This window comes from Shimia gijangensis (assembly GCF_900142085.1).
GTDB classification, from domain to species: domain Bacteria; phylum Pseudomonadota; class Alphaproteobacteria; order Rhodobacterales; family Rhodobacteraceae; genus Shimia; species Shimia gijangensis.
Genome location: NZ_FQZQ01000015.1, coordinates 57,672 through 114,813 on the forward strand (window position 1 = coordinate 57,672; position 57,142 = coordinate 114,813).

Genomic DNA, 57,142 nt, shown 5'->3' on the forward strand with positions numbered 1-57,142 from the left:
CCCACAACCACAACCGACACAGCCAAACCACCTGGCAGCGGGCCAAAGACTCGGGCCATTGTGGTCAACAGTTCGTTGGCAATTTTAGACCGCTCCAGCGTGATGCCCATCAGAACGAACATCAGCACCGCCAATAGCGTTTCGATTGATGCACCGGCCAGAACACGTTCGTTCATGCGGTTCACAATAAACGACAGATTGCGATCCAACGCCCGTTCCCAACCGCCCGCGAACACAGGTTCCGCGAGCCTTGGTAAATCAGGGTATCGGAAGACCGAAATTGTGTCCGATTTGATGCCCTGAGCAATCAGATCGGCGTACATGCCTGACGACGTATCAATCGCTTGGTGAATAAGAATTCCTGCACTGTCCAAAGCGGCGATGATCCCGAATGAGATCACCCCTGCCCCACCAATGGCAAAGGCCACCGGAAAACCCGAGAGAATGCCCCCGAACAGGCAGAGAAAGACGACAATCAGGCCAAATTCGACCCCATCAAGTCCAAATAACATTGTGTCTGCCCCTTAACTCAGTGTGTGCCTTCATAGGCTTCTTCACCTTCGCCCAGCGTATCGCGGTCGAGGTATTTGCCTTCGCTGGCCAGCCCTTCTTTACGCTCAAGATACGAGCGGAAGAAGAAGGCGATAGAATGGAGGAAAACCATTCCAGCAAAGCAGATAAGAAGCACTTTGAAGAGGAAATAGGCGTTAAAGCCGTTGGGCGAAAAACCGATGGTCTCAACATTCCATTTCAGAATGCGCGCCTTTTTCAGCATCAGTTCGATTTTGTCACTGGCCGACACTTTGGGCGTCATCAGATGGCGCCACATAAAGAACCAGCCATACATCCAGGTCAGAACCGCTGCCGGCATCATAAAGACCATGGACCCGAACATATCGATGGTCTTTTTGGCGCGGTAAGACACGACAGAATAGACCAGATCAACCCGCACGTGGCTGCCTTGCACAAACGTGTAGGTCGCACAAAGTGTTACGATCATCGCATTGTAAAGCTTGAGTTCTTCGGCCCACCAGCTGACATCATGGGTCAGGAAACCGACGTTGTAGATCAACGAGATTTCCGCAACCGTAAAGATCCGCTGCATAAACACGATGATGATCTGCTGTAGCACCATCAACAGGCCTGCCCAGGCAAAAAACCGTCCAACCGTGTTAGCAAAACCTTCCAGTACCCGAACACAGCCCCACATGAAGCTGTTGCGCCACAGGCCAACGCCCAGAACGATCAGGAAAGTTGTGAAAGCCACAAAGAAAAATTCGGTTGAGCCACCATAGTAGACGAACCGCATCAGCGATTGCTTGTCTTCCACGGTCTCAAGTCCACCGATCCATGCCAGCCAGAGCGACGGATGCGTGATCGCATATCCGAAGTTCACAAAGGCTTGGCCAATATTGGTTAAGAACCAGACGAGTGCGTCTAGCATTGTCCCCCATCCCCTTATTGTTTTTTCATGGGATGCGCGCGCGAGCGCGACTTTTTAAAAAGGCCTCCCGAGTGTCTCGGAAGGCCTTGTTTTCTTGGCTCTTGGCCTTAGCCCAGAACGCGGTCGCGTTGGGCGCGATACGCGCCTTCAGACTTTTGAATCCACCCCGAAGAAGCAGCCATCGACGCTGTGTAGCTGTCGTAGATGTTCTTGTAGATTTCATCGCCCATGTTCTCGGCGTGTACTTCTGCCGAAGCTTTGCCGAAGGCATCCCAGACAGCGTCAGGGAATTGCAGTGTTTTCACGCCAGCCGACTGCAGTCGCAAGAGAGCTGCACCGTTGTTGTTGAGGAATTGCGCCAGGTTCCACTGGTGTGTTTCAGCAGACGCGATTTCAACGATTTTCTGGTGTGCAGGCGACAGCGAGTTAAAGACTTCGCGGTTACAAGCAACCGAAAGGCCCGCACCCGGCTCGTGGAAACCAGCGGTGTAGTAGAACTTGGTGATTTCCTGGAAGCCAGCTTTTTCGTCAGCCCATGGGCCGATCCACTCGGTGCCGTCGATAGCGCCCGATGCCAGCGCTTGGTACACTTCGGAACCTGGAAGGTTCTGTACCGATGCGCCCAGTTTACCCAATGCTTTACCGCCAAGGCCCGGCATACGGAACTTCAGACCGTTAAAGTCTTCTGGACCGTTGATTTCTTTGGCGAACCAGCCACCCGCTTGGGCACCAGTGTTACCACCAAGGAACGATTTCAGACCAAAGATCTCACCCAGCTCGTCGTGCATTTTCATGCCGTCGCCGTGGTAGTACCAGTTGGCCAGTTCCTGAGCGGACATGCCAAATGGAACCGATGTGAAGAAGGCGTAACCAGGGTGCTGACCAACGAAGTAGTAATCAGCGGCGTGATACATGTCAGCCTGACCGGCGGTCACAGCGTCAAACACTTCGAATGCGCCAACCAGCTCGCCGGCGGCTTTTACGTCGACGGTCAGCATGCCATCAGACATGGCGGTGATGCTGTCGGCCGTGCGCTGAGCAGCGTCAAACACGCCTGCCAGTCCGCGGCCCCATGTCGTAACCATGGTCAGGGTGCGCTTGCCGGTGGCATAAGCCGGTGCAGCAAGAGTGGTTGCTGCAGCAGCGGTGCCGCCCAAAGCAGAAGTCTTTAGAAAAGAACGACGATCCATACGGATATTCCTCCCAGAAATTGTTCAGTCCACGTGTTCATTGACAGGCAGACGGGTCGTTGCAAGTAGACCGACACTAGCCTTAGCCATGTGATCTTGGAATACCTACTACTACGTATTCTCATGGCTTCTGGCAGATTTTCTGACCAGTTTGCTCCGTATAACTTGGTATTTTGCGCTGTTTTACCGGGTTTCTGCACACTGGACGCTATGATTCCCAAGCAAATCCAATTAACGAATCAACTATGCGCCGCCTGTTTACGCATTTTCGTCTGTCCTATGGCCACAAGCTGTTCCTGCTGGCCACTGTTCCGCTGATTCTGGCGGTCGCGGCAATTTATGCGCTTGTCGCCAACCAGTCGCGCCAATTGGCAGAACGGGAAATCAAGGCGCTGGAAGTGCAGCTGATCGAAGCCAAAAAGGCCGAGTTGAAGAATTACCTGTCCATCGCCCGAACGGCTTTCATCAACACTTACGGGCGCGCGGCCCCAAATGATGAAGCCGCCAAACTGGAAGTCACCCAAGTTCTGTCATCCATGATCTATGGGCAAGAAGGGTACTTCTTTGTCTTTGACTATGAGGGCACAAATCTGGTCAGCCCACGCCAAACCTATCTGATTGGCAAAAACTGGACGGGTCTTGAGGATCTGAACGGAACATCCATCACGGACGAGTTGATCCGCATCGCGCGTCAGGGTGGCGGCTATCACACCTATGACTGGCCCAAGCCCACAAACCGCGAGACCGCCCGCATGGTGACTTATGTGGTAGGACTTCAGGATTGGCGTTGGGCGATTGGAACAGGCGTGTTTATTGACGACGTACTGGAGACTGTCGCTTTGGCCCGCGCCGAGGTTGAGGCCCGTGTTCAACGTATGTCGATGTATATTTTGGCGATCACTGTCACCGCGCTTTTGATGGTGTTCCTGTCAGGGTTTTTTATCACCATTCGTGAACGCCGACTGGCCGACGCCAAACTGAAAGAACTGACACAGCGGGTATTTGATGCCCAAGAAGAAGAACGAGGGCGCGTCGCACGGGAATTACACGATGGCATAAGCCAGTTGTTGGTTGGAGTGCGTTACGCGCTAGATAGTGCGCGCCGCCGTCTGATTTCCGGGGACGCGCGTGCATCGGAAACACTAGATAAAGGCATTGATCATCTGTCAGGTGCCATTCAGGAAGTACGACGCATCAGCCGCGACCTGCGCCCCGGCGTGCTGGATGACCTTGGCTTGGGCCCTGCCCTCAAGGCGTTAACTGACGACTTTGCCAGCCGCACCGAAATAGAAACCGAATTTGATACTGTTGTATTTCGCAATCGCCTGGATCAGGACGCCAAAATTGCCCTCTACCGGATTGCCCAAGAAGCGCTGACCAATATCGAGCGACACGCAGGCGCGACCCAGGTCAGAATAGATGTGCGCGGCCATAAGAAAGGCGCAACCCTGCGAATAGCTGACAATGGGCGCGGCATTGGTCCCGACGATCATTCAAAACCCGGATCCGGCCTTGGGCTTCGCAATATGCAGGAACGTGTGGACCAGTTGGGAGGAACGCTGCGAATTCTCTCGAGTAAGACAGGAACCATAATTGTAGTAGAAGTGCCTCTTACACATATGCTGCAACCACAGGAAAACTCCCCGGACAACCGAAAGGCCCGCGCATGATCGATCAAATCTCAGTTGTGATTGTTGACGACCATCCCATGGTCGCCGAGGGCATTCAGTCCATTTTGGAAAGCTATGACGATATTTCAGTCCTTGCGACACTGTCCAATGGACGTGAAGCCGTTGACCAGATGAGCGCGCTCGCCCCGGATGTCGTGCTGATGGACCTGAACATGCCGGAAATCGGTGGGTTAACGGCCACTGAAATGTTGCTTGAAGCCAATCCGGATACGCGCATCCTGATCCTGTCGATGCATGACAGCCCTGAATACATCTCAACCGCCCTAAGCCACGGTGCGATGGGATACATCCTGAAAGACGTTCCGACCGACGAGATCAAAACGGCCATCGACACGGTGATGAAGGGTGAACGTTACCTGTGTACTGGGGCCAAAGGGTCACTGGAGCCGCCCGAAGGAGGCAGCCGCGAAAGCCTGACCAGTCGCGAACAGACGGTTTTGCTGCAACTGGCGCAAGGTAAATCCAACAAAGAAGTGGCCAGCGTGCTGAATATCTCGGTGCGCACGGTGGAAACGCATCGCAAGAACATCAAACGCAAGCTGGGCATCAGCTCAACTGCAGGCCTCACCCGCTATGCCATGGAACATGGTGTTTTGCAGGGCACCAGCGTCAGTTTTTAACCTTGATTTTTCAGGGGTGCTGCCTCTCGCGCTGCCTTTGCATGCAAAGGCCCCCCTCACCCCGGGGCATTTTCGAAAAAGAAAAGCCTTTGACGCCTGCCTGAGGTGCGACATTTTTCACTAAAAACCCCTGAAAGCCAATTTTGCGCAACTTTTGCAAAGATTTTCTGCCACAAGGGACACTTTTGTTGATTTTTTCATGCGGCAGTGCAGATTTCTTTGTTGACGGCCCCGCAAAGCGCTCATAATGTCGCCCACGCATGAAGGAGCCCAAGATGGCGAAGCTAGTGATAATTGTGGGAAACAAGCGCATGGGCCGGTAACGGACACCCTAACGGTACCCCATGCGCCCCCGCTCGATGATCGGGGGCTTTTTTATGCGAATGATTTTATGACGATGTAAACGGAGAGACAGATGACACGTCAGATGACCGGAGCGAGAATGGTAGTTCAGGCCCTGAAGGATCAGGGTGTGGACACGGTGTTCGGATATCCCGGCGGGGCTGTCCTACCGATTTATGACGAGGTTTTTCAGCAGAATGACATCCAACACATTCTGGTGCGCCACGAACAGGGTGCAGTTCATGCCGCCGAAGGCTATGCGCGTTCGACCGGCAAAGTGGGTGTTGCGCTTGTGACCTCGGGGCCTGGTGCGACCAATGCGGTGACCGGGTTGACGGATGCATTGCTGGATTCGATCCCGATTGTGGTTCTGTCGGGTCAGGTGCCGACATTTATGATCGGATCGGATGCGTTTCAGGAAGCCGACACTGTGGGCATTACGCGCCCCTGCACGAAGCACAACTGGTTGGTCAAAGACACCGCAACTTTGTCCGGTACCATTCATCAGGCATTTCATGTGGCGCGTTCGGGCCGCCCCGGCCCCGTTCTGGTCGACATTCCAAAAGATGTTCAGTTTGCCAGCGCCAGTTACACGGCCCCGCAAGCCGTAAACACATCGACCTATCAGCCGCAGCTGAAAGGCGACGTCGCCTCGATCACAGAGCTGGTTGAAGCCATCGAAAAGGCCGAACGCCCGATATTCTATACAGGTGGAGGTGTGATCAACTCGGGTCCTGCCGCCGCGCAGTTGTTGCGCGAACTGGTCGACACCACGGGCATTCCGATCACCTCGACCCTGATGGGCCTTGGGGCCTATCCTGCAAGCGGCAAGAACTGGTTGGGCATGTTGGGCATGCACGGGCTGTATGAAGCCAACATGGCGATGCACGGCTGTGATTTGATGATCAACATCGGTGCGCGTTTTGACGACCGCATCACCGGTGTAATCGAAGCATTCTCACCAAAGTCAAAAAAAGCCCACATCGATATCGATCCGTCGTCGATCAACAAGGTGATCAAGACTGACATTCCGATTGTGGGGGATGTGGGGCACGTGCTTGAAGACATCCTGAAGATCTGGAAGGCGCGTGGCCGCAAGATCAACAAAGAGGGTATTGCCAAGTGGAACACCCAGATCAACAAGTGGCGTGACACAGATTGCCTGAGCTTTAAGCAGGAAGGTAAAGTCATCAAGCCACAATATGCGCTGCAACGCCTTGAAGAACTGACCAAGGATATGGATCGCTACATCACCACCGAGGTGGGGCAGCACCAGATGTGGGCCGCGCAATATCTTGGATTTGAAGACCCCAATCGGTTTATGACATCCGGCGGTCTGGGCACGATGGGCTATGGGTTCCCGGCCTCAATCGGTGTGCAGATGGCGCATCGTGACAGCCTTGTGATCAACGTCGCAGGTGAGGCTTCGTGGTTGATGAACATGCAGGAACTTGGCACCGCCATGCAGTTCCGCCTGCCCGTCAAACAGTTCATTTTGAACAATGAGCGTTTGGGCATGGTACGTCAGTGGCAAGAATTGCTGCACGGTGAGCGCTACAGCCATTCATGGTCAGAAAGCCTGCCGGATTTTGTAAAACTGGCCGAGGCATTTGGCGCCAAGGGCATTCAATGCAGCGATCCGGCAGATTTGGACGATGCGATCAAAGAAATGCTCGCGCATGACGGTCCGGTTCTTTTCGACTGTTTGGTTGAAAAGCATGAAAACTGCTTCCCGATGATTCCGTCAGGCAAGCCGCATAATGAAATGCTTTTGGGTGAAGCTTCGACGCAGGGCGCTATCGACGCCAGCGGCGCGGTTCTGGTGTAAGGAGAACGGATATGGCTGCTCTAAAAATCAAAAAAGGCTCGAACAAGCATTCTGCCTATAACCTGCGTCCAACCTTTTCGGATGTTCAGGAAACCCACACGCTGGCGGTCACCGTTGACAACGAACCAGGCGTTCTGGCACGTGTCATCGGATTGTTTGCCGGACGTGGTTACAACATCGAAAGCCTGACCGTGGCCGAGGTGGACCATCTGGGCCATCAGTCGCGCATCACCATTGTCACCAAAGGCACACCACAGGTGATCGAACAGATCAAAGCCCAGCTTGGTCGCATAGTGCCTGTGCATGAGGTGCATGACCTGACAGTCGAAGGCCCCGCCGTTGAACGCGAGCTTAGTTTGTTCAAAGTGTCCAGCGGCGGAGAAAAACGGGTCGAAGCGCTGCGTCTTGCGGACATTTTCCGTGCCAACGTCGTCGACAGCACCTTGGAAAGCTTTGTATTTGAAATCACTGGCGCACCAGAAAAAATCGACGCCTTTGCAGAGCTGATGCGACCACTAGGGTTGGTCGAAGTTGCCCGCACCGGCGTTGCAGCCCTATCGCGCGGCGCTGAATAACAGATTTTCTGATATCGCAAAAAACAGGGGGCCTCTTGGCCCCCTGTTTTGTTTTCAGTTATGCCCGGGTTTAAACAGCCACAAGCTCCCTGTCCGCTCTCTCGATCGTTCCTCTGCAAAATGGAATAACATCTGCTGACCCCATGAACTTGCGAGGTCTTGTGTCCATTTCGTTTGGCTGGCGAGGGCGCGTTGTATCTCGCAGTTGCTCAGCCAACCCTTCATAAGCACCCTGCCCAATGCGTTGAGGGTTTTTCGCGTAACGCAGGTGGCATTCTTGTTGAAGTTCAAAGCTTACCAAATCCCCTGCGTCCAGATCAGCCAAATCAAGAGGCGCATCTTCTCCACCATTAAAATAGGCCAGATCACCTTGGTCTTCACACCAAATGACCGCCTTTTTATCCAAACTATCGCTCCAAAGGACCACACCAAGCATCTGAGTTCTAACTCCTTTTCGCATTTTCTTTGAGTTTCACAAAAGAACCGGTTTCGTGACATTGAAAATTCGGCGTCGACAGCATCGAAATTGTGTCGACAATGACGTCAGTTGGTGCCAAACTGCATCACATTGGTACTATTTAGCGTCACCCGCACAGCAAAGTAAGAAACTGATGCGCGTAGAACGTGAAATTGCGCACAAATGACCAACCGGAGAGTTGCATTGATAAGCCCCGCTGGGACTCAAGCCCCAAAACCATCCCCAGCAGAACTCAGAAAAATGTTTGGTGCGAATCTCAGGATACTCGCAACGCGCTACCCCTCTGTTTCGCAATTGTGCCGCGAGTTAGGAATCAACCGAACACAGTTTAATCGGTATCTCTCGGGAGAGAGTTTTCCGCGTCCGGATGTTCTGCACAGAATTTGCCTGTTCTTCGATGTGGATGCCCGCATTCTGCTGGAGCCGATCAATAAACTGGCCTTGGATCAGGGCGTCCTCAACCATCCTGTCATCGCGAACTACGTTGGCACCGGAATGACGGATATTCCGCAGGATGTATTTCCCGACGGGTTTTACCGGTTCTCCCGGCAAAGCTTTATCGACGCTGATCTGGTTATCATTGGCCTTGTCTACGTGTTCCGACGTGACAAACACACTTTTGTTCGGGGCTATGAGGCCAAGGAAGCAATGCATCAGCAAGGCCTGCCTACTGATCCGGATACACGCGAGTTTCGCGGTGTGGTTTTACCCCAAGAAGACGGGGTGGGTGCATTGGTATCCCACAAGAAAACCATGGCGACCTCTTTCAATTACCTCAGCCGCGTGGCTTCGTTCCAGAACCACTATTGGATTGGCTATGCAACCCGCACTGTTCGCGAGAGCGTCACCGGATGTCGGGCTGCTCGTCTGGTTTATGAACATCTTGGCAAGGATACAGGCGCCGTTCTGAACGCGGCGCGCAACGTAGGATTCTGCACTCCGGATGAGTTAATCCCCTATCACCGGAAACTCTTGCAGCTGGACCGTCCCTTCTCTTGAACGACCAAAGCATCGGCTATTCCCTAAATCAGCGTCATTTTCTGGAAAACCTGACGTTGCACTGTCACTGATCGAAACCAAGCCGCAGCAGGCCCATCGTAAAATACCAACCGGTGTCTCAAATCAGTGAGACCACTGTTTCTAAGCAGATTGTTCTTCCTCTGCCCCTGTTTTCTTCATCAACGAATAGAGGTGCCATGTAGCGTGCCCCAACAGCGGCAAGACGATAAACAGGCCCAGAAACCCCGGAAGCAAAGATAAAAACGTCAGCCCTGCAATGGACGCAGCCCAGAACAGCATCGGCACCGCGTTATGCGAAACACTCTGAAAACTGGTGATCATTGCGGTCACAAAATCAACTTCACGATCCAAAAGCAATGGCAGCGAAATCACAGTGATCATATAAAGAAGCAAAGCGAATGCTGCCCCCACGACAGTCCCCACAACCAACATGATCAACCCGTTTCCGCTTAGGTAAACCTCATAAGACGAAGACACGTTGGTCATCGTTGACAAGCCAAGAAACAGGGCGAAGATCATATGCGCAAGAAAAAACCAGAACAGAAAGACGATGATGATGACCGCACAAATTGACGGCATCTGTCGTTTGCCCTGACGTCCGATCACACCGAAAATGGCATAAAGATCCATCGCACGCCCCTGCTCAAGCCGTCGCGACACTTCGTAAAGCCCCACAGCCGCGAAAGGCCCAATCAACGGAAAGCCAATCGCCGCAAAGACAAGCCAGTACGTTTGCCCCGTCTTGGCAGTGAGCCAGGCCAGAAACCATCCGGCGATCACGTAGACTGCGGAAAAGACCATCCCGTAACCCGGGCGTGCCCGAAAATCTTTCCATCCCAATGCCAATGCCTCACGGAGCATGGCAAAATCCACCTCTCCCAAAGGCGGCACGCCCAACTGCGGCTTATCTGGCATTAACGCCTCCCGATCTCGTCTTTTTTCTCATAAGACCCAGAGTAGGCCAACAAATCAACCGTTGTGAATATGTTAAGGCTTCTTATCCGGCCATCTGGACGCGTTGTGGTAACATTGGGCCCAGTTCAGCAGCTCCTGATCACGCCCTTTGCGTGTCATAAGCTGCATCCCCATAGGCAAGCCATTGTCACCAAAGCCAACCGGAACGCTGATACAAGGCACCCCAGCCAGACTGACAGGCACCACCACCTCCATCCAGCGGTGGTAGGTGTCCATTTGGGTGCCATTGATGGTTTTGGGCCAATCCCATTCCGCAGGAAACGGCCAGACTTGCGAAGACGGCAAGGCCAGTGCGTCCAATTCTTCTAACAGGGCGGATAAGGTCTCAAACCATCGTGCCCGAATGGCCCCCGCCCGGCTCACATCCCGGCTGCTCAACGCCAAACCTTGCTCAATTTCCCAAATCGCTTCTGGCTTTAACAACGAACGGTGTTCGGGATCGTCATAGTCCGCGCCATGTTCTGCCGCGATCGCCCACTGGCGCAATATAGTCCAGCTTTCCCACAACGCTTCAGCCTCAAATGGCGGCGACACATCAATCACCTCGGCGCCAAGGTCCGACAGGGATGCATTTGCGGCCCCACACAGATCAAGGATGCCCGGCTCAACCGGATAGGCGCCACCCCAATCGGCCAGCCACCCAATACGCACCCCTTCCAGGGACGCTGGCGCCGTCACGGTCCAGTCTTGGGCTGTTGCATTGTGCGGCACCAACGCATTGGGACCAGCAATCACCGACATCAGAAGACCCAGATCGGCCGGACAACGCGCCATGGGCCCCAGAGTAGAAAGCTGCTGCAAAAAGGTTTCGCCGCCGGGTTCACGGGGCACCACGCCCCAGCTGGGGCGAAACCCATAGACATTGCAAAAGGCCGCCGGATTACGCAGCGACCCCATCATGTCAGACCCGTCCGCAAGGGCAACCATGCCAGTGGCCAGCGCCGCAGCCGCACCACCAGACGATCCACCCGCTGCAGACCGCGTGTCATACGGATTGCGCGTCACTCCGAAAATCGGATTGTAGCTGTGCGAACCCAACCCAAACTCAGGCACATTGGTTTTGCCCAGAAAAATCGCCCCAGCCGCACGCAGCCGGGCCACCATGGTTTCATCCTGCTCAGGTACGTTTCTGGCAAAAAGCGGTGAGCCCTGCGAACATAAAACCCCAGCCAGTCTGGCCAGATCCTTCACCGCGAATGGCAGCCCATGCAACAGGCCCTTGGGCGGCATTGCATCTGCCGCGCGCGCTTCTTCCATCAACACCTCGGGGTCTCGCAGAGACACAATGGCATTCACGGAGCCATTCACCGCCTCGATACGCGCCAAAGTCGCAGCCATGACCTCTTCGCAAGTCACGTCCCCAAACCGCATCGCTGCCAGGATTTCGCCTGCATCTTTATCCAACAGATTCATGTGCCCCTCCGATTTTGCCAGACAGGCTATAGGCCCTGCACACATGCACAAGGCCACGCTTCACTTTTTCACAAATACTCTGGGGTGAGCGCCGCCTTTGTCCTGCAAAGGGAACGTGAGGGGCACCGCCCCTGCTTGTCTTTTCGTCGCTTCGCTTAGTCGTCGGACTGTGCGTCTGCACGACTTTTGCCAGCCACATCCATGGCCAGAGTTGCGCCCATGAACCCATCCAGATCGCCATCCAACACACCTTTGGTGTCCGAGGTTTCAAAGTTGGTGCGCAGGTCTTTCACCATCTGATAGGGTTGCAACACATATGACCGGATCTGGTTCCCCCACCCAGCGTCCCCGGCGTTCTCATGCGCCTCATTGACCAGCGCCGAGCGCTTATCAAGTTCGATCTGATAAAGACGCGACTTCAACGCCTTCATCGCGATGTCGCGGTTCTGGTGCTGGGATTTTTCTGAACTGGTGGTCACGATCCCGGTGGGATGGTGGGTGATCCGCACGGCAGAATCAGTGGTGTTCACGTGCTGCCCACCCGCCCCGGACGACCGGTAGGTATCAATGCGAATATCAGCCGGATTGACCTCAATCTCGATATTATCATCAACCACCGGGTAAACTTTGACGGATGTAAAAGACGTGTGACGCTTGGCGGCACTGTCAAACGGCGAGATACGCACCAACCGGTGCACACCGCTTTCAGATTTCAGCCAGCCATAGGCATTGTGCCCGCTGATCTTGTAAGCCGCCGATTTGATACCGGCTTCTTCCCCCGCAGATTCGGATTGCAATTCAACCTTATAGCCTTTTTTCTCGGCCCATCGAACATACATCCGCGCCAACATCGCCGCCCAGTCACAGCTTTCGGTACCACCGGCGCCCGAGTTGATCTCAAGGAAGGTGTCATTGCCGTCCGCTTCACCATCCAGTAACGCCTCAAGCTCTTTCTTGGCGGCCTTGACTGCCAAAGCGACCAAGGCCTGTTCGGCGTCTTTGACGACTTCTTCGTCCTCTTCCATTTCGCCCAATTCGATCATCTCGACATTGTCGTTCATATCGGTCTCGATGGATTTGCAGACGTCGATCGCATCCACAAGATTCTGACGTTCGCGCATCAGTTTTTGTGCCGCCTCCGGGTCATTCCACAGGTCCGGATCTTCGACCCGCGCGTTAAATTCTTCCAACCTGTATTCTGCTGTTTCCCAATCCAGACGCTGACGCAGCAACTCCAACGATTTCTCGATTTTTGTAACAGTGTTCTGGGCTTCGGCGCGCATGGGTCATTCCGTTCGGGGACAGTTAGAATTTGGTGATAGACCACCCCTTAAGTGCGGGCAAGGCTTGGGGTGAAAAGCTGACGACAATGGCCGATCAATAAAGCCCGCCAGAGCTCATCGTGCCAAAATCGGCCTTAGGGCCAACCACGGTGGTTTCACCGCTCGATGTTGTCACCTCATGGCCACCGTGAGTCTGAACTTCGTCAAACAATGGCAAGTTCGATCCCATGGCAAAGCCCCCGTCAAATGTGATGCCAAACACTGGCTCTTCACCATCACGGAAATATTCAGCAACCACTGAAGCGCCGCCTGCGTCATTGGCCAGACGTGCGCCTGTGTAGCGGTCGATCTTGATGAAATGCCCACCGGGTGGAACACGGAACTTGCCGCCACCGTATTTCTTGATCGCCTCTTTCATGAATTCCTGAAAGACAGGACCACAGGTTGTTCCGCCATAGGCACCACGACCCAAGGGCCGAGGTCGATCATGGCCAATGTAGCAGCCCGCCACTATGGTACTGGTAAAGCCCACGAACCAGACATCCTTTGCCTCGTTGGTGGTACCGGTTTTGCCAGCCACTGGCACGGGCAGTTTAATCTGACTGGACGCCGTACCCCGGGTCACAACACCTTGCATCATCGACGTCAGTTGATAGGCGGTGACCGCATCCATGACCCGTTCTCGGTTGGATACTATACGCGGTCCGCGGTCTGCAGTTATGTCCGACTGGCCGCAATCCGTGCAGTCTCGTTTGTCGTGGCGATAGATGGTTTTGCCATAGCGGTCCTGCACCCGGTCGACCAACGTCGGCTCCACCCGTTCGCCACCGTTGGCGAACATGGCATAGGCCGCAACCATCTGGAAAAGCGTGGTTTCTTCCGACCCAAGCGAATTGGCCAGGAACTGCCCCATATTGTCGTAGACGCCAAATTTCTCGGCATAGTTTGCGACAACATCCATGCCAACTTCTTGCGCCAAACGAATGGTCATCAGATTTCGGGACATCTCAATCCCGGTGCGCAACGGTGTCGGACCATAGAATTTGTTGGACGAGTTTCGCGGACGCCAAACGCCCTGCGGTGTGTCGATCTCAATCGGGGCATCAATTACAATTGTTGCGGGGCTATAGCCACTGTCCAGCGCCGACGCATAGACAAAAGGCTTGAACGACGATCCCGGCTGACGTTTGGCTTGCGTCGCCCGGTTGAACACCGTGTCCTGATAGGAAAACCCACCCTGCATCGCAATCACACGACCGTTGTTCACGTCCATGGCCATAAAGCCGCCCTGTACTTCGGGCACCTGCCGCAACGACCAGCGTACAAACTCTTCGGTGTCATCCTTGGTGATTGCCCGCACCAAGACAACGTCACCAACCGAGACCAGATCACCGGCAACTTTGCCCTTGCGCCCTTTTGAGCCGTCTTCGTTCAGCTTGCGTGCCCAGGTTACATCTTTGGCCGGAATCCAGTGGCCGTCCGCATCATCCTGGACTTTTTCGATGCCGATACGGGCGTCTTTCTTGCCGATCTCAAGCACCACGGCGACGTGCCATTTGCCATCCAGATCAACGTCTCTTGGCATTTCCAAATCAGCCAAGGCGGTGCGCCAGCCGTCTTCGTCCTGCATTTGTTCGGCGCTCAGCGTTTGTCCTGTTCCCCGCCAAAGTCCGCGTGAACGGTCATATTTTTCCAATGCGTGACGCAAGGCCCGCGCCGCAATCTCCTGCATTGCCGGATCAACCGTCGCCCGCACAGTCATACCGCCGGTAAAAAACTCATCCTCACCAAAATCGCCGCTCAGCTGTCGACGGATTTCATCGGTGAAATAGTCGCGCGGCGGCAGGGTCGATTTGAAGCTGTCGAAGTCCCCGTTTTGGACCGATGCCAGAGGCAATTCCTTTTCTGCCTCGTAGGTCGCTGTGGTGATAAAGCCGTTTTCGGACATTTCCTTCAAAACAAAGTTCCGACGAGACAACACCCGTTCTTTGTTGCGAACCGGGTGGAATTTGCCCGGGGCTTTGGGCATCGAAGCCAGAGTTGCCGCTTCGTGGGGAGCCAGGTCAGACAACGGTTTGTTGAAATATGTCTGCGCCGCAGCGGCCACACCATAAGAGTTCTGGCCAAGAAAAATCTCGTTCAGATACAGTTCTAGGATTTGATCCTTGCTCAGCGTTTCTTCAACCCGCGTGGCGAGAATGATCTCTTTGATCTTGCGCTCGATTTTTCGGTCGCCAGAAAGAAGAAAGTTTTTCATCACCTGTTGGGTGATGGTTGACGCGCCGCGCACGTTGCTGCCACGTGACTTGACGGCCTCAAAGGCGGCAGCCGCGATCCCGCGCGCATCATATCCTGAGTGCAGGTAAAAGTTCTTGTCTTCGGCGGAAATGAAGGCTTGCTTCACCATGTCCGGAATTTGGTCTGACGGCACAAACAATCGTCGTTCTTGGGCAAATTCATCAATGATCTGCCCCTCGCCCGAATAAATCCGGCTGATCGTCGGAGGCTTATATTGCGCAAGGCTTTCGTGGCTGGGCAGTTCACGGCCATACATCCAGAACACGGCACCGATGGACAGTGCCACAATCGCCAAAGCCATCGTCACGAAGGTGAAAAGGCTTCCAAAAAAGGTCAGAATGGCTCGTAGCACGTGTTGCTCCTGTGGCGCGTCGAAGGCTGCGCTTTATGCGTCGTCATCGTGAGACGACTCTATATAGTTCGTCGCGCGCCGGGTCAAAACACATCCCCGATAGATTTGCGCGCGTTTTTGCCTGTGGTCGCGTTATTGGCGCACAAGCTCCCGCAGCAGTTTGTCCTCATCGCGCCAACGCAACAACCCGTCGCGAATGCCCCCGGCCATGACCGCTCGCCAATTCGGATCCTGCAGTCGTTCCAGATCAGCTTTGGAAGACAAAAATCCAACCTCGATCAGCACCGATGGAATATCGGCTGCTGTAAGAACCGAAAAACCGGCCTGTCGAAGTGGCTTTTTGTTGAGCGTTCCGCTGGCTTCTTTCATGGATGTCACCAGAGTTTTAGCCAATAAATTGGTCCGGGGTTGGGTCTCCATCCGTGCCAAGTCTAAAAGAACATCCGCCACCCGGTCATCCGCGCCAGTCAGATCAATTCCCGCAAGAATATCTGATCGGTCATGGCGCTCTGCCAAAATAGCCGAGGCCGCATCTGAGGCATCTTCGGACAGAGTGTACACAGTGGCGCCGGTTGCATGGCCCTGTTGCAGAGAATCCGCGTGCAGAGAGATGAAGACATCTGCACCTGCGGCATGGGCAATGGACACACGGCGTTCAAGCGATACAAACACATCCTCATCACGGGTCAAAATCACCTCAAACCCGCCGGTGCGGCGCAAGGTGTCGCGAATTTCGCGGGCAAATCGCAGCATCAGTTCCTTTTCCTGAGCCCCCTCACGTTCCGCACCGGGATCTATCCCGCCATGTCCGGGGTCAAGTACCACCACAATCGGGGCCCAGTCAGGCCTCACCTTACCGTCTGACGCCTGCAATGCAGGTTCAGGCAAATCCCAACGCGGGTCAAACGGTGCGCCGGAGCGTGCTGCATAGGCTGCGGGCTCGGCAAGGCGCAACTCAACCGTCAGAACGCCACTTCCGTCCACGTCACTGACCTGCATTCCGGCCTTTTCCACAACCAGCGGGTCCTGCAGGTCCAGCACCATACGGCTCCAACCGGGGCGAAACTGACCAAATCTCAGGTCCGCAACCCCCTTGGCATCGCCCAATAGCGCGGCATCAAACCCACCCCAGTCAATTTCGCGAAAATCCAGAACCAGACGGCGTGGATCATCCAACTGAAAAATCCGCCATGGCACACCCTGAGACAACGCAAGTTCAAGACTCACGCCCCCGCGTCGCGCGTCGCTCAGATGGCTTTTGTCGGCATCAATGCGCGCCAGACCGCTGAAATCCTGTGCCAGCGCAGCGCCCGCCAGAAAAATGGCCATAAGCGTTGAAAAAAATCTGCTCATCCGGTGCTCCGGTTTCTTGTTGGCCATAAGTCTATACGACGCGTGCGCCCCTGAACACCTCAGACGTGACCGCGCGCCTTCATGAAGCGCTCTAGTCGCCCGAGCCCATCGATAATGTCAGCGGTCGCGCGGGCGTAAGAAAATCGTAACGTCCCTGCCCCACGGATCGGATCAAAATCCAAACCCGGCGTCACCGCCACGCCAACCTCGTCCAGAATTTCACGGGCAAAGGCGCGGCTGTCGTCGGTATATTTGCTCACATCCACATAAAAATAGAACGCCCCGTCAGGTGGTGCAAAGCGATCAAACCCCGCCTTGGGCAGCCCTTCGGCCATCAATTTGCGATTGGCGCGGTAGACATCCATATTGGCCTGCAGCTCTTCGTGGCAATCCATCGCCGCAAGTGCCGCCACCTGACTGGCGTGCGGTGCACAGATAAACATGTTCTGGGCCAGACGCTCAATCAGGCGCACATGCGCGTCTGGCACCACCATCCAGCCAACGCGCCAGCCCGTCATGGAAAAATACTTGGAAAAGGAATTGATGACATAGGCGTCATCGGTCAATTCCAGAGCCGTTACGGCCTTGGCTTCATATTCAACCCCGTGATAAATTTCGTCACTGATAAAGGCCGCATTTTTTGACGCTGCCGCGTCGATCAAGGCCTGCATCGCAGGCGTGTCCAGCATCGTACCCGTGGGATTCGCAGGTGATGCAACCATCAATCCCTGCACGTCCAGTTCTGCAAAATCGGCAGGCACAGGTTGAAGGAGATTTGCATTCGATGTCTGCAAATCAACCGGTTGCAAAGACAAGGCTTTGAGAATTTGTCGATATGACGGATAACCCGGCGCCCCAATGGCCACACGGTCTCCGGCCTCAAACAGGGCGGTAAAGGCCAGCAGGAAGGCCCCCGACGATCCCGGCGTGACAATCACACGCCCTGGATCAAGATCGGCATTGTACCAGTCCCCGTAAAGCTGGGCGATCCGCTTGCGCAGCTCTGGGATACCCAAAGCCACCGTATAGCCAAGAGCGTCCTGCTCCATCGCTTCGGCAAGAGCCCGCCGAGCGCCAGCCGGAGCCGCCGTTCCGGGCTGGCCCACCTCCATATGGATGATATGACGTCCCGAGGCTTCAGCCTGACGTGCCGCCTCCATCACGTCCATCACAATAAAGGGATCGACCTCCCCGCGTCTTGAGTTCCGCATGTTTTTCGTTCCTATTGCACCCATGGTCTTTCAACGTGAAATGACGGCTTCGTCAATCCTGTCTTTGCGCCTGATGGTCGGCGTTTTTCTTTCTTTGGCGTTGATCGTCGCTGCCATTCCGGCGCGCGCTGTGTCACTGATCCGCGATCCGGACATTGAATATGCTTTGGCGCACGTGGCCGAACCTATTCTGCTTGCAGCAGGGCTCGGCAGCAATGTGCGCATTCTCGTGGCCAATGACAAATCCCTGAACGCCTTTGTTTTGGACAATAACCACATCTTTATCCACCTTGGCATGCTTCAAAAACTGGACACACCAGAAAAACTGCAGGCCGTGATTGCCCATGAAGTAGCCCATATCACCAATGGTCATATCACCCGCCGGATCAGCAATATGGGAACCGCGCAATCTGCGGCCAGTCTTGGGTTGGCGTTGGCTCTGGCTGTTGCCGCCGCGACAGGGAACGGGGAATTAGGCGCCGGGCTGGCTTTGGGTCTGACATCTGCAGCCAACCGTCGTTTTCTGGCCCACACGCGCGCCGAAGAAGCCGCGGCAGATCAATCTGGCGTGCGCTACATGGCACGCAGTGGTGTCGATCCGCGCGGTGCTGTCGAAGTGCACGACATGTTTCGCGGCCAAGAGCTGCTGAACACATCCCGTCAGGACCCTTATGTGCGATCGCACCCGCTCTCGCGGGATCGGATGCGCGCCATGCAAAACTTTGTGGACACCTACAGCGGAACTCCAAAACCCCAGCCAGACGCGAGTTACTGGTTTCACCGCGCCCGTGGCAAGGCTTCGGCCTTTTCGCGCTCGGCCAAATGGACACTGCAACGCGCCGACGAAAGCCCCACCCAAGATATCCGCGCCATGCGTGAAGCGATTGCTTATCTGAAACTATCAGACAGCGGCCGGGCCCGCGCCAAAATTAACCAAGCATTGGAACTGCGCCCGAATGATCCTTTCTATTATGAACTTAAGGGGCAGATCCTTTTGGAAACCCGTCATTTCAAGGACGCCGTCACAGCCTATGAACGCGCAGTAGAACTGGAGCCTGATAACGCCCTTTGTCTGGCGGGGTATGGGCGATCCCTGCTGGCAGCAGGCCGCAGCAAAGATGCGCTGGCAGCATTGGAAAAGGCCCGCTCGCGTGACTTTCGCGACGCACGTATGCTGCGCGATTTGGGGCAGGCCTATGCCGAAACCGGACAAAACGGGCAAGCCTCACTTGCAACTGCAGAAAGATACGCATTGCAGGGCCGCTTGAAAGATGCAGAAATTCACGCCAAACGTGCGAGCGGATTGCTGCCGCGCGGCTCAAGCGCTTGGCGCCGGGCAGAAGATATCATAATGGCCGCGAAACGTGCGGACCCAAAGAGAAATTGAAACGGAGTACCCAATGATCCGCACCCTGACCAAAGCCGCGGCCATGTCGCTGATTGCATGGCCAGCACTGGCCCTGGACCTTGATGCCATGAGCGATGCAGAACGACAGGCTTTTCGTGCCGAAGTTCGTGCCTACCTGATGGAGAACCCTGAGGTGATCATGGAAGCCGTGGAGGTGCTGCGCCAACGGGACGCCGCTGCCGAGGCCGCCAACGATATGGATTTGGTTCAGGCTTACGCATCCGAAATCTTTGACGATGGCTATAGCTGGGTTGGTGGCAATCCCGATGGAGATATCACGCTGGTTGAGTTTCTGGATTATCGCTGCGGGTATTGCAAAAAGGCACATGGCGAAGTCAAGGAACTGGTCGAGTCGGATGGCAATATCCGCCTGATTTACAAAGAACTGCCTATTCTGGGCGAAGATTCGGTCTTGGCTTCGCGCTTTGCTGTGGCTGTGAAACAGGTTGAAGGCAATGACGCCTATGCAGACACCCATGATGCGTTGATGGCGATGAAGGGAGAAGTGACTCCAACCGCATTGTCACGTCTGGCCGAGGCTTTGGGATATGATTCTGAGGCCATCATGGACCAGATGGACACGGACGACGTTGCCGAAGAAATCGCCAAGACCCGGGCCCTTGCAGCGCGGCTCAGCATTTCGGGCACGCCGACTTTCGTCATGAAAGACGAGTTGTTGCGCGGCTATGCACCTTTGGATGTGATGCGGGCGCTTGTGGCAGGAAAACGTGACGGCTGATCACCCGGACCTCATGAGTGGAGAGCAAAGGGCGTTTCCCTTCCCGTGGCCTTTGCCTAGCAAAGACCATGCTCACCCCAGAGTGTTTAGAAAACTCGAAAGATGAGGACAGTTAGCCCTCTACCAGTGTCGCTTCGATTTCAGTGGCGCGTTTTTCGACCTGTTCGACGATGTGATCGACCATCTGGTCATTGGACAGTTTGTGGCTTTGTTTGCCTGCCAGATAAACCATGCCCGATCCGGCGCCACCGCCCGTAAAGCCCACATCTGTCATCAACGCCTCGCCCGGACCATTCACCACGCAGCCAATGATCGACAGGCTCATTGGGGTGTGAATATGCGCCAGACGCATCTCAAGCGCCTCAACTGTCTTGATGACGTCAAAGCCCTGACGTGCGCAGGACGGGCAGGAAATAATATTGACGCCGCGGTGACGCAGGCCCAGTGATTTCAGGATTTCAAAGCCGACTTTGACCTCTTCCACCGGATCAGCACTTAGGCTGACGCGGATTGTGTCGCCAATCCCCATCCAAAGAAGTTGACCCAGGCCAATGGCAGATTTGATCGTGCCACTGACAAAGCCACCCGCCTCGGTCACGCCCAGATGAATTGGCGCATCGGTGGCTTCGGCCAATTGCTGATAGGCAGCGGCCGTCATGAAGACATCTGAGGCTTTGACGCTGATTTTGTATTCGTGGAAATCATTGTCTTCGAGGATCCGGATATGCTCAAGACCGCTTTCGACCATCGCATCCGGGCAAGGTTCGCCGTATTTGTCGAGCAGGTGTTTTTCCAGCGAGCCCGCGTTCACACCAATACGGATAGAACATCCATGGTCCTTGGCGGCCTGGATGACGTCTTTTACCCGTTTTTCATCACCGATATTGCCCGGATTGATGCGCAGACAGGCCGCGCCAGCCTCGGCAGCTTCGATGGCGCGTTTATAGTGGAAGTGGATGTCGGCGACGATCGGCACCGGGCTTTCGCGCACCACCTCTTTGAGAGCAGCAGTTGCTGCGGCATCCGGGGTCGAGACACGCACGATGTCAGCCCCGGCTTCGGCGGCCGCCAGAACTTGTCCCACGGTCGCTTTGACATCCGAGCTGTCAGTGTTGGTCATGGTCTGCACAGCAATCGGCGCATCGCCCCCTACTGGCACATTGCCCACGTGGATTTGCCGGGACTTGCGCCGTTCAATGTTGCGCCATGGACGAATATGATTGATCGACATGAAAAAGCCCCTCACCAGCTATGGTTCAGGGCTTATGTATGTCGGTTCTGGGAAGGGGGCAATGGGGGGATTAATTACCCGCCAACGCCGCGGCATCAGCCTCGGCCACAATCCGCGCCAGTTCAGGATCGCCACCCAGATCAGCCAGATCATAATTCTGCATCAAAGCATCACGGTCCAGCGCCAGATCGCCAATCCGGTTGGCCCCACTGCCAGCCGGACCAAACAGCGCTCCGTTCAGTTTGAAATAAACTGATCCACTCATCCCAGCGCTTAAAGTTGGGGCTTCTTCGGTGGTTGGTAGAGTAAACTCTTCACCCGCATCAAGGATTTTCTCCAAGATAACCGAGCCATCCGCCGCCCGCACACGCACCCAAGCCGGGCGCACGGCCATAAGAACGATTTCCGAAGACCCGGCCTCAAGCACTTGCGGAGTAGATCGCGTCGTGGACGTGTCCGACTGAGCCATAAGAACAGGCGTGTCAGGTGTGAACAGTCCGATCGAAGACGGATCGAGCGTCGAGATGGGCGCATCACGCGCCACCATCACCGGTACATCCAGCGCTTCGGGACGATAAAGGCGGTCCAGAGCATCAGCCGAAGCCGAGAACCCGACAACGCTCGCACCGGATGAGGCGGTCGCCTCTTTCAGAGGATCAAGATCCGAAGCCACGACCGGCGTTTGGTCCACCGGAGCCAGCGTGACTCGTTGAATTTCATTCAAAGCCGACCAGCCGCCATAGCCAATTGCGGCAATCAAAGCCACCAGCACCAACGACGATCCGATGGCACGCGGTTCAATCCGCGAAAGCAGGGATTCCTGCTCGGGCGTGAACGGCAGAACTGGTTTTTTGAAAGGATCTGTTTCGACTGCTGTAACAGGGCCATCCGACTTGCGAATTGTCGACGCTTCGGCGGACATGCCGTGCGCGGTTGAAAATCCGCTTTCGCGGCAAAAGGTTTCAAAGGACGTTTCAGGATCCATGCCCAGATAGCGTGCATAAGACCGCACATAGCCTGCGATAAAGCCGGGTGTCTCAAAGGCCGAAGGGTCGCTGTTTTCGATGGCAGAAATATATGCTGCACGGATGCGCAACTCGCGTTGCACGTCCAATAAAGATTTCCCCAAAGTCGCGCGTTCCCCGCGCATCATGTCCCCAAGACGAAGATCGTAATCGTCGAATCCCTTGGGGCCTACCTCTGGCTCTTCTGATTTGCGCTGTCCCTTGCGCCTGATCATGCCGTTCGCCTCACTGCAATGCCGATCCGTTATCTTTCCCGATTCGGATCGGGCCCTTTGTTGAGGCTACGGTAACATAGTGCAACAATTATTGCACCTGCGACGGGGGTTAGCCCGCCAACTCGGCACGATTCAGCGCACAGTGCGACCACAACTCATCCAGAGCATTCACCAGCTTGTCCATTTCCTCGGGCCCATGCACTGGCGATGGTGTGAACCGCAGGCGTTCAGTGCCACGAGGAACGGTTGGGAAATTGATCGGTTGGACATAAATCCCGAACTGATCCAACAACATGTCCGACAAGGCTTTGGTATGGACAGGGTCGCCCACCATGACCGGAACGATATGGCTGCCATGATCGATGATCGGCAGACCAAGTCCCTTAAGACGCAACTTCAGGATTTTCGCCTGCTGCTGTTGCTGATCACGACGGTCCTGATCGGATTTCAGATGGTGCACGGATGCAGCCGCCCCTGCAGCGACGGCAGGTGGCAAAGACGTGGTAAAGATAAAGCCAGGAGCGTAAGAGCGGATTGCGTCACACATCTTATCTGTCGCGGTGATATAGCCGCCCATGACACCATAAGCCTTGGCCAATGTGCCATTAATGATATCGACGCGATGCGCCAGACGGTCACGTTCGGTGATGCCACCGCCGCGTGGGCCATACATACCAACAGCGTGCACCTCGTCGATATAGGTCAGGGCACCAAATTCATCCGCGATGTCACAAATCGCTTCGATGGGGCCAAAATCGCCGTCCATGGAATAGATTGATTCAAAAGCGATCAGTTTTGGCGCGTCAGGATCGTCTGCTTCCAGCAATTCGCGCAGGTGCTCAACATCGTTGTGACGGAACACGCGTTTGGCGCCACCATTGCGACGCACGCCCTCAATCATCGAGGCATGATTCAGCGCATCCGAATAGATGATCAGGCCGGGGAACAGTTTTGGCAGCGTCGAAAGCGTTGCATCATTGGCGATGTAGGCTGAGGTGAACAACAGCGCCGATTCCTTGCCATGCAAGTCAGCCAGTTCAGCCTCAAGGCGTTTGTGATAGGCCGTGGTGCCCGAAATATTGCGAGTACCCCCCGAACCGGAACCAGTGGCTTTGATCGCTTCGTGCATGGCATCCATCACAACAGGATTTTGGCCCATGCCCAGATAGTCGTTGCCACACCAAACGGTCACAGGTTGTTTGGTTCCATCCGGTTTGTTCCAGACGGCATGCGGAAAATTGCCCTGCTCACGTTCGATATCAATAAAGGTACGATAACGGCCTTCGTCATGCAGTTGCTGGATGGCCTCATCTAGCTTAGCCGAATAATCCACAGGTATTCCTCCGCAGTCAAATCACGAGCCAGGAGGTTGCGCGTTTCCAGCTCGTAATCATTCAAGTTCGTGAATGCATATATCGCGCGCCTCATCAGCGCAACAGGTCGCATATTGCCGCTACCCTCTCCTTGACCTAGGTCAAGCCTTCTGGACAGCGCTGTCGGGACTGATAGGCTTAGCTCAAACTAATCTCAACCCCTTCCATGACAGGACTGTACCACATGTCACTTGAAAACGTTTTGGCCCGTATTGATGCCGATCTGGACGCTGCCACCGATCGCCTTATCGATCTGTTAAAAATCCCCTCAATCTCGACCGATCCGGCCTTTGCTGCCGACTGTGATCGTGCGGCAGATTGGTTGGTTGCAGATCTGCAATCCCTTGGAGTCACCGCACAAAAACGCCCTACCCCCGGTCATCCGATGGTTGTGGGACATATCGAAGGTGACGGGCCTCACCTATTGTTTTATGGACATTACGATGTGCAGCCTGTCGATCCGCTGGATCTTTGGGATCGTGATCCGTTTGATCCACAGATCGAAGACACCGCTGCGGGCAAGGTCATTCGCGGGCGCGGGTCGTCCGATGACAAGGGCCAGTTGATGACTTTTGTTGAGGCTTGCCGTGCGTGGAAAGCCGAATACGGCGCCCTGCCCTGCAAAATTACCTTTTTCTTTGAAGGCGAAGAAGAATCAGGGTCTCCGTCTTTGGTGCCGTTCATGCAGGAAAATGCCGCCGAGCTGACCACCGACATTGCCTTGATCTGTGACACAGGCCTTTTTGAAAGTGCAGTGCCGGCGATCACCACACAACTGCGTGGGCTGTTGGGTGAAGACTTTACCATCACCGGCCCCAGCCGCGATTTACATTCGGGCATGTATGGTGGCATTGCGATGAATCCGATTCGGGTGCTGACCAATATTCTGGCCGGACTGCAGGACGACACCGGTGCGGTGACCTTGCCCGGATTCTATGACGATGTGCCCGAACTCTCAGACGAGATTCGCAGCCAATGGCAGGGGTTGAACTTTGATCACAAGACCTATCTGGGCGACGTTGGATTGAAAGCACCCGCCGGGGAACAAGACCGCACGCCGCTTGAGCAAATCTGGTCGCGTCCAACCTGTGATGTGAACGGTATCTGGGGAGGCTATACCGGCGACGGTTTCAAAACCGTTCTGCCAAGTCAGGCTTCGGCTAAGCTTTCCTTCCGGCTGGTGGGTCAGCAAGACCCGAACAAAATTCGTGAAGCGTTTCGCACCTATTTAGAAGGCAATCTACCAAATGGATTCACGGTGGAGTATCGCACCGAAAAGGGCTCGCCTGCTTCTCAGATGTCGGTCGAAGACCCAGCCTTTGACAAGGCCCGCAAAGCCTTGTCAGATGAATGGCCCCGTCCTGCGGCGTATGTCGGCTGTGGCGGGTCCATCCCGATTGCCGGGTTCTTCAAAGACATTCTGGGCGTGGATGCCATGCTGATCGGGTTTGGCAAGGATGATGACCAGATCCATTCACCCAATGAAAAATACGACCTGGAAAGCTTTCACAAAGGCACGCGCAGCTGGGCGCGTATCCTCGCGGAATTGACAAAGTAACACCCCGGAAAGCTTCCTGAAGAAACAAAATGGCCGCGCTTTGATTAGCGCGGCCATATTTTGAATGTTGAATGACAGTATTGAGCCCAAAAAAGACTAACTTTCTGCCCCTACAATCGTCTCTTGTCGCAGAAAGTGATTGGTGCAACCGTCATATACGGTTCACGGTTTTTGGAAGGGGAACGGGCAATGATGCGATTTACTGAAAAGGTCGTGCTTATTACCGGAGGAAACTCTGGCATTGGGTTGGCTATAGCTGAACGATTTGCACGCGAAGGGGCCCATATGATTTTAGTGGGGCGTGATCCAGGTAAGGGCTCGGCGGCGGTCGCCAAAATCAAGGACCTGGGCGCGGAAAGTGAGTTTTTGCAAATTGACTTAAGTTCGGAAGCAGCAGTTCGGGATGCCGTGGGGCAATTGGGCAAACTTGATGTTCTCGTAAACAACGCGGGGCTTGGAACTCGGCGAACAGCAGTTAATCCAGACGATACCCCGGGCATTCGTTGGGATCGGTGGCGTGGGGCAAATTTGGATGCAACGTACTACATGACCGCGTATTGTTTGCCCTTGCTGAAGAAAAGTGGAGGTAACGTAATCAACATATCTTCTACTGCCGCGATGCACGGTAACTGGGGACTCTATGGAGTTTCCAAAGCAGGTGTCGAAGCCTTAACCCGCTCATTTGCGACTGAAGCTGCGCCTGTACGTGTGAATGCCATTAGCCCGGGATGGATTTCGACGGATGCCACTGTTCATGCATCCGGCAACGCGGATGGGTCATGGGAGTTACCACCTTCTCTGCTGGGCCGTGTGGGAACCGGAGCCGAAATTGCTGGGGCGGTTACTTTTCTGGCTTCGGAGGATGCGTCTTTTGTAACCGGTCAAACCCTTATCGTAGACGGAGGTTTGACGACCATGGATTTTCCATCGCGAACCTTACTGAATGATGTCGGGAATGATCTGTTTTCTGGTGGATAAATCGATGTGCCAAGCTCTAAAAATAGAGCTCTTGGCAACGGCAGTTTTGTTCGAATAACAGACAATGACACCAGCCTACTCGAAAGCGACTTCAGTCAACCTGCTTTCGGACCGTCTGCGCTGCCTTAAGAACCAACACCACCCAGGGTGCGCCGTGCAGAACGAAATCGAACCAGTCGATGGGCTTCACCAACTCTCCGACAGCCAAGAGTTTCAGTTTTTCCCAGATATGCGGCTCGGGCGTGAATGGGGCGAGGCCAAGGGTCAGCGCCACAAGGATCACGATGGGCCAGGACAGGTTGTCTAGGGCTTTCATAGCAAGCATTCCAGAGAGAAGAAAATGGCGCGGTTGACGGGGCTCGAACCCGCGACCTCCGGCGTGACAGGCCGGCACTCTAACCAGCTGAGCTACAACCGCGCATTTTGTCTTTCGACGCGATCCATTGACCCGGATCAGGGCTGGTAGTGATGGCGCGGTTGACGGGGCTCGAACCCGCGACCTCCGGCGTGACAGGCCGGCACTCTAACCAACTGAGCTACAACCGCCCACTACCCGCAACAAGGCCATGCCCCGAAGCGTGAGCCGTGGTTTATGCCGGGCCGCGTGGCGCGTCAAGCGGTTATCAAAGCGCCGCGAAAGTTTTTTCACTCAGTACATGATGTGCGTGATTCCGCCGGTCCTATTAGGGAAAATTCGCAACTTGTACTGCTATGACAACGCGATTTGATAATTCTCATTAAAGAAAGAAAACAATGATCAGATTATCCGCCCTGTTTTGCGCAGTTGCCTTGACTGTATCAGCCTGTGCACTGCCGGAACCCGAGCCCGTTTATGCCCAACCTAGTTTTGACAAAACCGGCAATGCGCATTGTATGGATGGTTATAGCGTGATGACAACCGACACCGGGCAAAGCGTTTGTGCCCCTGACGCCTAGTCAGCAAATCAGCCATAAACGACATGATCGGGAGTGGTGGGTCGTGAGAGGCTCGAACTCCCGACATCTTCGGTGTAAACGAAGCGCTCTACCAACTGAGCTAACGACCCGGATGGCGCTGTTTAGCTTTGCTCATCACTGTCGGCAAGCCCCTCAATCGAGACTGTTCTCTCGAGTGGTTGGCGGACACGCACAGTCATAACTTTGCCGTTGGACACATCTTTGGAGCGTTGAATCTTCATTTTACCGAAGGGTCGCAAATTCAAACCACGCCCATCGGCCAGTGTTTCTCCTAGCACCGCCAGCGTCGCTTCGATCACAGGTTTGGCGAATTTCTTTTTGATGCCGGATTGTTCAACCACGGCATCAATCAAGTCTTTCTTTTTCAGCTCCGGCGCCGACACAACGGGTTCGGATGCGGTGACCACCACAGGATTAGCCTGCGATGCCGGTTTGGGCGGAGCTTTGCGCGGAGTGGTTTTTGCGGTGGAACTGGTGGAAGACTTGACCTTGGGCACGCTTTTTGTCGCTTTTGCCGAAGCTGTCGAAACGCTTTGTGTACCTGTTGTTGGTTTAGCCATGACTCGTCACCTCATTGTTTTTATTTGGAAACAGCCTAGCAGGCAAAACGAAACGATACTACCCTGCAGATTGTAGCACTCAGCTCAAACCACCTTTGCATCAAGGTAAAAATGCAAAAAGGACGCGGAAACCTCCACGCCCTTTCAAAGTCTTATCTACGGTAAATTCGCGCGCATTTAGTGGGCTGTGGCCCCTGCCCCGTCGCCCTTGGCCAATAGTGCCGCCGCTTCGGCAGCTTCGTCCCATTCGACGGCCTCAGGCTCACCGACAAGCGCCAGCTTCAACACTTCGGACACATGCGTCACAGGAATGATTTCCAACCCTTCCTTCACATTGTCCGGAATCTCGGCCAGATCTTTTTCGTTCTCTTCAGGGATTAACACCGTTTTGATGCCTCCACGCAGCGCCGCGAGAAGTTTCTCTTTCAAGCCACCGATCGGCATCGCATTACCACGCAGACTGACTTCGCCGGTCATGGCAATGTCACGGCGCACAGGAATACCGGTCAGCACAGAAACGATGGATGTTACCATGGCCAACCCAGCCGAAGGGCCGTCTTTTGGTGTCGCGCCATCGGGCACGTGCACGTGAATATCGAACTTCTCAAACTGAGGCGGCTTAACGCCAATCTTTGGAGAGATTGAACGCACATAGGAAGACGCCGCATCAATCGACTCTTTCATGACGTCGCCCAGTTTGCCAGTGGTCTTCATCCGACCTTTGCCCGGCAACTTAAGGGCTTCGATATGCAACAAATCGCCGCCAACACTGGTCCAGGCCAGGCCAGTGACAACACCGACCTGATCTTCCTGTTCAGCAAGCCCATAGCGGTATTTCTTGACGCCAAGGAACTCGTCAAGATTGTCCTCGGTCACCACAACTTTCTCGGCTTCCTTCTTGACGATCATAGTCACCGACTTGCGGGACAATTTGGCCAATTCGCGCTCAAGGTTGCGCACACCCGCTTCCCGCGTATAGCGGCGGATCATTTCGTTCAAAGCACCATCCGTGACCTCGAACTCGCCCTTTGTCAGGCCGTGGTTCTTAACCACTTTACTCAACAAATGCTGGCGCGCGATCTCGCGCTTCTCGTCTTCGGTGTAACCGGCCAGCGGAATGATTTCCATTCGGTCCAGCAATGGTCCCGGCATGTTGTAGGAGTTCGCCGTGGTCAGGAACATCACGTTCGAGAGATCATATTCGACCTCCATGTAGTGATCGACAAAGGTTGAGTTTTGTTCGGGATCCAACACTTCGAGCATGGCAGATGCTGGATCGCCACGGAAATCCTGCCCCATCTTGTCGATTTCATCGAGCAAGATCAGCGGATTCGTGGTTTTCGCCTTTTTCAACGCCTGAATGATTTTACCCGGCATTGACCCAATGTAAGTACGACGGTGACCGCGGATTTCGCTCTCGTCGCGCACGCCACCCAATGAGATACGGATAAACTCACGTCCTGTCGCCCGTGCGACCGATTTCCCAAGCGAGGTTTTCCCAACACCGGGAGGGCCCACAAGGCACATAATCGGGCCTTTGAGCTTTTTCGAACGCTGTTGCACCGCAAGATATTCAACGATGCGTTCTTTGACTTTCTCTAAACCATAGTGGTCGTCATCCAGGATTTTCTGAGCTTTGCTCAAATCCTTTTTCACGCGGGATTTATTGCCCCACGGAATGGCAAGCATCCAATCAAGATAGTTGCGCACCACAGTCGCTTCGGCGCTCATCGGCGACATGTTCTTGAGCTTTTTCAGCTCGGCCTCTGCCTTTTCACGGGCTTCTTTCGACAGTTTGGTCTCGTTGATCTTCTGTTCCAGCTCGGCGACTTCGTTCGAGCCATCTTCGCCATCCCCAAGTTCCTTCTGAATGGCCTTCATCTGCTCATTCAGATAATATTCGCGCTGGGTCTTCTCCATCTGAGATTTGACGCGTGTTTTGATCTTTTTCTCGACCTGCAGAACGCTCATTTCGCCCTGCATCAGCCCATAGACTTTCTCAAGCCTTTCGCTGACCGACAGCGTCTCCAGCAGCTCCTGTTTTTGTTCAACCTCAATGCCCAGGTGACCAGACACAAGATCGGCCAGCTTGGCGGGCTCTACAGTCTCGGCAACAGCCGCCAGAGCTTCTTCTGGGATGTTCTTTTTGACCTTGGCGTAACGCTCAAATTCATCTCCAACCGTGCGCAGCAACGCTTCGATCGTGGCCGCATCGCCGGGGAGTTCCGAAAGATGCTCAGCCGTGGCTTCAAAGAACGAGCCGTTCTCGATGAAATCGGTAATCGCAACCCGTGCCACCCCTTCGACCAGCACCTTCACGGTGCCGTCAGGCAGCTTCAGCAATTGCAAAACATTAGCCAAAACGCCGGCACGGTAAATGCCGTCCGCTTCCGGGTCGTCCTCGGCCGGGTCAATCTGGCTCGACAAAAGAATTTGTTTGTCGTCCTGCATCACTTCTTCGAGGGCACGGACCGATTTGTCGCGTCCCACAAAAAGCGGCACAATCATATGTGGAAATACCACAATGTCGCGCAATGGCAGCACAGGATAGGATGAATTGAGTGGCTCTAGCATGCTCGGTCCTTGTTCTTGGCAAAACGACACTGGCCCCATTTTAGGCAACCTTTTGGCCGTTTCCGTTTCCTGGATATTAAAACTGGGGTTGGCTCCCACAGATTTCAACCGTTCCAGTTGGTGGCATCTACAATGCCTTTCCCACAAAGGAACGGCAAGCAGCCATTGCACCAAAGCAGCAGAAACTTATCCACAGATTTGCGGGATGGTGGGTGGGGCGATCCGCGCAACCGTGGGAGCGCCAATCGATCCCTCCTGAGTTAAAAAGGTTCAATATCGCCCTGTGCCCGCCCCTCGTGGAAGGCAACCTGCCAGGCTTCAAACGTCCCCCCCTCAATCGCATCCCGCATGCCCTGCATGATCTCTTGGAAGTAGTGCAGGTTATGCCATGTCAGCAACATGCCCGAGATCATCTCGTTGGCGCGGAACACGTGGTGCAGATAGGCGCGGCTATAGTTCGAACAGGCCGGACACGTGCAGTGTTCGTCCAGCGGGCGCGGATCGTCGGCGTGGCGGGCATTTTTGATATTCACCACCCCATGGCGCGTAAACACCTGCCCGGTGCGACCGGATCGCGAGGGCAACACGCAATCCATCATATCAATCCCACGCGCCACTGCGCCGACGATGTCATCCGGTTTGCCCACACCCATCAGATAACGTGGTCTGTCCATTGGCAGCATGTCGGGGGCATAGTCCAACACGCCAAACATGGCCTCCTGCCCTTCTCCGACAGCAAGCCCACCAACTGCGTAGCCCTCGAACCCGATGGCCTTTAATGCTTCGGCGCTTTCTGCGCGCATGTCTTGCTCAAGTCCGCCCTGCTGGATGCCAAACAACGCATGCCCCGGACGGTCACCAAAGGCCTCGCGAGACCGCTTTGCCCATCGCATCGACAACTGCATACTTTCATTGATCCGCTTACGATCTGCAGGCAGCGCGGGGCATTCGTCAAAGCACATCACAATGTCAGACCCCAACAGACGTTGAATCTCCATCGATCTTTCCGGGGTGAGCATATGCTTTGAGCCATCAATGTGGCTCTTGAAAGCAACCCCTTCTTCGGTGAGCTTGCGCAACTCCGCCAGTGACATCACCTGAAATCCGCCCGAGTCCGTCAGAATGGGCCTGTCCCAATTCATGAACTTGTGCAATCCGCCCAGACGGTCAATTCGCTCGGCTGTGGGACGCAGCATCAAATGATAGGTATTGCCCAAAAGAATGTCGGCCCCGGTCGCGCGCACGGATTCGGGCATCATCGCCTTGACGGTCGCCGCTGTGCCCACAGGCATGAACGCCGGTGTGCGGATTTCGCCTCGCGGTGTTTTTATCACGCCTTTGCGCGCTTTACCGTCGGTGGCCTGCAATTCAAAGGAAAACTGGCTTGTCATCCTGTACCTTTCTGGGTTTTGCTACGTCCAACCATAATTGACCGCACTTGTAAAACGGTCCGTCAATACACACATGTATACAATTGCATACCAAGTGGAGAGTTTCATGCCAGAAGACCTTATAATTGACCTTTTGTCCGGCAACCTTGTTTTGATCCTTGGGGCCATTTTTCTAATCGTCATCGTTTTGCGGGGTATCAAAATTGTTCCGCAATCCGAGAAGTTTGTTGTTGAGCGTTTCGGCCGCCTGCATTCGGTTCTTGGGCCGGGTATCAACTTTATTGTCCCATTTCTGGATGTCGCCCGCCACAAAATCTCAATCCTTGAACGCCAGCTTCCCAATGCGTCTCAAGACGCGATTACCCGAGACAACGTTCTGGTGCAGATCGACACCTCTGTGTTTTACCGCATTCTTCAACCTGAAAAAACCGTCTACCGTATCCGCGATGTTGATGCAGCGATTGCCACCACTGTGGCCGGTATCGTGCGGGCCGAAATCGGCAAAATGGACCTTGATGAGGTGCAGTCCAACCGTGCCCAATTGATTGGCCAAATTCAAACCAGTGTTGAGGACGCCGTAGATGACTGGGGCATTGAAGTCACCCGCGCCGAGATCTTGGACGTGAATCTGGATCAGGCCACCCGCGACGCCATGCTTCAACAACTGAACGCCGAACGCGCCCGCCGTGCTCAAGTGACCGAGGCCGAAGGCACCAAGCGCGCGGTCGAGCTGAATGCAGACGCCGAGCTTTATGCAGCGGAACAGATCGCCAAGGCGCGCCGTATTCAGGCCGACGCCGAAGCCTATGCAACCCAGGTTGTGGCAGTGGCCATCCGTGAAAACGGCATCGAAGCCGCCCAGTATCAGGTCGCCTTAAAACAGGTCGAAGCCCTGAATGCGCTTGGCGGTAGTGAAGGCAGCCAGACGGTTTTGGTGCCCGCCCAGGCGCTCGAGGCCTTCGGCAATGCGTTTAACATGCTGAAAGGTGGCTCAAAATGAGCGCAATCGTAAGCATCTGGTGGGTTTGGTTGGCCGCGGCCCTTGCGCTGGCGATTATTGAGGTTTTGGCCCCGGGTTTCGTGTTTCTTGGGTTTGCCATTGGGGCGGCAATCGTTGGCCTTATGCTTTTGGGTCCTCTTTCGCTGGCGTCGCCTGCGATGTTGCTACTGGTGTTTGCCGCGTTGTCACTGGCGGCCTGGCTTGTGCTGCGTCGGTTTTTTGCCCTGCCAACCGGTCAGGTCAAAACCTTTGACAGCGACATCAACGACTGATCCTGCGCTTTGCTGACGCAAGCGGAGGGCGGGCTCTGGACCTTGCCCGCCCTAAACCCTATATGTTCACTCAGGATTGAGACAGGACAGACCAATGACCCACGCACCAGACCCCGTTGAGGGCACCCCTTTGATCGCGCCATCGAGCACAGATCACCCGCTGCACGAAGCAGCTGTCGAGGCGTGCCGCAGCGTGTTTGACCCGGAAATTCCGGTCAACATCTATGATCTGGGCCTGATCTACACGATCGAGATTTCGCCAGAAAACGATGTCAGCGCGATCATGACCTTGACAGCACCCGGCTGTCCTGTGGCCGGTGAAATGCCGGGTTGGGTTGAAGAAGCCATTTCTGGCGTTGCAGGTGTTCGCTCGGTTGCGGTTGAGCTGGTATGGTCACCACCGTGGGGCATGGAAATGATGTCAGATGAGGCCCGTCTTGAATTGGGCTTCATGTGATTTTTGAATTGGTTAGGAAGGAAAGCTGATGTTTGGCATTCCCGGAAAGCAAGCTGTCACGCTAACACCCAAAGCAGCGGCACAGATCACCAAGCTGATGGCCAAAGATGGCCATTCCGGCCTACGCATCGGCGTCAAAAAAGGCGGCTGTGCGGGCATGGAATATACCATGGACTACGTGGCTGATACTGACCCGAACGACGAAGTCATCGAACAGGACGGCGCCCGCGTGATGATCGCCCCTATGGCGCAAATGTTTTTGTTCGGCACCGAGATTGATTACGAAGTCTCCCTTCTGGAATCCGGGTTTAAGTTCAACAATCCCAATGTCTCCGAGGCCTGCGGATGCGGTGAGTCGATCAAATTTGACTCGATGTGACCCACACCTGAAACACCGATGAAGACCAACAGGTGCGGCATTTACCGTCCTTGACCTGTCTTGTTTCAGTGTTGAGAACGGGACACTCAACAGGAACGAGGACGGCACATGCGACGTAAATTGGCTGCAGGCAATTGGAAGATGAATGGATTGGGTACGGCTCAGGATGAGTTACGCGCAATCGCTGCAACACCAACGCGCCAGACGGATTTGCTGATTTGTCCACCGTCAACATTGTTGGAACGCGCAGCAATTGTTGCCTCGGATACCCCCCTAGAGATTGGTGGTCAGGATTGCCACGCAAACCCTACGGGCGCGCACACTGGTGATATCTCGGCCGAGATGCTGGCCGATTGCGGTGCCAGCTATGTGATTCTGGGTCACTCAGAACGCCGGACCGATCACAACGAAAGTAACGCTCAGGTCGCCGCCAAAACCCTCGCAGCATGGACAAGCGGCCTGACCGCAGTGGTTTGCCTCGGAGAAAGCCTGAAGGAACGCCAATCCGGCCAAACCCTGGATGTGATCACCGCTCAGCTGGCAGGATCCCTGCCCGATGGCGCCACAGGCGAAAACACCGTTGTCGCCTATGAACCTATTTGGGCGATAGGCACAGGTCTTGTGCCTGAGATCGCTCAGATAGATGAGGTTCATACCATTTTGCGTGCTGAACTGGTCAAACGGTTTGGCGTCATGACCGGTGATGCCATTCGCCTGCTATACGGTGGATCCGTCAAACCCGACAACGCAGCCGAAATCTTCGCCGTGCCCAATGTGGACGGAGCCCTTGTGGGTGGCGCCAGTCTAAAATCCCATGACTTCAAAGCGATCATCGACGCGCTTGACGCGTCCTGAATATCATCTGGTCTAAAAAATCCCGGGGTGAGCGTTGAAAATCTTTGCATTTTCAACGCGAGGGGCAGCGCCCTGCTTCATAAACAAAACGGCCCCCGATTGAATTCGGAGGCCGTTTTTTCTGTCTTTGGCTGAAACCTTAATGGGTTATGATTTCCGGCCCCATGAAGGTGTTGGGCAGGAAGGTCGACAACCATGGAATGTAGGTCACCATAATCAGGAAGACGAACAGCACGGCCAGGAACGGCAGGGCTGCGCGCACAACACTCATCATTGGCATGCCCGCCACACCTGAGGTCACAAACAGGTTGAGACCCACAGGCGGCGTAATCATCCCGATCTCCATGTTGACCACCATGATGATGCCCAAGTGGATCGGGTCAATGCCCAGTTGGATGGCAATCGGGAACACCAGCGGTGCGACGATTACCAACAATCCCGAAGGCTCCATAAACTGACCACCGATCAGCAGGATCACGTTGACCACGATCAGGAACATGATCGGACCGAACCCTGCTGACAACATCGCACCGGCGATGTGCTGCGGGACTTGCTGTTCGGTCAGAACGTGCTTCAGGATCAACGCGTTGGCGATCACGAACAACAGCGTGACAGTCAGCTTACCCGCCTCAAACAACGTGTGTTTTGTGTCTTCATGGAAGAAGGCCGTGACCAAGGCCTGTGGCTTGCGCAATAACTTGCCCTTGCCATTTCCCCGGTCCGCCAGAGGCCCCATGTCTTTGTAGATGAAGGATGCGATCAGAAAGGCATAAACAGCAGCCACAGCGGCGGCCTCGGTCGGTGTAAAGATACCGCCATAGATACCACCCAGAATGATAACGATCAGGAACAGGCCCCAACCGGCTTCCATGCCGGATTCGGCAATCTCGCCCCAGCCTTTCCAGTCCCCTTTGGGCAGGTTTTTGACCTTGGCCATGCCATAGATGGTCACCATCAGCATGAAGCCCGCCAACAGGCCGGGAATGACACCGGCCAGGAACATCCGGCCCACCGACACTTCGACGGCGGCAGCGTAAACCACCATCACGATCGAAGGCGGGATCAGAATGCCCAATGTGCCTGCGTTACAGATCACACCTGCGGCGAACTCTTTGGTGTAACCCACCTGACGCATACCCGCGATCACGATGGACCCGATGGCCACAACCGTCGCCGGAGAAGACCCGGACAAGGCAGCAAACATCATACAGGCAAAGACACCCGCAATCGCCAGACCGCCGGGCAAATGCCCCACACAAGCGATGGAAAAGCGAATGATCCGTCGCGCCACACCACCGGTGGTCATGAAAGATGACGCCAGAATGAAGAACGGGATCGCCAGAAGCGTAAAGTGTCCTTCAAAGGCCTCAAACAACGTGCCCGCAACAGACGCCAGCGTGGCATCCGAGAAGAACAACAGGAACAGAATCGACGAGAGACCCAATGATACCGCGATTGGCACACCGATCAGCAAAAGGCCGATCACCATGGAAAAGAGTAGAATTACTTCCATCAGTCATGCTCCCCCTGCTGTGCCCGGACTTCTTCGATTTCATCCTCAACTTCGTGACTGGCGACCAGACGATCAGTTTCACCACGCACGATTTGCATCGCGGCCTGAATGAACCGATAGAGCAAAAGGATCATCGACACTGGCAACACAAGATAGGGCACCACCTTGGGCAGTTTTTCGTACTCGTCACCATAGTTGATCAGATCCTCGAGGAATCGCAGGAAGCCCACCATCGGCACATCCTGCACTTCGTAGAACGATTGCGATCGGAATTTGTCGGCAAAACCAGTTGGGAACCAACGTCCGCTTGTAGGCGGGAGGTCTGCAAACACGGCCCAGTAGTCATAGGCGCCTTTGACCATAAAGACCGAAAACAGCAAGCAGCAGCCCACCGCAATGATCCCCATTATGCGTGCGGTCGCAGGCGACACCATGTTGATGATGGCATCCACCCCAAGGTGGCTATGCTTTTTCACTGCATATGATGCCCCCAAAAGAACCAACCAACCGAACATGAACACTGTCAGTTCCAGCGCCCAGAGAATATTTGAGTTAAAGCCGAACCGGGCAATCACGTTGGCAAAAGTTACAACGGTCATCAGCCCAATGAGGATCGCAATCAGCGTCTCCTCGATCCGGTCCACGAAACTATGCTGATGTTGCATGTCCCCATGTCCCCGATTTTGTTTGAAAAAAGGGCGGACTCGTTGGCCCGCCCAAGGTCAGGTGCGCCGTAAAGGGCGCACCGTCATGCTTACATGGACGCGTTGATCGCTTGTGCAGCGTCGATGTTTTCCTGGCCCACGTCTTTTGAGAACTTGTCCCAAACAGGGCGCATGGTGTCGACCCACTCCTGACGCTGCTCAGCGTTCAGGCTGCGAATTGTACCACCAGCATCGATGATCGACTGTTTCGCGGCGTTATTCACAGCGGTCGATTCTGCGTTACGTGTGGTGGTGACTTCGCCAAGAATGGTCAGGAACTGGTCACGCACATCCGCATCCAAGCTTTCCAGCCAATCCACATTGGTCACAACCAGATAGTCGATGATGCCGTGGTTGGTTTCAGTCACGCCGTCCTGAACTTCAAAGAACTTCTTGCCGTAGATGTTCGACCAGGTGTTCTCCTGGCCGTCCACAACGCCCTGCTGAAGTGCGCCGTATACTTCCGAAAACGCCATTTTCTGAGGCGAGCCCCCGATGGCCTCCATTTGAGCAACCAGAACGTCCGACGACTGAACACGGAACTTCAGGCCATTGGCGTCCGAAGGCGATTCCAGGGGTACGTTGGCTGACATTTGCTTCATGCCATTGTGCCAGTAGGCCAGACCTTGCAGGCCGCGGCGCTGCATCGAATCCAACAGACCCTGGCCTGCGTCAGAAGCTTGGAACGCATCAACCGCGTTCACGTCTTTGAACATGAAAGGCAGATCGAAAATGCGGAATTGCTTGGTGAACTTTTCAAACTTGGACAGCGAAGGCGCCGCCAGCTGAACGTCGCCCTGCAACATGGCTTCGAGAACCTTGTTGTCGTTGTAGAGCGTCGAGTTCGGGAACACTTCCATGCAAGCTTTGCCGTTCATCTCGTCGTTGACACGCTGCTCAAGCAGCGAGGCGGCGATGCCTTTGGGGTGTTTGTCGGTGTTGGTCACGTGGCTGAACTTGATGACGATCTCACCTTCGTCACAAGCCGCCATAGCGGTGGTGCCAGCGGTGACGGTCAAGGCCAGTGCGGTTGCGGCTGTTGTTAAAAATTTCATTGGGTCTCCTCCCGGGTTTTCATGCAGTCTAATCAATTACACCCCAATCAGGGCGTTACCCAAAAACACTGACTCGAGGCGAAAAACCGCTCAAGCTTTAGTTTTGCTTTGTCTAAGAATGCATCAAAACGCTTTTATTTCAGTACGCTAAGAGAATTTCCAAGACCTCCCTGTCAAATTCGAAAAGCAAATCGTGCGAATTTTCACACAAGTCATTTTCTACTTGTGCGGAATTCCGCACAGAGCGTAATCCACGATGCGCTTGATTACATTGTCGACAGCTCACCCAGATGTGGCTTTTCCACCTCTTCCATAGGAACAAGCACTGGATCATGATATGGCAGGTCCAAATCCACCGTGAGACCATGCACTATGACCACCGAAAGCACCTCGAGGCCGGGCATTTCGCCTCAGTCCCGCCGTCACAACGACATGCGGCGCGAAGCATTGCGGGCCCACCCGGAACTGGCGGAACTGTCCGGCACCGAGCCGCGCACAGCGCTGGCGCTGCCTGTGTTACTGGCGGCCCAATGGGGGATCGCCTGGCTGGTATCTGATGGGGGCTTTTTGCTGGTTGGGCTGACGGCCTTTTTCATCGGACAAATCGTCTATCACTCTGCGGCATCGCTGATCCACGAAACCTGTCACAAAATGGTGTTTCGCGGGCCTCGTGCGAAACTGGGATTTGACCTTGGGCTGGAGTTCATCCTGACGTCCTATGGCAAGCAGTTGATTTACCAGCACCAGCACATCACCAGCCACCATCCCTTTGTCGGGGATTACGAGCGCGATTATGAACATGAGGACATCTGCGCGCTGCAGGCCCGTCAGCATGTACGCCGCACACACCCATCCCTGCAGCGTTTGCTGACGATTCTGACGTTGATCCTGCATGTCTTACCATTGGGATTTATGCTCGGGGATGCGATCTTACCGCGCCTTTACGCTAAGGCTTCCGGTCGCCCTCAACGTGATCCAGTTGAACGCTTTACCGGCACATCCCCAACAAACAAAGAGATGCGCCCGTTCATTGTCACGTCGATGTTGTCAAATCTGCTGATGTTGGTTCTGCTCGGGCCTTGGGCGCTGTTGTATCACGTCTGGTCCCTGTCGATCTTCCTGGGCAAATTTGGCATTTCAAACCTTGGCCAGTCGCTGAGCGAACACCCCGGCATGGACATGGAAAACCCGACCCGGTCGACCTATGGCTGGATCAATCGCGTGTTGTTCAACACCGGCTATCACAACGAACACCACAGCTTTCCAAACGTGCCATGGACCCGCCTACCCGACTTGCACCAAGGCGCTCCTGAAGTGTTTCACGCCACTGCCGAAAAATCATATTTGGGATGTTGGTGGGACCACGTAAAAGGCGATTTTGCCGCCAGCCGTGATTTGGAAATACACCGAACGGATCAATCCGAGCGGTGTGACGGAACCATTTAGAGACCGCAACTCGGGATGATATTCAGCCCGCCCGTTTCGACAGGTAGGGCTTAACCACTCAACTGAGTACGCATAGCCTGATACACAACCGCCGTGGCTACATTGGCCAGATTCAAAGATCGCACCAATGGATTGCGCATCGGCAGACTAAACACCCGATCCTCATTGCCGTCCAAAATCGTTGAAGGCAATCCGCTAGATTCACAGCCGAACACCAAATAGGCATCAGCTTGATAGTCCGGTGTGAAAACGCTTTGCGCGCCATGCTCTTCAAAATAATACAGGCCATCACGCGGTGGTTTTCGCGTCTCCAGAAAATTTTGCCAGCTGTCATATTCCGTGAGGTGAACATGCTTCCAATAATCTGTTCCGGCCCGCCGAACGGATTTCTCATCAAGGGAAAATCCGTAAGGTTTGATTAGGATCAATTCGAGATCCAGAGCCACACAAGTGCGCCCAATTGCGCCTGTATTGAACGGTATTTCCGGCGTCACCAACACCATTTTCATGCAGGGATCAGACATAGGAGAAAGGGCCTTTTGGGTCGCGAGCGTTGGATCAGCTTATCAACGCCCCCTATAGACCGATCATTGGGCGGTTCACAACGCCTTCGCTAAATTATCGCCCTGCCAGATGCCTTCCTAAAACAGGCGACCACGACCATTGGCTAAGTCTTAAAGTCTTCCGGCTTCAGACCATGTTTGCTTAATTTGTCATAGAACGTCTTGCGCGGCAGTTTCAGGGCCTCGGCCGCCACAGAGGCCCGTCCCTTGGCCCGACGCAGCGCTTCCTGCAACAAAGACCGCTCGACCTGCGCCATCTGATCCACCAACCCAAGGCCTCCGGTTTCTTCTTCGGCGTCCAACAAGCCCAGCGCGAACCGCATTGCCACACTCATCAACGCACGAGCGTTGCCGGGCCAATCACGCGCCATCAGGTTGGCCACCAGATCAGGGGTCACCTCGGGCGGCCGAAGACCGGCCTGCTCGGCGGATTGAGACACATATTGACGAAACAGGATCGGAATATCTTCGGGTCGTTCGGCCAGCGACGGTATGCGCACCTGCATCGCATCCAACCGATAAAACAAATCGGCATGCAAAAGCGCTTGTTGTACTGCCTTACCAAGATCCGCCGTACTGCCAAAGATCAGGCGGGGATGATCGCCTTGTTCCATCAGGTTCATCAGCGCGAACTGGGTGTCCATCGGCATGGCCGTGATTTCATCCAGAAACAGGCTGCCACCAGCGGCATCACACGCCGCCCGCTCAAAGCGCGCGACATCCATACCGGCAGCGGATTGCTTGCCAAAGGGCCCCTTACTGAGCGGAGAACACAAATGCACAACCTCGGCGACCTTTGAGATACCTGTCCCCGGCGCGCCCGTTACCAGAACTTCGGCACTGGTGCGCGCCACATTGCGCACCCGCGTGCGCAGACTTTCGGACAGATCAGAAGATCCAAACAACATCCGCGCCGCGGGATCACCGGTTTCCAGTTGCGCCTTGAGACGGCGGTTTTCCAGCACAAGTGTTCGGGTGTTCAGCGCGCGTCTAATCACCGTGACCAATTCCTTGGGCGCGCAGGGTTTTTCAAGAAAATCAAACGCCCCCTTGCCCATTGCGGACACGGCCATCGGAATATCACCCTCGCCGGTCAGCAAAATGACCGGCAGGTCAGCGTCCAGATCATGTGTATATCCCAACAGATGGAACCCATCGCGCCCGGGCATGCGGATGTCCGAGACAATCACACCTTCAAAATCTGGCGATATGTGGTCTTTGGCTTCTATGAAAGATCCTGCTGTAACGGCCTCGAAATCTGCCAGTTCGATCGTCTGCCCCAAGGCTTCACGTACCGCCACGTCATCATCTACCAAAAGCACCCTGCGTATCATGCTGCCTGCTCCTTGTCGGCCCAGTAATCAAGTTCGACCGTAAACTCTGCCCCACCTTCCGGGGCGTTGGCGCCGCGGATCTCGCCGCCAAAGGACTGCACCAGACCATAAGAAATCGAAAGCCCCAATCCCATGCCTTCAGCGCTGCCTACTGCCTTGGTGGTAAAGAACGGGTCAAAAATCTTTTCAGGCTCTTCAATGCCCGGGCCGCTGTCGGTTACACGAATGATCACCCGGTCCGAAGTCTCAACCGCAATGCGGATCACCCGAGCTTTGGTTCCTTCCATCGCGTCAGCGGCGTTGCTGATCAAGTTGACCAGCACCTGCCCCAGTCGCACTTCTCCGCCACGCACCCACACGGACACATCGGGCGCGTTCCATTCCAATGCTATTTCGTCCCGCCTGATCCGTGCTTCTGTCATCTCCAGCGCACTTTCAATCACAGCAACAATATCGACCCTGCCCATGGGTTCACTTTCATTGCGGGCAAATGCGCGCAGGTTGCGGATGATGCGTGCCATGCGTCCTGCCAACGCCGATATGCGGGACAGGTTTTCACCAGCAACCTCGACCTTACCCCGTTCCAGAAATTGCTCCCCGTTTTCGGCAAACTGTTGAATGGCCATCAGTGGCTGGTTCAATTCATGGCTGATGCCCGCCGACATCTGGCCCAGCGCGCTTAGCTTGCCAGCCTGAACCAAATCGGCTTGTGCCTGCTTCAGAGCTGCTTCGGCCTCTTGGCGTTCGCTAATCTCGCGGCGCAGCTGCACGTTTGTGTCTGTCAGGGCGCGGGTGCGGGTTTGTACACGTTCTTCCAGCACGGCATTGGCCTCGGCCAGAACGCGGCGTCGCTGAAAAGCCTGATAAAGGAACACGCCAAAAGCAAAAATCAATGCAGCCACAACCGCCGCCTGAAGATTTGCCAGCCGAGTGGCGGGACGCACATCCAGAACCGCCTCTCCGACCATTGCAATCACCGGCATCGGATGCACAAGGTGCAGACCTCGTTCGGGGATATAAGCGCCCCAATCCAACCGCCACAAATCATGCCCTGCCCGTTCATAATCCCAAAATGGGGGCGCCGCACCTTCTGGGGGCACCAGACCAGTGTCGCCGGGCTTGCGCCGCCAGAACAGCATCTCGTCGCGATTGGTGATAAACACCAGCCCGTCCTGATCAATGAAGAACACGGCCGGGCCATCGCCCTGCCAGTTGGCTTCAACATAGTCGATATCGACACTCACCACCAAAGCCCCACTCACCTGACCGTTTTGAGCAAAGCTGGGCGAAGCAAACAGGAAATGGCGAAGGCCGGTTTTCGGGTTGCGCAAATGATGCACGCCAAGCGCTCCATTCATCGCGCGTTCAAAGTGCGGCGTGCCAACAATCGTCTGCCCCCGCATGGAAAAAGCCGAGGCGAGCGTCTTGCCGGATGTGTCAACGTAATAGAGGTTCAGGGCTGCCGTCTTATCCGCCGCATCCAGCAACAGGTTCTTTGCGGCCTCGGGGTCTCCCCCATTGCTAAGCCCTGTCAGCACAGGGTGCGATGACAGCAGTACCGCCAGTTCCTGATAGCGTTGCAATTGCGCGGTCAGCCTGTCAGCCGCCAATGCAAGGTCGGCCTCGCCCTGTTGGGCAAGCTGGTCCAAAGCCTCGCTATAGCCCAATCGCCAGACACCTCCCGGCACGGTCACCAAAAGGACAGCAAAAACCGCAAGAATCGCAAAGCGTTGTCGAACCCAACTTCTCATTTTGGCAGATTAGCAATTGCGCGCTTGCATTGACCAGCCGCTTGCCAAAAATGGGAAGTATGAAACTTCTCACCCAATCCCCGACTGAGCCTAATTTTGTTCAGAACCCCTATGCTTTTTACGAAAAGATACGCCAACAAGGGCCGCTGGTCTATTGGGAAGACTATGCCATGCCCTGCGCGATCTCGCATGAATTGGTCTCATCGATTTTCCGCGACCGTCGATTTGGCCGCGAAGTGCCGCCAGAGCAGGCCAAAGCTCATCCCCCACATCTGGAGGCCTTTTACCGGATTGAGGCGCATTCCATGCTCGAACTGGAGCCCCCACGCCACACCAGGCTGCGCAGCTTGGTGCTACGCGCCTTTACCACCCGGCGGATCAAAGCTTTGTCAGGCGACATTACCAGCTTGTGCCACGAACAGATTGATGCCTTTCCTGACGAGCCGTTTGATCTGATGCACGCCATGGCAGCGCCATTGCCTGTGCGGGTGATCTGCCGCCTTCTGGGGGTTCCCGAAGAGATGGGGCCACAATTGCTCGGATGGTCCAACGCCATGGTGTCGATGTATCAGGCCCGCCGCACACCAGAAATTGAATCCGCCGCCGCCACAGCTTCGCAAGAGTTCTCGGATTACATTCGCTCCTACATTGATGAACGTCGCAAAACCCCATCCGACGACCTGCTCAGCGAGTTGATTGCCGCCGAAGAAGCCGGCGAGCGGCTGAGTACGGATGAATTGATCACCACCTGTATCCTGTTGCTCAACGCCGGTCACGAAGCCACGGTGCACAGCTTTGGCAATGGTGTGAAAACTTTGCTGGAGTACAACACACCGGCCAGTGCCTTTGCGCCGGACGCCATCGACAAAACGGTTGAAGAGATTTTTCGCTACGATCCACCTCTGCATATGTTCACACGCTATGCCTATGAAACCATCGACATCGCAGGCCATCGATTTCAGCGCGGAGACGAAGTGGCTTTGTTGCTGGGGGCGGCCAACCGCGACCCGGCGGTCTGGAAAGACCCGGCCGTGTTTGATCCCACCCGCTGTATTCAGACCAACACCAGCTTTGGCGGCGGTCTGCATTTTTGTGTTGGTGCTCCGCTGGCGCGACTGGAACTCAGCATCGCGCTGCCGATCCTGTTTGATGCATGCCCCGGCCTGCACATCGTTGAGCCGCCGCAATACGCCAACGTCTATCACTTCCACGGTCTGGAACGGTTGATGGTTTCGCGATAAAAATGTATCTGCCAACAGGTGAAACCTGACCGCTCCGCTATGAGAGAACGCTTTCCTGATGACCAAACCTGTCCTGAAAATTCTAAGCGGTCCTTCTCCAACTAAAAATGCGGCCGGAGAAGCAGTTTTAGCCGGCACTTCAACGCTGTTATCTGCGCTTGGTACAGCCGCAGATCTGGTTCCATTTGACGATGAAGGTCTGCATCAGGTTTTGAGTTTTCGGGTCGCAACTGCCCGGCAGGCTCAGCAAAGAAGCACATGGTTTGGAGGCAGACTCTACAACCTGATAATCGGGGAGGATGCCGACTACGTGCCTTTGTCCGGTTCGCACCTGAAGCAGACCCTTTTGGTTTGCGGCATTGAGCCACCGGATATCGTTGTTAACGGAGGGCGGTACTTGTTGCTGGTGGATTATGCGCGACAGGCAATCGACGTGCTGGATTCGAGGATCAGTAAATGAACCTAGGCCGCAGGCAGATCAGGTGGTTGCCCCGACCAGCGGCAGATCCGTGGTCGATTTGATCTCTTCCATCGACAACAGCGCGGTCACATTGTGCACCCGTACCTCTGAAATCAGCGCCTGATAGAACACGTCATAGGCCCGCGCATTGGCGACGCGTACCTTCAGGATATAGTCGATATCCCCGGCCAGCCTGTGCGCTTCCTGCACTTCCGGGCGATCATTCAGCGCCTGTAAAAACTTGGCCTGCCATTCGGCTTCATGTGCGCTGGTGCGGATCAATACGAAAAAACAGGCTTCAAACCCCAGCGCTTCGGCATCCAGCAAAACTGTCTGCCGTTTGATGATCCCACCTTCGCGCAATTTGCGGATACGATTCCATACAGGCGTCTTGGAAGAGCCCACTCTTTTGGCAATTTCGTCCAAAGATTGCGCCGCATCGCGCTGCAACTCTTCAAGGATTTTCCGATCCATATCGTCAATTCGCAACGCCATTCCAAAAACCTTTCTGATTTAGAACAACCTGACATTTTGCCAACCAAAGCAGAACGTCTGTTTCTTTTTTGACCCATGGGTAGCGCAAATATGGGAAAATTTCCTATATAGCAATCACAAACCAACGCATGAGCAAACCCGAGATGAAACATTTTCCCATCTACCTGGCCGTTGAGGGCCGCAAGATCGTCCTTTCGGGCGGTGGTGCGGCGGCTTTGGCCAAGTTGCGGTTGCTTTTGAAAACCGAAGCCCGGATTGAGGTCTTCGCACCCAATCCAGCGGCCGAGATCGTGGGCTGGGCCAATGAAAGTCGCTTGGCTTTGCATCAACGCGAGGTGACCCAAGCGGATTTGACAGGCGCTGTTTTGATCTATGCCGCAGATGAAGACGCCTTTCTGGACAGCCGCACGGCCACAATGGCGACCAAAACTGGCATCCCAGCCAACATTGTCGACAATCTTGCTGACAGCGCCTTTATCACTCCCGCCATCGTTGACCGCGATCCTGTGACCATTGCCATCGGCACCGAAGGCGCAGCCCCGGTTCTGGCGCGCGCCCTTAAGGCAGATCTAGAAGAACACCTGTCGCCGCGGCTGGGTCTTTTGGCACGCGCAGGGCGAACCTTCCGCTCCGCGGCTGATGCCCTGCCCTTTGGCCGCGCCCGCAGGGATTTTTGGCGCGACTACTTTCTGGGCGCAGGCCCCCGCCTGGCAGATGAGGCCAAAGCAAAAGACGTTCTTGAAACCCTGCTTACAAAACATCTGAGTACTGAGACCAAAGAAGGCCACGTCGCTTTTGTCGGCGCGGGCCCCGGCGACCCCGAATTGCTGACCCTGAAAGCCCGCAAAGCTTTGGATACCGCAGACGTGGTAATCCATGACCGCCTAGTGAGCGCCGAAATTCTCGAACTTGTCCGCCGCGAAGCCACCATTCTGGATGTTGGCAAACAGGGCTTTGGCCCGTCCACGGCACAAGACGACATCAACGCTCTGATTGTTGAGCATGGCCTGAAGGGCGCGCAGGTCGTGCGCCTGAAGGGTGGCGATGCCACGGTCTTTGGCCGTCTGGACGAAGAGATTGAGGCCGTCACCGCTGCAGACATCAGCTGGCATGTTGTTCCGGGAATCACCGCCGCGTCGGCCTCGGTTGCCGCCATCGGCCAAAGCCTCACCCGCCGCGGCCGCAATGCCTCGGTCCGGTTTCTAACCGGACACGACATGAAAGGCTTTGCCGATCATGACTGGCGTGAACTGGCCGCCCCGGATCAAGTCGCAGCCATTTACATGGGCAAAAAGGCGGCCCGTTTCATTCAAGGGCGTCTGCTGATGCATGGCGCACTCCCCGACACTCCCCTGACGCTTGTCGAAAATGCCTCGCGTCATGATCAGCGGGTGGTGTCGACCACTCTCGCGGCTTTGCCCTCTGATCTGGCGGACGCGGCTTTGACTGGCCCCGCGCTTGCGCTCCTCGGTCTGTCTCCCCGTGCCGTGTCCGCCCCCCTTTCCCAACCTCTTGTGCAGGAGCAAGCCTGATGGCCCAAGCCTTTACCCCCAAAGTCGTCACCGCCAATGCCCTGATCGAGGGCGACGTGATCTATCTCACAGAAGCTGGTGAGTGGACCCGTTTTCTTTCTGAGGCTGTCCTATTGACGGACGAAGCTGATGCGCAGCTTCGCCTTTTGGAAGCCGAGCAACAACCCGGCGCAGCGGTTGGACCCTATCTGGCTGATGCAGCCCCCGGAGCAACCGGCCCGCAACCGACGCATTTTCGCGAAGAATTCCGCCGCACAGGTCCGTCCAACTATTTCCATGGCAAGCAGGTTGAGACGACCGCTTCCCATTCCCTTTAAAGCCCACACAGCGCGAACACCCGAAAGGTCCCGGCCATGTATGCTTACAACGACTTCGACACTGCCTTTTTGGCAACCCGTAACGCCCAGTTCCGCGCCCAGGTTGAGCGCCGTGTTGCCGGAGCGCTGACCGAAGACGAATTCAAGCCATTGCGGCTTATGAACGGTGTCTATCTGCAATTGCACGCCTATATGCTGCGTGTGGCGATCCCTTATGGCACGCTGAACAGCCGTCAGATGTCGCAATTGGCGCTGCTGGCTGAAAAGTGGGACAAAGGCTATGGTCACTTCACCACCCGTCAGAACATTCAGTTCAACTGGCCCAAACTCTCGGATATTCCTGATATGCTGGACGCTTTGGCCGAGGTCGACATGCATGCCATCCAGACTTCCGGAAACACCATCCGCAATGTGACAGCCGACCATTTTGCAGGTGCTGCAGCGGATGAAGTTGAAGACCCCCGTCCAATTGCCGAACTGATCCGCCAGTGGTCCACCGACCACCCGGAATTCCAGTTCATGGGCCGCAAGTTCAAGATCGCTGTCTCTGCCGGCGAAAAAGACCGTGCCGTGCTGAAAGCCCACGATCTGGCCGTGCGCGTTGTGCGCAATGATGCTGGTGAGACCGGCTATCAGATTCTTGTCGGCGGAGGACTTGGTCGCACTCCGATGATTGGCAAAGTGCTTCATGACTTCCTGCCACGCGCCGACCTTCTGCCCTACATCGAAGCCGTGGTTTCGGTCTGGAACCAGATTGGGCGTCGTGACAACAAATACAAAGCCCGCATCAAGATCACCGTGCACGAGCATGGTCTCGACGACATCCGGGCCCGGGTGGAGGAGAGGTTTACCGCCATTCGCCCAACGTTCGAAGGTATTGACCAGACCTTGTTCGCGGACATTCAGGAACATTTTGCCGCGCCGGATTTCCGCGACGCCGCGACTTCTGCGTTTGAGCTGGCTTATGGCTCGGATCCGCTGTTTCGCTCGTGGGCGGATACCAACCTGTCCGAGCACCGCGCGCCAGGCTATAGCATTGTCACCATCTCGTTGAAAAAACAGGGCGACACGCCGGGCGATGCTTCGGCCAATCAAATGCGCACCATGGCAACATTGGCCAAAGCTTATGGCCATGATGAGTTGCGCATCAGCCACGAGCAGAACGTGATCCTGCCGCATGTCCATAAATCGGACCTGCCCGCGATCTATGCAGCCCTGCGCGAAGAAAACCTGCACACGGCCAATATTGGTCTGGTCTCGGACATCATCGCTTGCCCCGGCATGGACTACTGTGCATTGGCCACGGCTCGGTCGATCCCGGTGGCACAACAGATCGCCACCCGCTTTGATGAATTGAAGCTCGAACATGACATCGGCCATCTGCAGATCAAGATCTCGGGCTGCATCAACGCCTGTGGTCACCATCATCTGGGTCACATCGGCATCCTAGGTCTCGACCGCGCTGGTGTTGAAAACTATCAGATCACCCTTGGCGGCGACGCCACCTGGGAAGCAAACATCGGTGACCGCGCTGGCCCCGGCTTTGCCTATGACGAGATTGTGCCCGCCGTAGAACGCCTTGTTCAGGCCTATCTGAAGCTGCGCCAAGGCGCGGATGAGACCTTTATCGACGCCTACCGCCGTCTGGGTCTGGCCCCGTTCAAAGCCTATCTCTACCCCGAGGTTCGGGCCCATGCCGCTTGATGAAATACAAACCGAGCTGGGCGCCGACCGGCGTATCCTCAGCGAAAAGGTCGACGCCCTAAACAGGCGTTACCGCCATCACAGTGCCACCGACGTCTTGCGTGGTGCTTTGTTGGACGGTGGTGATATAGCATTGGTCTCAAGCTTTGGGGCAGAATCCGTGGTGCTGTTGCACATGGTTGCCGTGTCCGACAAATCCACGCCGGTGATTTTTGTCGACACCCAGATGCTGTTCACCGAGACTCTTGTCTATCAGGCCGAAGTGGCCGAACGGCTGGGCCTCAGCAACTTGCGCATCATCCAGGCAGATCAGGACGACGTGGAGCGTGCTGACCCTTACAGAGCCTTGCATACTCACAATACAGACGCTTGCTGTACGTTGCGCAAAACCATCCCCTTACAACGTGCGCTGCGCGGCTTTGAAGGCTGGATCACCGGACGCAAACGGTTTCAGGCAGGCAGTCGTGACGCACTGGACTTTTTTGAGGTCGAAGACGGCACCGGGCGCATCAAAGTGAACCCGTTGGCCCACTGGGCACCCGAAGACGTGCGCGCCTATATGGATGAAAACCGCCTGCCCCGGCATCCGCTGGTGGCCAAAGGTTACCCCTCAATTGGATGTGCCCCCTGCACCAGTCCGGTCAAACCCGGCGAAGACCCACGTGCGGGCCGTTGGCGCGATCAGAACAAAGAAGAATGTGGCATTCATTTTGTCGACGGCAAAATGGTGCGGACAGGAGAACAAGCATGACAATCATCGTAACAGATACTGGCTTTGGCACAGAAACATGGACCCAAGGGTTTGTGCCTACAAATGAGGCCGCCAACGATGTGGTGTCTCTGGATGTGACCTCAGATACCGACCCGGCAACCTTAAAGGACCGCCTTTGTGGTGTCGGAATGATCCGCGTGGATTTTCCATCTTTCGCAGACGGGCGCGGCTTTACCATCGCCCGTCAGTTGCGTCTGGCTGGCTATCAGGGCCGTCTGCGCGCCAAAGGCCATTTGATCTCGGATCAGTACGCTATGGCGCGTCGCTCGGGCTTTGATGAAGTGGAAATCAGTGACGATCTGGCCGCCCGCCAACCCGAGGCGGAATGGTTGTTCCGAGCGGATTGGCAGGAAAACGACTATCAGGCGCGGATGCGTGGCGCAAAAACCGCCTAAACGCCACGTTAATTTGCGCCAGATCAATGCCGCATTGAAAATACATCTTCAATACCTGATATGAACTGATAGTGAGGGGCGGATTTTTCCGCCTGAATTTTTATGACAGAGCAAAGCCCCGTGACAGACGCCCAAGCAACCGCCGTTCCCAAAGTGCCCACCCTGCCCGATTCCCAGACCGTGACCGAGGTCAAACACTGGACAGACCGGCTGTTTTCCTTTCGCTGTACACGCCCGGCGTCCCTTCGGTTCCGGTCTGGCGAATTTGTGATGATCGGCCTGATGGGCGATCCACACCCCGAGACCGGCAAGCAAAAACCATTGCTTCGCGCCTATTCGATTGCGTCACCTTCTTGGGATGAAGAGCTTGAATTCTATTCTATCAAAGTCCCGGACGGCCCGCTGACATCGAAATTGCAGCACATCAAAGTCGGTGACGAAATCATTCTGCGCCCCAAGCCCGTTGGCACGCTGGTGCATGACGCATTGATCCCCGGCAAACGCCTCTGGTTCTTTGCCACTGGCACCGGTTTTGCGCCTTTTGCGTCCTTGCTGCGCGAACCGCAAACCTATGAAGATTACGATGAGGTCATCATCACGCACACTTGCCGCACCGCGGGCGAGCTGACCTATGGTCGCGAGTTGATTGAAGCGCTTGAACATGACGAGTTGCTCAACGAAGTCATTGGCGAAGGGTTCTGGAAAAAGATCAAATACTACCCGACCACAACTCGCGAAGAGAGTCCCAAAATGGGCCGGATCACCGACCTGATCCGCTCGGGCGAGGCCTACAAAGATTTGGATGTAGCTCCCCTTTGCCCTGACAATGATCGCGCAATGATCTGCGGCAACCTGGCGTTTAACCTTGAACTGAAAGACATGCTGGAAGAGGCAGGGCTGGTCGAAGGGGCCAATTCAAAGCCGATGCAATATGTGGTCGAAAAAGCATTTTTAGACTGATTGATATCCATACTGATGCACGCAGAACCCCGGCCATTGAGCCGGGGTTTTCGTTTTTCGGGACAAATGTCATCAATGCAGACAGAGCCGAGCTCGATACGACGTCAATACCGAGAGTGTCTGGTAAGATATGCCTCTCATGTATAGCGTACTGCTATTGTCTATCAGGGACTTAACATAGGCTAGGCCGGGCATGGAGAAAGATTCGAAACGGGAAAATCTGCTGGTCGAACTGCGTCGCGGGCTTCAGCGGGAAGAAGCGACGCGGAGTATTCTTGGGGTAATCCAAAATTCGCGCGACGACGAAGGGCCTGTTTTCGAAGCAATCCTTACTCAAGCAGCGGAACTGTGTGCGGCCAGCCAAGCGTCCTTGCAACTTGCGAATGCAGCGCGGACACAATTCGAAATTGCCTCGTATTGGGGATTTGAAGAAACCGCCTTTAACGTGGGTGGATCAGCGCCATTAGACAGCGGACGGCCAATTCCCGAGGTCATTCGAACAGGCCGCACGATCAACACTACTGATCTGAAAAACACTGCCTTCTATGTTAAAAAAGACCCGGTTATCAAACATGTAGTCGACGTTGAGGGTGTCCGCTCTTGGCTGATAGTTCCTCTGTTGAACGGCCCTCAGGCGATTGGCGCAATAGCTCTTAGCCGCAAGGTGGTCAGCCCCTTTTCCGACGATGAAATTGCCTTGGTTGAAACTTTTGCTGCGCAGGCGGTCATCGCCATCGAGAATGTCCGCCAGTTTCGAGAGTTACAAACGCGTTTGGCTCACGAAGTTGCCACCTCAGAAATTCTCGGTGTGATCAGTCGTTCCCGAGAGGACGAAAAACCCGTATTTGAGGCCATCCTGGACAACGCACAGGCGCTTTGCAATGCGCCAATGTCAGCTTTGGTTCTAGCAAGGGCCAACGACGACCATCAAATTCTGGCATCCCACCGGGGCCTGTTTCCCAAGGCGGTTGAGCTTTTTGAAGGCGGGCAAATGGTCTTAGACGCGACTGTTTCATATGCCGCCAAATCCATCATTGAAGAACGACTGATCGATTTACCCGATATGGGCGAAAGCGAACTCTACAAGGCGGGTAGCCCAGTTGTGCGCTCTATGGTGGACGACTCCAAAATCCGAAGCGTTTTGTTCGTACCGCTTATTTTGAACGGCGAAGCGATTGGAACCATTACTCTGTTTCGCCAGCAGGTGCAGCCTTTCAGTCCCCAGGAGGTGGCGCTGGTTCAAACGTTTGCAGCCCAAGCGGTCATCGCCATTGAGAATGTGCGGCAGTTCAGAGCTTTGGAGAGCCTCAATGCCGGATTAGAAGATCGGGTAGAGGCACAGGTTGGTGAGATCGAACGGATGGGCAGACTGAAGCGGTTTTTACCCTCCGCCGTTGCCGACGCAATTGTTCAGACCGGTTCGGATGAATTGCTTTCAAGCCACAGGGTGCTCTTGGGCGTTGTCTTTTGTGACATTCGTGGTTTCACCTCCTTTTGCGAAACAGCGGAACCAGAAGAAACCATCGAAATCCTGCAGACCTATCACGAAGAGATGGGCAAGTTGATTAATGCCCACGGTGCGGGTGTCGATCACAGAATGGGTGACGGCATTATGGTTTTGTTCAACGATCCGCTGCCGTGTGACGACCCTGCGGGAAGTGCTGTAGGGCTGGCCATTGCAATGCGCGCCAAAATGGCTGAGTTATCCCAGCAATGGAAACGCCTCGGCTACAGGCTTGGGTTCGGCGTGGGAGTATCTCTTGGATACGCGACCGTCGGAATGGTCGGGTATGAAGGCCGGTTTGAATACACGGCGTCAGGCACCGCGATAAATCTTGCGTCCCGCCTTTGCGACGAAGCCAAGGACGGAGAAATTCTTCTGAGCCCTCGGGCGGCCATCGCAGTCGAAAGTGATCTGCGTGTCGAAGCGAGAGGCGAGCTTGTCTTGAAAGGCATGCGAGAGCCTGTTGAGACTTTCCGATTGTCGGATGTAGGTTCTGATTGAAACGACGGCTCGCCATTTGATTTGCAGGAAACTCCGGGCTCAAACCAGTTCTACGGCACATCGCAACTTTTTTTCCCTATTCCATCGACCACGTCACATGATCTTGCCCCGACACTTCACCCGTCTTCACGCACAATATTTGCAACTCCGACAAATCGCGCCATCCGATCCACTTCGGCTTCAAACTTGGCCTGTCGTGCAGGGGGCCATTTCACATGCGACTCTGGCCAAAGTTTTTTCACAACCAGCCGACCTTTGGCGCGCTCAGCTTTGATCTCACAGCGCCCGACGAGGCGATCCCCTTCGAGGATGGGATAGATGTAATATCCCCATTTGCGTTTGGCAGCGGGCACAAACATCTCAATCCGGTATTCAAAACCAAACAGAAATTCCAAACGCGCCCGGTCACGGATGACCGGGTCAAACGGGTTCAGAATGCGCAGCCGAGAAGTCGGGGTCGCCAGACTCGCGAGCCTTTGTTCAATATCCGGCAAGGCCATTGCGGCCTTCAACGCCCCGTCGGACCCTTGGATTTCGACCGCAACCAAATCAGTGGTCGTATCAACCCAATCACGCACCTCATGTGTTGCAACGGCGTCCCAGAACCGCTTTATATCGCCAATTGTGCCAAACCCCATCCGATCCAGCGCGCCACGGTTCAGCCAGTCAACCTGATCCGCGTCCGCCATATCTTGGTTGCGCAAGTGGTCTGGGAAAACGCGCTCAGCCAGATCGTAGAACTTGGTGAAATTCTCACGGTGGCAGGTGGCCAATTCGCCTGCGTACCACATGTAATCCAGCCCCACCTTGTGCGGAGGCCGCGCCCACATCTTGCGCTGGCCCTCAATCTTGGTGTCAAACGCATGGGTCGACAAGGCGCCCTCTTTGGCAATTCGCGCACGGATTTCGGCGCGCCCGGCCTCATCCGGCAAACCCTTGAACCAACTGGCATCCCCCATTTGACGGGCTTTTCGGTCGAACTGACGCTGCCACATGGGCAGAAACTCCATCGGCAAAACACTGGCATCATGGGTGAAATGTTCAAACACGTCACGCCGACGCAACAATTCATCCAGCATCGGCTCGCGGTAGTGCTGATTTCGGCTCCACAAAATGTGATGATGGGCCCGCGACACCACTTGAATGGTGTCCAGCTGAACAAATCCCAGTCGCGAAATGATGCTTTGCAGATCAAGATGGCCAGTGGGAGGCCCGGACAACCCTTGCGCCGCGAGCCAAAGCGCCCGCGCCTGTCGGTTGGAAATGCGCAGCGCTGACCCGTCAGCCACATGTCACGCGCATCCTTGCAGTATCGCTGATCATGATTGTCCCCTTCACGCCTGAAGGGCTGACCCATGCCACCCTTCACCGCAAGATACTTTCGTCATCATGGGGCGGAGACAAGAAAAAACCGCGCCCCAATCAAGGCGCGGTTCGCAGTTTTCAGAATCACCGGCTCACAGGCCCAAGGCTGACTTCACCTGATCCAATGCCGCCTTTAGCAGTTCAGGATTATCCTTGGCCTGATCCAGCGCCAGTTTCAGGGTGTTTTGTTGCAACACATCCAATGACGATGCATCAATCATTTCGGTGACCTTGCCCAGATCAAACCCGTCGATGCTCAACGGATCACCCACTGCAGGCACTTCGGCTTCGACAGCCTGTTCTGCTGCAGCCTCGGTCGTGGTTTCTACGGCTTGATCTGCTGCCTCCGTGGCGCTTTCGGTCGTGCCAAGCACTTCACCGACTGCGTCATTCACCGTGCTCTCAACCTGTTCCTGAACGGTCTCGACGGCCCCGGTCACAGCTTCTTCGGCCTGTTCGATAACTTCTTCGACAGCTTCTTCTGCGTTTTCAACGACTTCCGCGGCAGCTCCTTCGGTGCCTTCAACGGCCTCGTTAACGACTTCTTCAAGAGGCGCAACCTCTTCAACAGCCGGAGTTTCCTGCTGCACAGGTTCTGGCGCTGCTACCTCAGCGTCTTGCCCGGTCAGCAAATAGACCGCCAGCAACGCGCCACCAATCAGAACAATTGCAATAATCAGGTTTCTCATCTCAATAACTCCATAATGTCTCTGGCGACCTCACCAAAGTCTTCCTTGCCTTTGCAGATGCTTAACAGGGCGTTTTGCAACAAGGGGAAACTCTGGCAGTTTCACTCAAATCCAGCGATTAACCGCTTGTATCGGCAGGGGAGCGAGCATAAATTGGCCCACGATTCAAATTCACCATCTAAGGAACGAACCCATAGCCCGCAGACCTCATAACGCGCCTCCGCAGCGCGACACTGGCCCCCGCGTCAACGACCGTATCCGCGCCAACGAAATTCGCCTGATCGGCGCTGACGGCGAAAACGCAGGAGTTGTTACACCCGCGCAAGCGATGGTGATGGCCGCCGAAGCCGGTCTGGATCTGGTTGAAATTTCTCCCAACGCGAACCCGCCCGTCTGCAAAATCATGGATTTCGGCAAGTTCAAATACGAACAGCAAAAGCGTGAATCCGAAGCGCGCAAAAAGCAAAAGACCATCGAAATCAAAGAGGTCAAGTTCCGCCCGAACACCGATACGCACGACTACGAAGTCAAAATGCGCAACGTGTTTAAGTTTTTGGAAAACGGTGACAAGGTCAAGATCACGCTGCGGTTCCGCGGCCGTGAGATGGCCCACCAGAACTTGGGCCGCGAGCTTTTGGAACGTGTCGCCGAAGACACCAAAGACGCGGGCAAGGTCGAAAACATGCCCAAGATGGAAGGCCGCCAGATGATTATGCTGATCGGCCCGCTTCCAAAATGAAGCACGTCTTGATTGAGTGAAGAAGCGGCCCGGGGTAGTTCCGGGCCGTTTTTTGTTTAACCACTAAGATTAGACAAACATGCAGAACACGGCTCCAACTCAAGTCCTGCGTAAGGCGCTGATCATTATGGCTATTGAGGTGGTTGTCACCGGTGCAATCTTCTTTGCCACGGCGGGCACTATTGACTGGGTTGAGGCTTGGCTCTTTTTGAGCCTGTTCGGGTTTATGACTCTGCTAGCCACCTTTGGACTAGCGCGCCACAATCCGGCGCTTCTGGACGAGCGTACCAAACCAATGGCACAAGACCAGCCTCTCTGGGACAAGATCATGATGGTCGGCATCATGGTGCTGATCGCGATTTGGATGATTGTTCCAGGTCTCGATGCCATTCGCTTTGGCTGGTCGTCTGTTCCCATGTGGCTCAAAATCATCGGCGCAGCAGGCTTCGTGATCTCGTACTACGGCATGTACCATACAATGATCGAAAACAGCTTTCTGGTTCCCAACGTCCGTTTTCAGGACGAGCGTGAACAGCAGGTGGTCACAACCGGATCATACGCTATTGTGCGACACCCGTTTTATGCGATGCTCATTTTGCTTTTCCTGTTTGGCTCCCTGCTTTTGGGAAGCTGGCTGGCAGTCGCAGATACTGGCGCTCTCTCAATCTGGCTGGCTATTCGTATTCTGGGGGAAGAACGCCTGCTGGCCGCTGACCTTGACGGGTACCGCGACTATCAACAACAGACACGCTATCGCCTGATTCCGGGCATTTGGTGAAAGGATACCCCATGTGGGAAGAAAAATTTTCAACCTCAGAAGGTTATGTCTTTGGCACAGACCCCGCACTTTTCCTGCAAGACCACGCAAACTATCTCACATCAGGCGACGCTGCCTTGGTATTGGCCGACGGCGAGGGCCGCAACTCGGTCTTCTTGGCGGAACAGGGATTGGATGTCACAGCGCAGGAATTTGCACCCACCGCAATTGAACGCGCCCGAGCGCTGGCCAAAGCCCGCAATGTCGCGGTCGAGATTGAACAGTCCAACATCTTCACGC

Annotated in this window: 53 protein-coding genes and 3 tRNA genes (2 of these 56 only partly in view); 27 read left to right on the forward strand and 29 right to left on the reverse strand. The window is 55.1% G+C overall.

The features are described 5' to 3' along the window. The 3 genes from BUC32_RS13470 to BUC32_RS13480 form a co-directional block, all read right to left on the reverse strand. Positions 1 to 512, reverse strand: the beginning of a protein-coding gene (locus BUC32_RS13470) for a TRAP transporter large permease (protein ID WP_073253740.1). Its footprint begins 1,843 nt before the window's first position; only the first 512 of its 2,355 coding nucleotides appear in the window; its start codon is at positions 510 to 512; its stop codon lies beyond the left edge, outside the window. A 17-nt stretch (positions 513 to 529) separates the two neighbouring features. Further along, complete coding sequence (locus tag BUC32_RS13475; protein ID WP_073253742.1) at positions 530 to 1,444, reverse strand: TRAP transporter small permease subunit; 915 nt, start codon at positions 1,442 to 1,444, stop codon at positions 530 to 532. Between the two features lie 107 nt (positions 1,445 to 1,551). Then, entirely contained in the window at positions 1,552 to 2,634 is a 1,083-nt protein-coding gene (locus BUC32_RS13480) for a TRAP transporter substrate-binding protein (RefSeq protein ID WP_073253745.1), read from the reverse strand. A gap of 245 nt (positions 2,635 to 2,879) precedes the next feature. On the opposite strand from BUC32_RS13480, the gene BUC32_RS13485 reads away from it, so the two are divergent. The 4 genes from BUC32_RS13485 (at position 2,880) to ilvN (ending at position 7,690) form a co-directional block, all read left to right on the forward strand. Next, positions 2,880 to 4,304 carry a cache domain-containing protein gene (locus tag BUC32_RS13485; protein ID WP_073253748.1) on the forward strand — a complete coding sequence of 475 codons (1,425 nt, stop codon included), beginning with the start codon at positions 2,880 to 2,882 and terminating at the stop codon, positions 4,302 to 4,304. Further along, a complete protein-coding gene (locus tag BUC32_RS13490; protein WP_073253751.1) occupies positions 4,301 to 4,945 on the forward strand; it encodes a response regulator transcription factor in 645 nt (214 codons plus the stop codon). The genes BUC32_RS13485 and BUC32_RS13490 overlap by 4 nt, the downstream gene beginning before the upstream one ends. A gap of 415 nt (positions 4,946 to 5,360) precedes the next feature. Next, positions 5,361 to 7,115 carry an acetolactate synthase 3 large subunit gene (locus tag BUC32_RS13500; RefSeq protein ID WP_073253757.1) on the forward strand — a complete coding sequence of 585 codons (1,755 nt, stop codon included), beginning with the start codon at positions 5,361 to 5,363 and terminating at the stop codon, positions 7,113 to 7,115. 11 nt (positions 7,116 to 7,126) lie between these two features. Next, on the forward strand, positions 7,127 to 7,690 hold the full coding sequence (ilvN, locus tag BUC32_RS13505) for an acetolactate synthase small subunit (protein ID WP_073253760.1): 564 nt from the start codon (positions 7,127 to 7,129) through the stop codon (positions 7,688 to 7,690). 70 nt (positions 7,691 to 7,760) lie between these two features. On the opposite strand, the gene BUC32_RS13510 is transcribed toward ilvN, so the two are convergent. Beyond that, positions 7,761 to 8,126 carry a hypothetical protein gene (locus tag BUC32_RS13510; RefSeq protein ID WP_073253763.1) on the reverse strand — a complete coding sequence of 122 codons (366 nt, stop codon included), beginning with the start codon at positions 8,124 to 8,126 and terminating at the stop codon, positions 7,761 to 7,763. Positions 8,127 to 8,408: 282 nt separating this feature from the next. Here BUC32_RS13510 and BUC32_RS13515 point away from each other — a divergent pair, with 282 nt between their 5' ends. After that, positions 8,409 to 9,167 carry a helix-turn-helix domain-containing protein gene (locus tag BUC32_RS13515; RefSeq protein WP_073253766.1) on the forward strand — a complete coding sequence of 253 codons (759 nt, stop codon included), beginning with the start codon at positions 8,409 to 8,411 and terminating at the stop codon, positions 9,165 to 9,167. 141 nt (positions 9,168 to 9,308) lie between these two features. On the opposite strand, the gene BUC32_RS13520 is transcribed toward BUC32_RS13515, so the two are convergent. The 6 genes from BUC32_RS13520 to BUC32_RS13545 form a co-directional block, all read right to left on the reverse strand. Next, a complete protein-coding gene (locus BUC32_RS13520; RefSeq protein ID WP_073253769.1) occupies positions 9,309 to 10,103 on the reverse strand; it encodes a DUF2189 domain-containing protein in 795 nt (264 codons plus the stop codon). Between the two features lie 72 nt (positions 10,104 to 10,175). After that, the gene (locus BUC32_RS13525; RefSeq protein ID WP_073253772.1) at positions 10,176 to 11,576 is read right to left on the reverse strand and encodes an amidase; all 1,401 of its coding nucleotides are present in this window, start codon (positions 11,574 to 11,576) and stop codon (positions 10,176 to 10,178) included. Between the two features lie 155 nt (positions 11,577 to 11,731). Next, positions 11,732 to 12,859 carry a peptide chain release factor 2 gene (gene prfB, locus BUC32_RS13530; RefSeq protein ID WP_073253774.1) on the reverse strand — a complete coding sequence of 376 codons (1,128 nt, stop codon included), beginning with the start codon at positions 12,857 to 12,859 and terminating at the stop codon, positions 11,732 to 11,734. Positions 12,860 to 12,953: 94 nt separating this feature from the next. Beyond that, positions 12,954 to 15,509, reverse strand: coding sequence for a penicillin-binding protein 1A (locus tag BUC32_RS13535; RefSeq protein WP_073253777.1), 2,556 nt, complete (start codon positions 15,507 to 15,509; stop codon positions 12,954 to 12,956). Positions 15,510 to 15,641: 132 nt separating this feature from the next. Next, positions 15,642 to 16,862, reverse strand: coding sequence for an N-acetylmuramoyl-L-alanine amidase (locus BUC32_RS13540; protein ID WP_073253913.1), 1,221 nt, complete (start codon positions 16,860 to 16,862; stop codon positions 15,642 to 15,644). Positions 16,863 to 16,921: 59 nt separating this feature from the next. Further along, positions 16,922 to 18,073 (reverse strand): pyridoxal phosphate-dependent aminotransferase, encoded by a 1,152-nt coding sequence (locus BUC32_RS13545; RefSeq protein WP_073253916.1) that lies wholly within the window; start codon positions 18,071 to 18,073, stop codon positions 16,922 to 16,924. On the opposite strand from BUC32_RS13545, the gene BUC32_RS13550 reads away from it, so the two are divergent. Further along, on the forward strand, positions 18,072 to 19,460 hold the full coding sequence (locus BUC32_RS13550) for a M48 family metalloprotease (protein WP_073253780.1): 1,389 nt from the start codon (positions 18,072 to 18,074) through the stop codon (positions 19,458 to 19,460). The two genes, BUC32_RS13545 and BUC32_RS13550, sit on opposite strands and share 2 nt — an antisense overlap. A gap of 13 nt (positions 19,461 to 19,473) precedes the next feature. Further along, on the forward strand, positions 19,474 to 20,220 hold the full coding sequence (locus BUC32_RS13555) for a DsbA family protein (protein WP_073253783.1): 747 nt from the start codon (positions 19,474 to 19,476) through the stop codon (positions 20,218 to 20,220). 112 nt (positions 20,221 to 20,332) lie between these two features. On the opposite strand, the gene ispG is transcribed toward BUC32_RS13555, so the two are convergent. From ispG to hemA, 3 genes are all read right to left on the reverse strand, one after another. Beyond that, positions 20,333 to 21,451, reverse strand: a complete 1,119-nt coding sequence (gene ispG, locus BUC32_RS13560; RefSeq protein ID WP_073253786.1) for a flavodoxin-dependent (E)-4-hydroxy-3-methylbut-2-enyl-diphosphate synthase — start codon at positions 21,449 to 21,451, stop codon at positions 20,333 to 20,335. Between the two features lie 70 nt (positions 21,452 to 21,521). Then, positions 21,522 to 22,691, reverse strand: coding sequence for a helix-turn-helix domain-containing protein (locus tag BUC32_RS13565; protein WP_073253789.1), 1,170 nt, complete (start codon positions 22,689 to 22,691; stop codon positions 21,522 to 21,524). Positions 22,692 to 22,800: 109 nt separating this feature from the next. Next, positions 22,801 to 24,024, reverse strand: coding sequence for a 5-aminolevulinate synthase (gene hemA, locus BUC32_RS13570; protein ID WP_073253792.1), 1,224 nt, complete (start codon positions 24,022 to 24,024; stop codon positions 22,801 to 22,803). A gap of 224 nt (positions 24,025 to 24,248) precedes the next feature. On the opposite strand from hemA, the gene BUC32_RS13575 reads away from it, so the two are divergent. Continuing rightward, the gene (locus BUC32_RS13575; RefSeq protein WP_073253795.1) at positions 24,249 to 25,622 is read left to right on the forward strand and encodes a M20/M25/M40 family metallo-hydrolase; all 1,374 of its coding nucleotides are present in this window, start codon (positions 24,249 to 24,251) and stop codon (positions 25,620 to 25,622) included. Positions 25,623 to 25,811: 189 nt separating this feature from the next. Continuing rightward, positions 25,812 to 26,600 carry an SDR family NAD(P)-dependent oxidoreductase gene (locus tag BUC32_RS13580; RefSeq protein ID WP_220387632.1) on the forward strand — a complete coding sequence of 263 codons (789 nt, stop codon included), beginning with the start codon at positions 25,812 to 25,814 and terminating at the stop codon, positions 26,598 to 26,600. Positions 26,601 to 26,691: 91 nt separating this feature from the next. Here BUC32_RS13580 and BUC32_RS13585 read toward each other — a convergent pair whose 3' ends face one another. The 7 genes from BUC32_RS13585 to tgt all read right to left on the reverse strand — a co-directional run bounded on the left by BUC32_RS13585 (position 26,692) and on the right by tgt (position 32,082). Continuing rightward, entirely contained in the window at positions 26,692 to 26,916 is a 225-nt protein-coding gene (locus tag BUC32_RS13585; RefSeq protein WP_073253798.1) for an RND transporter, read from the reverse strand. A gap of 25 nt (positions 26,917 to 26,941) precedes the next feature. Then, positions 26,942 to 27,018, reverse strand: a tRNA-Asp gene (locus BUC32_RS13590). 51 nt (positions 27,019 to 27,069) lie between these two features. Then, a tRNA-Asp gene (locus BUC32_RS13595) sits at positions 27,070 to 27,146 on the reverse strand. A 424-nt stretch (positions 27,147 to 27,570) separates the two neighbouring features. Next, positions 27,571 to 27,646 (reverse strand) — tRNA-Val (locus BUC32_RS13605). Positions 27,647 to 27,658: 12 nt separating this feature from the next. Then, positions 27,659 to 28,117, reverse strand: coding sequence for an HU family DNA-binding protein (locus BUC32_RS13610; protein WP_175556942.1), 459 nt, complete (start codon positions 28,115 to 28,117; stop codon positions 27,659 to 27,661). 177 nt (positions 28,118 to 28,294) lie between these two features. Next, positions 28,295 to 30,691 (reverse strand): endopeptidase La, encoded by a 2,397-nt coding sequence (gene lon, locus BUC32_RS13615; protein WP_073253805.1) that lies wholly within the window; start codon positions 30,689 to 30,691, stop codon positions 28,295 to 28,297. 260 nt (positions 30,692 to 30,951) lie between these two features. Continuing rightward, a complete protein-coding gene (tgt, locus tag BUC32_RS13625) occupies positions 30,952 to 32,082 on the reverse strand; it encodes a tRNA guanosine(34) transglycosylase Tgt (protein ID WP_073253810.1) in 1,131 nt (376 codons plus the stop codon). A gap of 106 nt (positions 32,083 to 32,188) precedes the next feature. Here tgt and BUC32_RS13630 point away from each other — a divergent pair, with 106 nt between their 5' ends. From BUC32_RS13630 to tpiA, 5 genes are all read left to right on the forward strand, one after another. Next, on the forward strand, positions 32,189 to 33,082 hold the full coding sequence (locus tag BUC32_RS13630; RefSeq protein WP_073253924.1) for an SPFH domain-containing protein: 894 nt from the start codon (positions 32,189 to 32,191) through the stop codon (positions 33,080 to 33,082). Continuing rightward, positions 33,079 to 33,354: an NfeD family protein gene (locus BUC32_RS13635; RefSeq protein ID WP_073253813.1), complete on the forward strand. Its 276-nt coding sequence runs from the start codon at positions 33,079 to 33,081 to the stop codon at positions 33,352 to 33,354. Before BUC32_RS13630 ends, BUC32_RS13635 begins: the two co-directional genes overlap by 4 nt. 94 nt (positions 33,355 to 33,448) lie before the next feature. Beyond that, positions 33,449 to 33,811 carry an SUF system Fe-S cluster assembly protein gene (locus BUC32_RS13640; protein WP_073253816.1) on the forward strand — a complete coding sequence of 121 codons (363 nt, stop codon included), beginning with the start codon at positions 33,449 to 33,451 and terminating at the stop codon, positions 33,809 to 33,811. Positions 33,812 to 33,839: 28 nt separating this feature from the next. Further along, entirely contained in the window at positions 33,840 to 34,190 is a 351-nt protein-coding gene (locus BUC32_RS13645; RefSeq protein ID WP_073253819.1) for a HesB/IscA family protein, read from the forward strand. A gap of 108 nt (positions 34,191 to 34,298) precedes the next feature. Next, complete coding sequence (gene tpiA / locus BUC32_RS13650) at positions 34,299 to 35,045, forward strand: triose-phosphate isomerase (protein ID WP_073253822.1); 747 nt, start codon at positions 34,299 to 34,301, stop codon at positions 35,043 to 35,045. Between the two features lie 139 nt (positions 35,046 to 35,184). On the opposite strand, the gene BUC32_RS13655 is transcribed toward tpiA, so the two are convergent. From BUC32_RS13655 to BUC32_RS13665, 3 genes are all read right to left on the reverse strand, one after another. Beyond that, positions 35,185 to 36,558 (reverse strand): TRAP transporter large permease, encoded by a 1,374-nt coding sequence (locus BUC32_RS13655; RefSeq protein ID WP_073253825.1) that lies wholly within the window; start codon positions 36,556 to 36,558, stop codon positions 35,185 to 35,187. After that, positions 36,558 to 37,223, reverse strand: a complete 666-nt coding sequence (locus BUC32_RS13660; RefSeq protein ID WP_073253828.1) for a TRAP transporter small permease — start codon at positions 37,221 to 37,223, stop codon at positions 36,558 to 36,560. The genes BUC32_RS13655 and BUC32_RS13660 overlap by 1 nt, the downstream gene beginning before the upstream one ends. Before the next feature lie 89 nt (positions 37,224 to 37,312). Further along, on the reverse strand, positions 37,313 to 38,317 hold the full coding sequence (locus BUC32_RS13665; protein WP_073253830.1) for a DctP family TRAP transporter solute-binding subunit: 1,005 nt from the start codon (positions 38,315 to 38,317) through the stop codon (positions 37,313 to 37,315). 372 nt (positions 38,318 to 38,689) lie between these two features. Between BUC32_RS13665 and BUC32_RS13670 the strand changes: the two genes are divergently transcribed. Beyond that, entirely contained in the window at positions 38,690 to 39,763 is a 1,074-nt protein-coding gene (locus BUC32_RS13670; protein WP_083599333.1) for a fatty acid desaturase, read from the forward strand. A gap of 50 nt (positions 39,764 to 39,813) precedes the next feature. On the opposite strand, the gene BUC32_RS13675 is transcribed toward BUC32_RS13670, so the two are convergent. The 3 genes from BUC32_RS13675 to BUC32_RS13685 all read right to left on the reverse strand — a co-directional run bounded on the left by BUC32_RS13675 (position 39,814) and on the right by BUC32_RS13685 (position 43,411). After that, positions 39,814 to 40,287, reverse strand: coding sequence for a tRNA (cytidine(34)-2'-O)-methyltransferase (locus tag BUC32_RS13675; RefSeq protein WP_073253836.1), 474 nt, complete (start codon positions 40,285 to 40,287; stop codon positions 39,814 to 39,816). 143 nt (positions 40,288 to 40,430) lie between these two features. Next, positions 40,431 to 41,660 carry a sigma-54-dependent transcriptional regulator gene (locus BUC32_RS13680; RefSeq protein ID WP_073253839.1) on the reverse strand — a complete coding sequence of 410 codons (1,230 nt, stop codon included), beginning with the start codon at positions 41,658 to 41,660 and terminating at the stop codon, positions 40,431 to 40,433. After that, positions 41,657 to 43,411, reverse strand: a complete 1,755-nt coding sequence (locus tag BUC32_RS13685; RefSeq protein WP_073253842.1) for a sensor histidine kinase — start codon at positions 43,409 to 43,411, stop codon at positions 41,657 to 41,659. Before BUC32_RS13685 ends, BUC32_RS13680 begins: the two co-directional genes overlap by 4 nt. Before the next feature lie 59 nt (positions 43,412 to 43,470). Here BUC32_RS13685 and BUC32_RS13690 point away from each other — a divergent pair, with 59 nt between their 5' ends. Together BUC32_RS13690 and BUC32_RS13695 are read left to right on the forward strand one after the other, a co-directional pair. After that, positions 43,471 to 44,652, forward strand: a complete 1,182-nt coding sequence (locus tag BUC32_RS13690; RefSeq protein ID WP_073253844.1) for a cytochrome P450 — start codon at positions 43,471 to 43,473, stop codon at positions 44,650 to 44,652. A 58-nt stretch (positions 44,653 to 44,710) separates the two neighbouring features. Beyond that, positions 44,711 to 45,112, forward strand: a complete 402-nt coding sequence (locus tag BUC32_RS13695) for a hypothetical protein (protein ID WP_073253847.1) — start codon at positions 44,711 to 44,713, stop codon at positions 45,110 to 45,112. Between the two features lie 18 nt (positions 45,113 to 45,130). Here the strand turns inward: BUC32_RS13695 and BUC32_RS13700 are convergent, their stop codons facing one another. Continuing rightward, on the reverse strand, positions 45,131 to 45,607 hold the full coding sequence (locus BUC32_RS13700) for an Lrp/AsnC family transcriptional regulator (RefSeq protein ID WP_073253850.1): 477 nt from the start codon (positions 45,605 to 45,607) through the stop codon (positions 45,131 to 45,133). A 143-nt stretch (positions 45,608 to 45,750) separates the two neighbouring features. Between BUC32_RS13700 and cysG the strand changes: the two genes are divergently transcribed. The 7 genes from cysG to BUC32_RS13735 all read left to right on the forward strand — a co-directional run bounded on the left by cysG (position 45,751) and on the right by BUC32_RS13735 (position 53,292). Beyond that, positions 45,751 to 47,139 (forward strand): siroheme synthase CysG, encoded by a 1,389-nt coding sequence (cysG, locus tag BUC32_RS13705; RefSeq protein WP_073253927.1) that lies wholly within the window; start codon positions 45,751 to 45,753, stop codon positions 47,137 to 47,139. Next, a complete protein-coding gene (locus BUC32_RS13710) occupies positions 47,139 to 47,456 on the forward strand; it encodes a DUF2849 domain-containing protein (RefSeq protein ID WP_073253853.1) in 318 nt (105 codons plus the stop codon). The genes cysG and BUC32_RS13710 overlap by 1 nt, the downstream gene beginning before the upstream one ends. Positions 47,457 to 47,492: 36 nt before the next feature. Continuing rightward, positions 47,493 to 49,160: a nitrite/sulfite reductase gene (locus BUC32_RS13715; protein ID WP_073253856.1), complete on the forward strand. Its 1,668-nt coding sequence runs from the start codon at positions 47,493 to 47,495 to the stop codon at positions 49,158 to 49,160. Beyond that, a complete protein-coding gene (locus tag BUC32_RS13720; protein WP_073253859.1) occupies positions 49,150 to 49,911 on the forward strand; it encodes a phosphoadenylyl-sulfate reductase in 762 nt (253 codons plus the stop codon). Before BUC32_RS13715 ends, BUC32_RS13720 begins: the two co-directional genes overlap by 11 nt. After that, on the forward strand, positions 49,908 to 50,327 hold the full coding sequence (locus BUC32_RS13725; RefSeq protein WP_073253862.1) for a DUF934 domain-containing protein: 420 nt from the start codon (positions 49,908 to 49,910) through the stop codon (positions 50,325 to 50,327). Before BUC32_RS13720 ends, BUC32_RS13725 begins: the two co-directional genes overlap by 4 nt. A gap of 102 nt (positions 50,328 to 50,429) precedes the next feature. After that, entirely contained in the window at positions 50,430 to 51,287 is an 858-nt protein-coding gene (locus BUC32_RS13730) for a ferredoxin--NADP reductase (protein WP_073253865.1), read from the forward strand. 193 nt (positions 51,288 to 51,480) lie between these two features. Continuing rightward, entirely contained in the window at positions 51,481 to 53,292 is a 1,812-nt protein-coding gene (locus tag BUC32_RS13735; RefSeq protein WP_073253867.1) for a GAF domain-containing protein, read from the forward strand. Between the two features lie 116 nt (positions 53,293 to 53,408). On the opposite strand, the gene BUC32_RS13740 is transcribed toward BUC32_RS13735, so the two are convergent. Further along, positions 53,409 to 54,581: a winged helix-turn-helix domain-containing protein gene (locus BUC32_RS13740; RefSeq protein WP_073253870.1), complete on the reverse strand. Its 1,173-nt coding sequence runs from the start codon at positions 54,579 to 54,581 to the stop codon at positions 53,409 to 53,411. A 168-nt stretch (positions 54,582 to 54,749) separates the two neighbouring features. Beyond that, positions 54,750 to 55,346, reverse strand: a complete 597-nt coding sequence (locus BUC32_RS13745; RefSeq protein ID WP_073253873.1) for a hypothetical protein — start codon at positions 55,344 to 55,346, stop codon at positions 54,750 to 54,752. Between the two features lie 280 nt (positions 55,347 to 55,626). On the opposite strand from BUC32_RS13745, the gene infC reads away from it, so the two are divergent. The 3 genes from infC to BUC32_RS13760 form a co-directional block, all read left to right on the forward strand. Further along, a complete protein-coding gene (gene infC, locus BUC32_RS13750; RefSeq protein WP_245815186.1) occupies positions 55,627 to 56,085 on the forward strand; it encodes a translation initiation factor IF-3 in 459 nt (152 codons plus the stop codon). A 79-nt stretch (positions 56,086 to 56,164) separates the two neighbouring features. Further along, on the forward strand, positions 56,165 to 56,863 hold the full coding sequence (locus BUC32_RS13755) for a methyltransferase family protein (protein ID WP_073253879.1): 699 nt from the start codon (positions 56,165 to 56,167) through the stop codon (positions 56,861 to 56,863). 11 nt (positions 56,864 to 56,874) lie between these two features. Further along, positions 56,875 to 57,142: the 5' end (the start) of a class I SAM-dependent methyltransferase gene (locus tag BUC32_RS13760; protein ID WP_073253882.1), read on the forward strand. 338 nt of this gene lie beyond the right edge of the window; only the first 268 of its 606 coding nucleotides appear in the window; it begins with the start codon at positions 56,875 to 56,877; its stop codon lies off the right edge, out of view.

What these genes read in the sequence shown, in the direction of transcription:
- BUC32_RS13635 (WP_073253813.1), top strand. Translation starts at nt 33,079, where the DNA reads ATGAGCGCAATCGTAAGCATCTGGTGGGTTTGGTTGGCCGCGGCCCTT.
- cysG (WP_073253927.1), top strand. Translation starts at nt 45,751, where the DNA reads ATGAAACATTTTCCCATCTACCTGGCCGTTGAGGGCCGCAAGATCGTC.
- BUC32_RS13555 (WP_073253783.1), top strand. Translation starts at nt 19,474, where the DNA reads ATGATCCGCACCCTGACCAAAGCCGCGGCCATGTCGCTGATTGCATGG.
- BUC32_RS13755 (WP_073253879.1), top strand. Translation starts at nt 56,165, where the DNA reads ATGCAGAACACGGCTCCAACTCAAGTCCTGCGTAAGGCGCTGATCATT.
- BUC32_RS13610 (WP_175556942.1), bottom strand. Translation starts at nt 28,117, where the DNA reads ATGGCTAAACCAACAACAGGTACACAAAGCGTTTCGACAGCTTCGGCA.
- BUC32_RS13630 (WP_073253924.1), top strand. Translation starts at nt 32,189, where the DNA reads ATGCCAGAAGACCTTATAATTGACCTTTTGTCCGGCAACCTTGTTTTG.
- BUC32_RS13645 (WP_073253819.1), top strand. Translation starts at nt 33,840, where the DNA reads ATGTTTGGCATTCCCGGAAAGCAAGCTGTCACGCTAACACCCAAAGCA.
- BUC32_RS13700 (WP_073253850.1), bottom strand. Translation starts at nt 45,607, where the DNA reads ATGGCGTTGCGAATTGACGATATGGATCGGAAAATCCTTGAAGAGTTG.
- lon (WP_073253805.1), bottom strand. Translation starts at nt 30,691, where the DNA reads ATGCTAGAGCCACTCAATTCATCCTATCCTGTGCTGCCATTGCGCGAC.
- BUC32_RS13680 (WP_073253839.1), bottom strand. Translation starts at nt 41,660, where the DNA reads ATGATACGCAGGGTGCTTTTGGTAGATGATGACGTGGCGGTACGTGAA.
- BUC32_RS13720 (WP_073253859.1), top strand. Translation starts at nt 49,150, where the DNA reads ATGCCGCTTGATGAAATACAAACCGAGCTGGGCGCCGACCGGCGTATC.
- BUC32_RS13655 (WP_073253825.1), bottom strand. Translation starts at nt 36,558, where the DNA reads ATGGAAGTAATTCTACTCTTTTCCATGGTGATCGGCCTTTTGCTGATC.
- ispG (WP_073253786.1), bottom strand. Translation starts at nt 21,451, where the DNA reads ATGTCGATCAATCATATTCGTCCATGGCGCAACATTGAACGGCGCAAG.
- BUC32_RS13490 (WP_073253751.1), top strand. Translation starts at nt 4,301, where the DNA reads ATGATCGATCAAATCTCAGTTGTGATTGTTGACGACCATCCCATGGTC.
- prfB (WP_073253774.1), bottom strand. Translation starts at nt 12,859, where the DNA reads ATGCGCGCCGAAGCCCAGAACACTGTTACAAAAATCGAGAAATCGTTG.
- BUC32_RS13735 (WP_073253867.1), top strand. Translation starts at nt 51,481, where the DNA reads ATGGAGAAAGATTCGAAACGGGAAAATCTGCTGGTCGAACTGCGTCGC.
- BUC32_RS13515 (WP_073253766.1), top strand. Translation starts at nt 8,409, where the DNA reads ATGTTTGGTGCGAATCTCAGGATACTCGCAACGCGCTACCCCTCTGTT.
- tgt (WP_073253810.1), bottom strand. Translation starts at nt 32,082, where the DNA reads ATGACAAGCCAGTTTTCCTTTGAATTGCAGGCCACCGACGGTAAAGCG.
- BUC32_RS13500 (WP_073253757.1), top strand. Translation starts at nt 5,361, where the DNA reads ATGACACGTCAGATGACCGGAGCGAGAATGGTAGTTCAGGCCCTGAAG.
- BUC32_RS13730 (WP_073253865.1), top strand. Translation starts at nt 50,430, where the DNA reads ATGACAGAGCAAAGCCCCGTGACAGACGCCCAAGCAACCGCCGTTCCC.
- BUC32_RS13525 (WP_073253772.1), bottom strand. Translation starts at nt 11,576, where the DNA reads ATGAATCTGTTGGATAAAGATGCAGGCGAAATCCTGGCAGCGATGCGG.
- BUC32_RS13480 (WP_073253745.1), bottom strand. Translation starts at nt 2,634, where the DNA reads ATGGATCGTCGTTCTTTTCTAAAGACTTCTGCTTTGGGCGGCACCGCT.
- BUC32_RS13545 (WP_073253916.1), bottom strand. Translation starts at nt 18,073, where the DNA reads ATGCGGAACTCAAGACGCGGGGAGGTCGATCCCTTTATTGTGATGGAC.
- BUC32_RS13675 (WP_073253836.1), bottom strand. Translation starts at nt 40,287, where the DNA reads ATGTCTGATCCCTGCATGAAAATGGTGTTGGTGACGCCGGAAATACCG.
- BUC32_RS13710 (WP_073253853.1), top strand. Translation starts at nt 47,139, where the DNA reads ATGGCCCAAGCCTTTACCCCCAAAGTCGTCACCGCCAATGCCCTGATC.
- BUC32_RS13690 (WP_073253844.1), top strand. Translation starts at nt 43,471, where the DNA reads ATGAAACTTCTCACCCAATCCCCGACTGAGCCTAATTTTGTTCAGAAC.
- BUC32_RS13725 (WP_073253862.1), top strand. Translation starts at nt 49,908, where the DNA reads ATGACAATCATCGTAACAGATACTGGCTTTGGCACAGAAACATGGACC.
- BUC32_RS13665 (WP_073253830.1), bottom strand. Translation starts at nt 38,317, where the DNA reads ATGAAATTTTTAACAACAGCCGCAACCGCACTGGCCTTGACCGTCACC.
- BUC32_RS13550 (WP_073253780.1), top strand. Translation starts at nt 18,072, where the DNA reads ATGTTTTTCGTTCCTATTGCACCCATGGTCTTTCAACGTGAAATGACG.
- BUC32_RS13660 (WP_073253828.1), bottom strand. Translation starts at nt 37,223, where the DNA reads ATGCAACATCAGCATAGTTTCGTGGACCGGATCGAGGAGACGCTGATT.
- BUC32_RS13745 (WP_073253873.1), bottom strand. Translation starts at nt 55,346, where the DNA reads ATGAGAAACCTGATTATTGCAATTGTTCTGATTGGTGGCGCGTTGCTG.
- BUC32_RS13575 (WP_073253795.1), top strand. Translation starts at nt 24,249, where the DNA reads ATGTCACTTGAAAACGTTTTGGCCCGTATTGATGCCGATCTGGACGCT.
- BUC32_RS13485 (WP_073253748.1), top strand. Translation starts at nt 2,880, where the DNA reads ATGCGCCGCCTGTTTACGCATTTTCGTCTGTCCTATGGCCACAAGCTG.
- BUC32_RS13580 (WP_220387632.1), top strand. Translation starts at nt 25,812, where the DNA reads ATGATGCGATTTACTGAAAAGGTCGTGCTTATTACCGGAGGAAACTCT.
- tpiA (WP_073253822.1), top strand. Translation starts at nt 34,299, where the DNA reads ATGCGACGTAAATTGGCTGCAGGCAATTGGAAGATGAATGGATTGGGT.
- BUC32_RS13540 (WP_073253913.1), bottom strand. Translation starts at nt 16,862, where the DNA reads ATGAGCAGATTTTTTTCAACGCTTATGGCCATTTTTCTGGCGGGCGCT.
- BUC32_RS13685 (WP_073253842.1), bottom strand. Translation starts at nt 43,411, where the DNA reads ATGAGAAGTTGGGTTCGACAACGCTTTGCGATTCTTGCGGTTTTTGCT.
- BUC32_RS13510 (WP_073253763.1), bottom strand. Translation starts at nt 8,126, where the DNA reads ATGCTTGGTGTGGTCCTTTGGAGCGATAGTTTGGATAAAAAGGCGGTC.
- BUC32_RS13670 (WP_083599333.1), top strand. Translation starts at nt 38,690, where the DNA reads ATGACCACCGAAAGCACCTCGAGGCCGGGCATTTCGCCTCAGTCCCGC.
- BUC32_RS13695 (WP_073253847.1), top strand. Translation starts at nt 44,711, where the DNA reads ATGACCAAACCTGTCCTGAAAATTCTAAGCGGTCCTTCTCCAACTAAA.
- BUC32_RS13520 (WP_073253769.1), bottom strand. Translation starts at nt 10,103, where the DNA reads ATGCCAGATAAGCCGCAGTTGGGCGTGCCGCCTTTGGGAGAGGTGGAT.
- BUC32_RS13565 (WP_073253789.1), bottom strand. Translation starts at nt 22,691, where the DNA reads ATGATCAGGCGCAAGGGACAGCGCAAATCAGAAGAGCCAGAGGTAGGC.
- BUC32_RS13475 (WP_073253742.1), bottom strand. Translation starts at nt 1,444, where the DNA reads ATGCTAGACGCACTCGTCTGGTTCTTAACCAATATTGGCCAAGCCTTT.
- BUC32_RS13585 (WP_073253798.1), bottom strand. Translation starts at nt 26,916, where the DNA reads ATGAAAGCCCTAGACAACCTGTCCTGGCCCATCGTGATCCTTGTGGCG.
- ilvN (WP_073253760.1), top strand. Translation starts at nt 7,127, where the DNA reads ATGGCTGCTCTAAAAATCAAAAAAGGCTCGAACAAGCATTCTGCCTAT.
- BUC32_RS13640 (WP_073253816.1), top strand. Translation starts at nt 33,449, where the DNA reads ATGACCCACGCACCAGACCCCGTTGAGGGCACCCCTTTGATCGCGCCA.
- BUC32_RS13715 (WP_073253856.1), top strand. Translation starts at nt 47,493, where the DNA reads ATGTATGCTTACAACGACTTCGACACTGCCTTTTTGGCAACCCGTAAC.